Origin of the sequence: Leucobacter muris (genome assembly GCF_004028235.1) — a bacterium.
Lineage (GTDB): Bacteria > Actinomycetota > Actinomycetes > Actinomycetales > Microbacteriaceae > Leucobacter > Leucobacter muris.
In genome coordinates this window covers 1862817-1919034 of record NZ_CP035037.1, presented here as the reverse complement: position 1 = coordinate 1919034, position 56218 = coordinate 1862817, and the positions used below count along the sequence as shown (strand labels likewise).

At 70.5% G+C, this 56218-nt stretch carries 54 protein-coding genes and 1 tRNA gene (2 of these 55 only partly in view); 48 read left to right on the top strand and 7 right to left on the bottom strand.

Annotated elements, in window-relative coordinates; translation table 11 throughout:
• The 6 genes from Leucomu_RS09040 to Leucomu_RS09015 all read left to right on the top strand — a co-directional run.
• Positions 1 to 672, top strand: partial view of a YggS family pyridoxal phosphate-dependent enzyme gene (locus Leucomu_RS09040; RefSeq protein ID WP_128387007.1) — the 3' portion only. The gene continues 36 nt to the left of window position 1, outside the view; the window shows 672 of its 708 coding nt (coding positions 37-708); its start codon lies beyond the left edge, outside the window; the stop codon is at positions 670 to 672.
• Positions 673 to 703: 31 nt separating this feature from the next.
• Complete coding sequence (locus Leucomu_RS09035) at positions 704 to 1213, top strand: cell division protein SepF (protein ID WP_041205663.1); 510 nt, start codon at positions 704 to 706, stop codon at positions 1211 to 1213.
• A 3-nt stretch (positions 1214 to 1216) separates the two neighbouring features.
• Positions 1217 to 1510, top strand: coding sequence for a YggT family protein (locus Leucomu_RS09030; protein WP_017884518.1), 294 nt, complete (start codon positions 1217 to 1219; stop codon positions 1508 to 1510).
• A 91-nt stretch (positions 1511 to 1601) separates the two neighbouring features.
• Positions 1602 to 2285 (top strand): DivIVA domain-containing protein, encoded by a 684-nt coding sequence (locus Leucomu_RS09025; protein WP_031290131.1) that lies wholly within the window; start codon positions 1602 to 1604, stop codon positions 2283 to 2285.
• An 8-nt stretch (positions 2286 to 2293) separates the two neighbouring features.
• Entirely contained in the window at positions 2294 to 3040 is a 747-nt protein-coding gene (gene lspA / locus Leucomu_RS09020; RefSeq protein ID WP_228407046.1) for a signal peptidase II, read from the top strand.
• The gene (locus tag Leucomu_RS09015) at positions 3027 to 3944 is read left to right on the top strand and encodes an RluA family pseudouridine synthase (RefSeq protein ID WP_128387006.1); all 918 of its coding nucleotides are present in this window, start codon (positions 3027 to 3029) and stop codon (positions 3942 to 3944) included. Before lspA ends, Leucomu_RS09015 begins: the two co-directional genes overlap by 14 nt.
• A gap of 84 nt (positions 3945 to 4028) precedes the next feature.
• On the opposite strand, the gene Leucomu_RS09010 is transcribed toward Leucomu_RS09015, so the two are convergent.
• Positions 4029 to 5540, bottom strand: a complete 1512-nt coding sequence (locus Leucomu_RS09010; RefSeq protein WP_128387005.1) for a glycosyltransferase family 2 protein — start codon at positions 5538 to 5540, stop codon at positions 4029 to 4031.
• 161 nt (positions 5541 to 5701) lie between these two features.
• On the opposite strand from Leucomu_RS09010, the gene Leucomu_RS09005 reads away from it, so the two are divergent.
• From Leucomu_RS09005 to msrA, 4 genes are all read left to right on the top strand, one after another.
• On the top strand, positions 5702 to 6751 hold the full coding sequence (locus Leucomu_RS09005) for an acyltransferase (RefSeq protein WP_128387004.1): 1050 nt from the start codon (positions 5702 to 5704) through the stop codon (positions 6749 to 6751).
• Between the two features lie 181 nt (positions 6752 to 6932).
• Positions 6933 to 10442 (top strand): DNA polymerase III subunit alpha, encoded by a 3510-nt coding sequence (gene dnaE, locus Leucomu_RS09000; protein WP_267128480.1) that lies wholly within the window; start codon positions 6933 to 6935, stop codon positions 10440 to 10442.
• A 139-nt stretch (positions 10443 to 10581) separates the two neighbouring features.
• Positions 10582 to 11430, top strand: coding sequence for an ammonia-dependent NAD(+) synthetase (nadE, locus tag Leucomu_RS08995; protein ID WP_031290132.1), 849 nt, complete (start codon positions 10582 to 10584; stop codon positions 11428 to 11430).
• The gene (msrA, locus tag Leucomu_RS08990) at positions 11427 to 11954 is read left to right on the top strand and encodes a peptide-methionine (S)-S-oxide reductase MsrA (protein WP_128387002.1); all 528 of its coding nucleotides are present in this window, start codon (positions 11427 to 11429) and stop codon (positions 11952 to 11954) included. Before nadE ends, msrA begins: the two co-directional genes overlap by 4 nt.
• A gap of 245 nt (positions 11955 to 12199) precedes the next feature.
• On the opposite strand, the gene Leucomu_RS08985 is transcribed toward msrA, so the two are convergent.
• A complete protein-coding gene (locus Leucomu_RS08985; RefSeq protein WP_128387001.1) occupies positions 12200 to 12751 on the bottom strand; it encodes a single-stranded DNA-binding protein in 552 nt (183 codons plus the stop codon).
• A gap of 307 nt (positions 12752 to 13058) precedes the next feature.
• On the opposite strand from Leucomu_RS08985, the gene Leucomu_RS08980 reads away from it, so the two are divergent.
• The 3 genes from Leucomu_RS08980 to Leucomu_RS08970 all read left to right on the top strand — a co-directional run bounded on the left by Leucomu_RS08980 (position 13059) and on the right by Leucomu_RS08970 (position 15959).
• A complete protein-coding gene (locus Leucomu_RS08980) occupies positions 13059 to 13547 on the top strand; it encodes a DUF6993 domain-containing protein (protein WP_128387000.1) in 489 nt (162 codons plus the stop codon).
• A 175-nt stretch (positions 13548 to 13722) separates the two neighbouring features.
• Positions 13723 to 15405 (top strand): energy-dependent translational throttle protein EttA, encoded by a 1683-nt coding sequence (ettA, locus tag Leucomu_RS08975; protein WP_128386999.1) that lies wholly within the window; start codon positions 13723 to 13725, stop codon positions 15403 to 15405.
• Positions 15406 to 15491: 86 nt separating this feature from the next.
• The gene (locus Leucomu_RS08970) at positions 15492 to 15959 is read left to right on the top strand and encodes an acyl-CoA thioesterase (protein ID WP_017884531.1); all 468 of its coding nucleotides are present in this window, start codon (positions 15492 to 15494) and stop codon (positions 15957 to 15959) included.
• Between the two features lie 151 nt (positions 15960 to 16110).
• On the opposite strand, the gene Leucomu_RS08965 is transcribed toward Leucomu_RS08970, so the two are convergent.
• On the bottom strand, positions 16111 to 16980 hold the full coding sequence (locus tag Leucomu_RS08965; RefSeq protein WP_017884532.1) for an acyl-CoA thioesterase: 870 nt from the start codon (positions 16978 to 16980) through the stop codon (positions 16111 to 16113).
• A 107-nt stretch (positions 16981 to 17087) separates the two neighbouring features.
• Here Leucomu_RS08965 and Leucomu_RS08960 point away from each other — a divergent pair, with 107 nt between their 5' ends.
• The 7 genes from Leucomu_RS08960 (at position 17088) to Leucomu_RS08930 (ending at position 25969) form a co-directional block, all read left to right on the top strand.
• Positions 17088 to 17735 carry a hypothetical protein gene (locus Leucomu_RS08960; RefSeq protein WP_128386998.1) on the top strand — a complete coding sequence of 216 codons (648 nt, stop codon included), beginning with the start codon at positions 17088 to 17090 and terminating at the stop codon, positions 17733 to 17735.
• A 96-nt stretch (positions 17736 to 17831) separates the two neighbouring features.
• The gene (rpoZ, locus tag Leucomu_RS08955) at positions 17832 to 18173 is read left to right on the top strand and encodes a DNA-directed RNA polymerase subunit omega (protein WP_128386997.1); all 342 of its coding nucleotides are present in this window, start codon (positions 17832 to 17834) and stop codon (positions 18171 to 18173) included.
• Between the two features lie 139 nt (positions 18174 to 18312).
• Positions 18313 to 19512: a methionine adenosyltransferase gene (gene metK / locus Leucomu_RS08950; protein ID WP_128386996.1), complete on the top strand. Its 1200-nt coding sequence runs from the start codon at positions 18313 to 18315 to the stop codon at positions 19510 to 19512.
• Between the two features lie 6 nt (positions 19513 to 19518).
• Positions 19519 to 21750 (top strand): primosomal protein N' family DNA-binding protein, encoded by a 2232-nt coding sequence (locus Leucomu_RS08945; protein ID WP_128386995.1) that lies wholly within the window; start codon positions 19519 to 19521, stop codon positions 21748 to 21750.
• Positions 21751 to 21911: 161 nt separating this feature from the next.
• On the top strand, positions 21912 to 22838 hold the full coding sequence (locus Leucomu_RS08940; RefSeq protein WP_128386994.1) for a methionyl-tRNA formyltransferase: 927 nt from the start codon (positions 21912 to 21914) through the stop codon (positions 22836 to 22838).
• Positions 22835 to 24376, top strand: coding sequence for a transcription antitermination factor NusB (locus Leucomu_RS08935; protein WP_194294541.1), 1542 nt, complete (start codon positions 22835 to 22837; stop codon positions 24374 to 24376). Before Leucomu_RS08940 ends, Leucomu_RS08935 begins: the two co-directional genes overlap by 4 nt.
• Positions 24377 to 24445: 69 nt before the next feature.
• Complete coding sequence (locus Leucomu_RS08930) at positions 24446 to 25969, top strand: MFS transporter (RefSeq protein WP_128386993.1); 1524 nt, start codon at positions 24446 to 24448, stop codon at positions 25967 to 25969.
• Here the strand turns inward: Leucomu_RS08930 and Leucomu_RS08925 are convergent.
• Positions 25924 to 27468 carry a hypothetical protein gene (locus tag Leucomu_RS08925; RefSeq protein ID WP_164884473.1) on the bottom strand — a complete coding sequence of 515 codons (1545 nt, stop codon included), beginning with the start codon at positions 27466 to 27468 and terminating at the stop codon, positions 25924 to 25926. The two genes, Leucomu_RS08930 and Leucomu_RS08925, sit on opposite strands and share 46 nt — an antisense overlap.
• Before the next feature lie 24 nt (positions 27469 to 27492).
• On the opposite strand from Leucomu_RS08925, the gene rpe reads away from it, so the two are divergent.
• The 15 genes from rpe (at position 27493) to Leucomu_RS08850 (ending at position 39792) form a co-directional block, all read left to right on the top strand.
• On the top strand, positions 27493 to 28155 hold the full coding sequence (rpe, locus tag Leucomu_RS08920; protein WP_194294540.1) for a ribulose-phosphate 3-epimerase: 663 nt from the start codon (positions 27493 to 27495) through the stop codon (positions 28153 to 28155).
• A 118-nt stretch (positions 28156 to 28273) separates the two neighbouring features.
• Positions 28274 to 28537 carry a phosphoribosyl-ATP diphosphatase gene (locus Leucomu_RS08915; protein ID WP_017884542.1) on the top strand — a complete coding sequence of 88 codons (264 nt, stop codon included), beginning with the start codon at positions 28274 to 28276 and terminating at the stop codon, positions 28535 to 28537.
• Positions 28538 to 28635: 98 nt separating this feature from the next.
• The gene (gene hisG / locus Leucomu_RS08910; protein ID WP_128386991.1) at positions 28636 to 29478 is read left to right on the top strand and encodes an ATP phosphoribosyltransferase; all 843 of its coding nucleotides are present in this window, start codon (positions 28636 to 28638) and stop codon (positions 29476 to 29478) included.
• A gap of 11 nt (positions 29479 to 29489) precedes the next feature.
• Positions 29490 to 30251 carry an imidazole glycerol phosphate synthase subunit HisF gene (gene hisF / locus Leucomu_RS08905; protein ID WP_017884544.1) on the top strand — a complete coding sequence of 254 codons (762 nt, stop codon included), beginning with the start codon at positions 29490 to 29492 and terminating at the stop codon, positions 30249 to 30251.
• Between the two features lie 91 nt (positions 30252 to 30342).
• The gene (gene hisI / locus Leucomu_RS08900; protein ID WP_128386990.1) at positions 30343 to 30711 is read left to right on the top strand and encodes a phosphoribosyl-AMP cyclohydrolase; all 369 of its coding nucleotides are present in this window, start codon (positions 30343 to 30345) and stop codon (positions 30709 to 30711) included.
• A 71-nt stretch (positions 30712 to 30782) separates the two neighbouring features.
• Entirely contained in the window at positions 30783 to 32393 is a 1611-nt protein-coding gene (locus Leucomu_RS08895) for an anthranilate synthase component I (RefSeq protein ID WP_128386989.1), read from the top strand.
• Complete coding sequence (locus tag Leucomu_RS08890) at positions 32383 to 32955, top strand: Trp biosynthesis-associated membrane protein (protein ID WP_017884547.1); 573 nt, start codon at positions 32383 to 32385, stop codon at positions 32953 to 32955. Before Leucomu_RS08895 ends, Leucomu_RS08890 begins: the two co-directional genes overlap by 11 nt.
• A 204-nt stretch (positions 32956 to 33159) precedes the next feature.
• The gene (locus Leucomu_RS08885; protein ID WP_031290134.1) at positions 33160 to 33393 is read left to right on the top strand and encodes an HGxxPAAW family protein; all 234 of its coding nucleotides are present in this window, start codon (positions 33160 to 33162) and stop codon (positions 33391 to 33393) included.
• Between the two features lies 1 nt (position 33394).
• Positions 33395 to 34165, top strand: coding sequence for an indole-3-glycerol phosphate synthase TrpC (gene trpC, locus Leucomu_RS08880; RefSeq protein ID WP_128386988.1), 771 nt, complete (start codon positions 33395 to 33397; stop codon positions 34163 to 34165).
• Between the two features lie 97 nt (positions 34166 to 34262).
• Complete coding sequence (gene trpB / locus Leucomu_RS08875) at positions 34263 to 35501, top strand: tryptophan synthase subunit beta (RefSeq protein ID WP_017884550.1); 1239 nt, start codon at positions 34263 to 34265, stop codon at positions 35499 to 35501.
• Positions 35498 to 36325 carry a tryptophan synthase subunit alpha gene (gene trpA / locus Leucomu_RS08870; protein WP_128386987.1) on the top strand — a complete coding sequence of 276 codons (828 nt, stop codon included), beginning with the start codon at positions 35498 to 35500 and terminating at the stop codon, positions 36323 to 36325. Before trpB ends, trpA begins: the two co-directional genes overlap by 4 nt.
• Before the next feature lie 111 nt (positions 36326 to 36436).
• Positions 36437 to 37441, top strand: coding sequence for a prolipoprotein diacylglyceryl transferase (gene lgt, locus Leucomu_RS08865; protein WP_017884552.1), 1005 nt, complete (start codon positions 36437 to 36439; stop codon positions 37439 to 37441).
• A 34-nt stretch (positions 37442 to 37475) separates the two neighbouring features.
• Complete coding sequence (gene pyk / locus Leucomu_RS08860) at positions 37476 to 38951, top strand: pyruvate kinase (protein ID WP_017884553.1); 1476 nt, start codon at positions 37476 to 37478, stop codon at positions 38949 to 38951.
• A 74-nt stretch (positions 38952 to 39025) separates the two neighbouring features.
• A tRNA-Leu gene (locus Leucomu_RS08855) sits at positions 39026 to 39107 on the top strand.
• An 82-nt stretch (positions 39108 to 39189) separates the two neighbouring features.
• Complete coding sequence (locus tag Leucomu_RS08850) at positions 39190 to 39792, top strand: ANTAR domain-containing response regulator (protein ID WP_128386986.1); 603 nt, start codon at positions 39190 to 39192, stop codon at positions 39790 to 39792.
• A gap of 116 nt (positions 39793 to 39908) precedes the next feature.
• Here Leucomu_RS08850 and Leucomu_RS08845 read toward each other — a convergent pair whose 3' ends face one another.
• A complete protein-coding gene (locus Leucomu_RS08845; RefSeq protein ID WP_017884555.1) occupies positions 39909 to 40367 on the bottom strand; it encodes a hotdog fold thioesterase in 459 nt (152 codons plus the stop codon).
• 71 nt (positions 40368 to 40438) lie between these two features.
• Here Leucomu_RS08845 and polA point away from each other — a divergent pair, with 71 nt between their 5' ends.
• From polA to rpsA, 3 genes are all read left to right on the top strand, one after another.
• Positions 40439 to 43057: a DNA polymerase I gene (gene polA / locus Leucomu_RS08840; protein ID WP_194294539.1), complete on the top strand. Its 2619-nt coding sequence runs from the start codon at positions 40439 to 40441 to the stop codon at positions 43055 to 43057.
• 129 nt (positions 43058 to 43186) lie between these two features.
• A complete protein-coding gene (locus Leucomu_RS08835) occupies positions 43187 to 44233 on the top strand; it encodes a helix-turn-helix domain-containing protein (RefSeq protein WP_128386984.1) in 1047 nt (348 codons plus the stop codon).
• Positions 44234 to 44438: 205 nt separating this feature from the next.
• On the top strand, positions 44439 to 45884 hold the full coding sequence (rpsA, locus tag Leucomu_RS08830) for a 30S ribosomal protein S1 (protein ID WP_017884558.1): 1446 nt from the start codon (positions 44439 to 44441) through the stop codon (positions 45882 to 45884).
• Between the two features lie 272 nt (positions 45885 to 46156).
• Here rpsA and Leucomu_RS08825 read toward each other — a convergent pair whose 3' ends face one another.
• Positions 46157 to 46777, bottom strand: coding sequence for a DUF4126 domain-containing protein (locus Leucomu_RS08825; protein WP_128386983.1), 621 nt, complete (start codon positions 46775 to 46777; stop codon positions 46157 to 46159).
• A 50-nt stretch (positions 46778 to 46827) separates the two neighbouring features.
• On the opposite strand from Leucomu_RS08825, the gene coaE reads away from it, so the two are divergent.
• Positions 46828 to 47433 carry a dephospho-CoA kinase gene (gene coaE / locus Leucomu_RS08820; RefSeq protein WP_017884560.1) on the top strand — a complete coding sequence of 202 codons (606 nt, stop codon included), beginning with the start codon at positions 46828 to 46830 and terminating at the stop codon, positions 47431 to 47433.
• A gap of 37 nt (positions 47434 to 47470) precedes the next feature.
• On the opposite strand, the gene Leucomu_RS08815 is transcribed toward coaE, so the two are convergent.
• Positions 47471 to 48082 carry a vitamin K epoxide reductase family protein gene (locus tag Leucomu_RS08815; RefSeq protein WP_128386982.1) on the bottom strand — a complete coding sequence of 204 codons (612 nt, stop codon included), beginning with the start codon at positions 48080 to 48082 and terminating at the stop codon, positions 47471 to 47473.
• 271 nt (positions 48083 to 48353) lie between these two features.
• On the opposite strand from Leucomu_RS08815, the gene Leucomu_RS08810 reads away from it, so the two are divergent.
• The 9 genes from Leucomu_RS08810 to Leucomu_RS08770 all read left to right on the top strand — a co-directional run.
• Entirely contained in the window at positions 48354 to 50903 is a 2550-nt protein-coding gene (locus Leucomu_RS08810; RefSeq protein WP_128386981.1) for an Rne/Rng family ribonuclease, read from the top strand.
• Between the two features lie 148 nt (positions 50904 to 51051).
• Positions 51052 to 51360 (top strand): 50S ribosomal protein L21, encoded by a 309-nt coding sequence (rplU, locus tag Leucomu_RS08805; RefSeq protein ID WP_024355746.1) that lies wholly within the window; start codon positions 51052 to 51054, stop codon positions 51358 to 51360.
• A 32-nt stretch (positions 51361 to 51392) separates the two neighbouring features.
• Positions 51393 to 51647 (top strand): 50S ribosomal protein L27, encoded by a 255-nt coding sequence (gene rpmA / locus Leucomu_RS08800; protein ID WP_017884564.1) that lies wholly within the window; start codon positions 51393 to 51395, stop codon positions 51645 to 51647.
• Between the two features lie 69 nt (positions 51648 to 51716).
• The gene (obgE, locus tag Leucomu_RS08795; RefSeq protein ID WP_017884565.1) at positions 51717 to 53222 is read left to right on the top strand and encodes a GTPase ObgE; all 1506 of its coding nucleotides are present in this window, start codon (positions 51717 to 51719) and stop codon (positions 53220 to 53222) included.
• Complete coding sequence (gene proB / locus Leucomu_RS08790; RefSeq protein WP_031290136.1) at positions 53219 to 54025, top strand: glutamate 5-kinase; 807 nt, start codon at positions 53219 to 53221, stop codon at positions 54023 to 54025. Before obgE ends, proB begins: the two co-directional genes overlap by 4 nt.
• A gap of 4 nt (positions 54026 to 54029) precedes the next feature.
• The gene (locus Leucomu_RS08785; protein ID WP_017884567.1) at positions 54030 to 55283 is read left to right on the top strand and encodes a glutamate-5-semialdehyde dehydrogenase; all 1254 of its coding nucleotides are present in this window, start codon (positions 54030 to 54032) and stop codon (positions 55281 to 55283) included.
• Positions 55284 to 55340: 57 nt separating this feature from the next.
• Positions 55341 to 55553 (top strand): hypothetical protein, encoded by a 213-nt coding sequence (locus tag Leucomu_RS08780; RefSeq protein WP_017884568.1) that lies wholly within the window; start codon positions 55341 to 55343, stop codon positions 55551 to 55553.
• A gap of 41 nt (positions 55554 to 55594) precedes the next feature.
• Complete coding sequence (gene nadD, locus Leucomu_RS08775) at positions 55595 to 56170, top strand: nicotinate-nucleotide adenylyltransferase (RefSeq protein WP_031290137.1); 576 nt, start codon at positions 55595 to 55597, stop codon at positions 56168 to 56170.
• Positions 56163 to 56218 carry the 5' portion of a hypothetical protein gene (locus tag Leucomu_RS08770; RefSeq protein WP_128386980.1) on the top strand. It continues 1711 nt past the right edge of the window, so only the first 56 of its 1767 coding nucleotides appear in the window; the start codon lies at positions 56163 to 56165; its stop codon lies off the right edge, out of view. Before nadD ends, Leucomu_RS08770 begins: the two co-directional genes overlap by 8 nt.

Genomic DNA, 56218 nt, shown 5'->3' with positions numbered 1-56218 from the left:
GGCGAGCGGCTGGTCTCGGTGCGGCAGGGCATCGCCGACGCGTGCCGGTCCGCCGCCCGCGACCCCGAGGAGGTCACCCTCATCGTGGTGACCAAGTTCCACCCCGCCGCGCTCGTCGCCGCGCTCGCGCAGCTCGGCGTGCGAGACGTGGGGGAGAACCGCCACCAGGAGGCCCAGGCCAAGGCGGAGGAGCTCGCCGCGCTCGAACTCGACTGGCACTTCATCGGCCAGCTGCAGACCAAGAAGGCCAGGCAGGCCGCGCGCTATGCGAGCGCGATCCACTCGATCGACCGCGAGCGACTCGTCGACGCGCTCGCGACGGCCGAGGTCGACCGGCCCGTCGAGGCGTTCGTGCAGGTCAACCTCACCGACGACCCCGGCCGCGGCGGCGCCGCCCCCGACGAGATCGAGCGGATCGCCGAGCGCGTGCTCGAGACGCCAGCGCTGCGACTGCGCGGCGTGATGGCCGTCGCCCCGCTGCCCGAGGAAGAACCGCCCGCCTCGGCCTTCGCGCGACTGCGCGACTACTCCGAGCGGCTGCGACGGCTCGACCCCGAGGCGACCGCGATCTCCGCGGGCATGACCCACGACTACCCCGAGGCCGTCGCAGCCGGAGCGACACACCTGCGAATCGGCAGCGCAATCACCGGAAAACGCCCGGACCCCAGGTAGCCTCGAAGCACCGCACGCGTTGGGAGAGATGATGAGCAACCCACTGAAGAAGACCATGGTGTTCCTGGGCCTCGCCGAGGAGGACCTCGAGGAGCAGAACGCCGCGTCGCAGCAGCCCGCGGCTCCCCGCTCGACCGCGAAGGAGTCGTCCGCCCCGGCGGCCGCGAAGCCCGAGCCGGCCCGACCGGCGCCCCAGCGCGCCTCGGTCACCCCGCTGCGCCGGGTCACGCCCACCAAGCAGCCGGCGCAGCAGCCCATGAACGAGATCCTCACGGTGCACCCCACCGAGTACAAGGACGCGAAGGTCATCGCCGAGAACTTCCGCGAGGGGCTGCCGGTCATCATCAACCTGTCGCGCATGGACGAGGGCGACGCCAAGCGCCTCATCGACTTCACGAGCGGGCTCACCATGGGCCTGCACGGACGCATCGAGCGCGTCACGAGCAAGGTGTTCCTGCTCTCGCCCGAGCACATCGAGGTCGGCGGCGACGACTCGCGTCAGCAGGACAGCGGCTCGTTCTTCGTGGCACCCTCGGCGTAAGCGGTGGAGATCGTCTTCGCGATCGGAACCGTGCTGCGGGTAGCGCTCCGCATCTACATCTTCGTGCTCTGGGGACGCTTCGTGCTCGACTGGATCCTGGTGCTCAACCGCAACTTCCGCCCGCGCGGCGTCCTCGCGGTGCTGGTGGAGCTCGTCTACACCGTCACGGATCCGCCCATCAAGATGTTCCGCAAGCTGCTGCCCCCGATCCGCATCGGCCAGATCGCCCTCGACCTCGGCTGGATGCTCGCCCTCCTGTCGTGCTGGATCCTGCTCGCGATCATCCCCGGCTGGTAGCGAGGAGCCACTTCCTGCGCGAACCGGACATTATTTGCTAGCGTTGTTCCATGACCACGCGAGTGGTCCCGAACTGAAAGAGACGTAAACGATGGCCCTGACTCCTGAAGATGTCGTGAACCAGAAGTTCACGATCACCAAGTTCCGCGACGGATACGATCTCGATCAGGTCGACGACTTCCTCGACACGATCGTCGAGGAGTTGCGCCAGCACGAGCAGGAGAAGACCGAGCTGCGCGCGCAGATCGAGGAGCTCACCGCGAAGCTCGCCGAGTGCGAGGCCCGCAAGGGCGGCGACTCCGACGATTCTGGCGACGCCTCCGAGCAGACGATCGTGGTCGACGCGCCCAAGCCGGCCGCCCCGGCGCCGGTCGTCGAGGCCCAGGCCTCCGCCCCCGAGACCTCGGCGCACCCGCAGCCCGACGCCGTCAAGTCGAGCGCCATGCTGCAGCTCGCGCTCGAACTGCACGACAAGCATGTGCAGGAGGGCGAGAGCACGCGCGACCGCCTCATCAGCGAGGCTGAGCAGAAGCGCGACCAGATGATCGAGGACGCCGAGCGCACCGCGAAGCACCTCGTCGAGGAGGCGCAGAAGCAGCGCGCCGAAGAGCTGCGCGTGCTCGGCGAAGAGCGCGGCGATCTGCAGTTCAAGATCAAGGAGCTGCGCCAGTTCGAGTCCGAGTACCGCTCCACGCTGCGCTCCTACATCCAGTCGCAGCTGCGCGGCCTCGACGGTTCGCCCGAGCCCGCCGGCGCGCCCGACGGTCTGCAGTAGCAGGGAGCGTGAACGACGCTTCCGACGTGGCGGCCACCCCCGCCACCCCATCGTCATCGCGACGTCGACTGGTGCCCGTGCTCCTGCTCGGCGTCGCGATCGTCGTGTTCGCCGTCGATCAGCTCTCCAAGAATTGGGTCGTCGACCACCTGACCGAGGGCCGCACCGAGCCCGTGCTCGGCGAGTTCCTGCAGTGGCACTTCGTGCGCAACCCCGGGGCCGCGTTCTCGATGGCCACCGGCGCGACCTGGATCTTCACCCTGCTCGCCACCGTGGTGGTCGTGGTGATCCTCTGGCAGCTGCGCCGCCTGCGCTCGATCTCCTGGGGCGTCTTCCTCGGCCTGCTGCTCGGAGGAGTGCTCGGCAACCTCACCGACCGGCTCACGCGCGAACCCGGGTTCCCCGAGGGCCACGTCATCGACTTCATCCTCACGCCGTGGATGTGGCTCGGCTTCAACCCCGCCATCTACAACGTCGCCGACATCGCGATCGTGAGCGGCATGCTGCTGTTCGTGGCGATCAGCCTGCTCGGCCTGCCGATCGACGGCTCGCCCCGAGCGAAGCGCGCGGACGGCGCGGAGACCGATGACGCCGAGCCCGCCGGCGCCGATCCGACCCCGCTCGCAGACGATGCCGGAGCAGCCGATCCCGCACCCGCGGGCGAGGGATCCGTGGCTCCCGAGCGACGGGACGGGGGATCGACCGATCCCGACCCGACGCGGCCCGAGGAGGGGCGCAGCGATGGAGCAGCGTAGCCTCCCCGTGCCCGACGGGCTCGCGGGCGGGCGCGTCGACGCCGCCCTCGCGAAGCTGCTCGGCTTCTCGCGCAGCTTCGCCGCCGAGGTCGCCCAGAGCGGCGGTGTGACCCTCGACGGGCGCCCCCTCGGCAAATCGGACCGGCTCACGGCGGGAGGCTGGCTCGAAGTCTCGTGGCAGGAGAAGCGCGGCCCCGAGGTCGTGCCGGTGCACCTGCCCGAACTCGGCATCGTGCACGACGACGACGACATCGTGGTGATCGACAAGCCCGCCGGCGTGGCCGCGCACCCGTCACTCGGGTGGGAGGGCCCGACCGTGCTGGGAGCGCTCGCCGGCGCCGGCTACCGCGTCGCCACATCCGGTCCGCCCGAACGACAGGGCATCGTGCACCGCCTCGACGCCGGCACGAGCGGTCTCATGGTCGTCGCGAAGAGCGAGCGCGCCTACAGCGAGCTCAAGCGCGCCTTCAAGGAGCGCGAGGTGGACAAGATCTACCACGCGGTCGTGCAGGGGCATCCGGATCCCTTCTCGGGCACCATCGAGGGCCCCATCGGGCGCCACCCCGGTCACGAGTGGAAGTTCGCGGTCACGCGCGACGGCAAACCCTCGGTGACCCACTACGAGACGCTCGAGGCGTTCCCCTACGCGACGCTGCTCGAGATCGAGCTCGAGACCGGCCGCACGCACCAGATCCGCGTGCACATGTCGGCGCAGCGCCACCCGTGCGTCGGCGACGGCATGTACGGAGCAGACCCGACCCTCTCGGAGCGGCTCGGCCTGACCCGCCAGTGGCTGCACGCGATGCGACTCGGATTCCGGCACCCGGGCACGGGCGAACCCGTGCTGTTCGAGAGCCGCTACCCCGACGACCTCCAGCGCGCCCTCGACATCCTCGCGGCGTAGCCCCGGCGGCTCGTGGAGGCTGCGGCTGCGCGGCGCTCTCCTCGGCCGCGGTGCGGCAGGTGCCATCGTTGTGCGGCCGGGCCGTCAGCGGGCAACGCGAAGGCTCGCGTTGCCCCGTCCGGTCGCGTAGAGCTCGACGCCCTCGGAGATCGCCACCGCCGAGGCCGCCGACGGGTCGAGAGCGACGCGGACCGGAGCGCCGCTCAGCCCGCGCACCTCGGCGACGGTCGACAGATCCACGCGGTCGCCGTGAAAGCGCTGCAACAGATCGTCGGGCAGCACGAAGCGATAGCGGAGCGCGCCGGCGGCGTCACGGGCGGCGATCCGACCGGGGACCGCGATGCGCCGCGCGGAGCGCCGCCCGGAGAGCAACAGCGACACGCGCGGGGAGCCCGTGGACACCGCGTCGGCGAGGCGCCGGCTGAGCCCCCGGCCGAGATGCGCGCCCATGGCCGGCCGCAGCAGGCGGTGCAGCCGGTCCGCGGCGCGCAGCCGCCATGCCGGCGGCACGCCGTCGTCGATCAGCGAACCCCGTCGGGGGTCCTGCGGCTGCACCGAGACGGTGAGTTCGACGCCGTTCGCCATCCGGGCGACGGCGCCGACGCCCGACCGGTGATCCAGATCCTCCTCGGCCGAGATCAACCGGTCGAGGCCCGAGACGTCGCCCGCCAGGATGAGCTCGGCCTTCCGACGATCGGTCGGATTCGAGGCGCGCTCCACGAGCTCGACCGGAACGAGATCCTCGAGGAAGGCCCGGTGCAGCGCGACCCACCGGCGCTTGCGCTCGACGCCCATGCGCAGCCAGCGCTTCGGCGCGTAGAACCGCAGGCCCTTGCGCGTGAACAACTGCCACACGAGCCGCGCGCCGCGTTCCGGATCCTCGACGCCGTCGAGCAGGATCTGCGCGATGCGGCGGCAGGAGGCGACGTAGTTCTCCGGGTCGATGCTGCTGGACGAGATGTTGCGCCCGTCGTCGCGGAGCGCGATGAAGTAGAGGGGCTCGCGGCCGCAGAAGACGATCGTGCGGGCGAGGACGTAGGCGCGGGTGACGAAGATGCCGTCCTCGAGACGCACCTTCTCCTCGGGAAAGCGCAGGCCGTCGCGCTCGAGCGGCTCGCGCCGGAACAGTTTCTGCGGCGACAGGGTCTCCATGGCGCGCGCCAGACCGATCTCTCCCTGCGGGTACCGCTCGAAGAGGCTCTGCACGCCGCGACCGGCGACGCCCTTCATGCGCGGAATCACCACGTCGGCGCCGCGCTCGCGCGCCATCGCCGTCATCGCGCTCAGCGCATGCGGGGCGATGGTGTCGTCCGAGTCCATGAAGAACACGAACTCGCCGCGAGCCCGCTCCAGCCCGCGGTTGCGGGGAGCCCCGGGCCACCCGCTGTTCGGCTGGTGGATCACGACGAGACGATCCTCGGCCTCCGCGAAACGGTCGAGCTCCTCGCCGGATCCGTCGGTGGAGCCGTCGTCGACGACGATCACCTCGAAGCGCTCCAGATCCTGCGCCAGCACCGACTGCAGGGTCTCGGTGAGATAGGGCATGGAGTTGTACACCGGGATCACGACGCTCACCAGCGGGTCTGAAACGGTCACAGCGGATCTCCTTGCCAGCAGCGGCGGCCGGGGCGCGCCGTCGCTCGTCACTGTAGCGCGCACGACTCGCAGGTTGCTGGGGGGAGCGGGAGCCTTGACACCCCGCCCGGCTGCGGGCAGCACTGAGGGGCCGCTGAGGGCCGCGCGTTAGCATGAGGCGGATGAAGGGCGCGAACGACCGATCGGGGCGCATCCGCTATCTCGAGGGGTTGCGGGCCATCGCGATCGTGGCGGTGGTGGTGATCCACGCCGCGATCACGGAGTGGCATGAGCTGCCGCCGGGAAGCGCGCGCTGGGAGGCGCTGAACTGGATCAACAGCGTGCTGCGCTACTGCGTGCCGGTGTTCTTCATGATCTCGGGCGCGCTGTTCCTCGCACCGGAGCGCGAGCTGAGCCTGCGCACCCTGTGGCGCAGGAACATCCCGCGCCTGCTCGTCGCCTTCGCCTGCTGGTCGCTGTTCTTCGCCCTCGTCGAGGTGTACGGGCCGGGCGGCAGCCGCGACCTCGGCGAGCTGGCGCAGAGATTCTTCACCGGGCACTTCCACCTGTGGTTCCTGCTCGCGCTCACGGGGATGTACCTGGTGCTGCCGCTGCTACGGGCGATCGTGCGGGATCGGGCCACGGCGTGGTACTTCGTCGCCCTGGCCGGGCCGTTCGCGTTCGTGCTCCCGCTGCTCGAGCACCTGCCGGTGGTCGGCGAGGTGCTGAGCGAGGTGCTCGGCACGATGCGGGTGCAGCTGGTGCTCGGATACTCCGCCTACTTCGTGCTGGGCCACCTGCTGAGCCGGATCGAGCTGAGCCGGGGGCGGCTCCGGTGGATCGCGGCGACCGGGGCGCTCGGCGCGGCGAGCACCGGGTTGGGCACCTCGCTCGTCTCGCGCGCGGAGGGCGCCTCCGACGAGCTGTTCCTCGACTTCCTCACTCCCGGCGTCGCGCTCGCCTCGGTGGCCGTCTTCTGCCTCGCGAGGGCGTGCTGGCGAGACGAGCGCGGGCGCCTCCCGCCGATCGCCGCGGCGCTCGCCGCGAACTCCCTCGGCATCTACCTGGTGCACCCCTTCTTCCAGTGGGTCTACCGGCAGTTCGGCATCACCACCGAATTCGCGACGCCCCTGGTATCGGTGCCGCTGCTCGCCGTGCTCGTGCTGATCCCGAGCCTCGCCGTCTCGGTGCTGCTGCGGCGCATCCCCGGTGCCCGCCGCGTCATCGCGTAGACCCGCCGGCCGGACGAGGGACGGACGCGGTCCGGATCCCGACTCCGGTCGCAGCCGAGCCCGGACGGCCGCGCTCGCGATGTCGCAGGCCCGCGGTACTCTTGAGTGGTCGGCGAAAGGGGCTCATCCGGTGTCTGAGAAAGACGGTTTCGTACACCTGCACGTGCACAGCGAGTACTCGATGCTCGACGGCGCGGCGCGAGTCGGACCGCTCATGGAGGCCGCCGCAGCCCAGGGCATGCCCGCGATCGCGGTCACCGACCACGGCAACACCTTCGGCGCCTTCGACTTCTGGAAGCAGGCGAAGGATCGCGGGCTCAACCCGATCATCGGCATCGAGGCGTACCTCACGCCCGGCACCCACCGCTCGGATCGCACCCGTGTGCGGTGGGGCGATGGCGCTGGCGACGACGTCTCGGGCGCCGGCGCGTACACGCACATGACGATGCTCTCCGAGACGACCGAGGGCATGCACAACCTGTTCCGGCTGTCGTCGCTCTCGTCGATGGAGGGCTACTACTTCAAGCCCCGCATGGACCGCGAGCTGCTGCAGACCTACGGCAAGGGGCTCATCACCACGACGGGATGCCCGTCGGGCGAGATCCAGACCCGTCTGCGCCTCGGTCAGTACGACGAGGCGATCAAGGCGGCCGCCGAGTTCCAGGACATCTTCGGCAAGGAGAACTTCTTCTGCGAGCTGATGGACCACGGCCTCGACATCGAGCGCCAGGTGCAGTCCGACCTCATCAAGATCGCGCGCGACCTGAGCATCCCGCTCGTCGCCACGAACGACCTGCACTACGTGCACGAGGCAGACGCCGAAGCGCACTCGGCGCTGCTCTGCGTGCAGTCGGGATCGCGGCTCGACGATCCCAACCGCTTCCAGTTCAACGGCTCGGGCTACTACCTGAAGAGCGCCGCGGAGATGCGGCACATCTTCCGCGACTTCCCCGAGGCCTGCGACAACACGCTGCTCATCGCTGAACGATGCAACGTCGAGTTCAACACGTCCGCCAACTACATGCCCCGCTACCCCGTGCCCGACGGTGAGACCGAGGACAGCTGGTTCGTGAAAGAGGTCGAGCGCGGCCTCCACTACCGCTACCCGGAGGGCATCCCCGACGAGGTGCGCAAGCAGGCCGAGTACGAGATCGGCGTGATCACCCAGATGGGGTTCCCCGGCTACTTCCTCGTGGTCGCCGACTTCATCAACTGGTCGAAGGACAACGGCATCCGGGTAGGTCCGGGCCGCGGTTCGGGCGCGGGCTCGATGGTGGCGTACGCGATGAGGATCACGGATCTCGACCCGCTGCAGCACGGCCTCATCTTCGAGCGCTTCCTCAACCCCGACCGCGTCTCGATGCCCGACTTCGACGTCGACTTCGACGATCGCCGTCGCGGCGAGGTCATCAAGTACGTGACCGAGAAGTACGGCGACGAGCGCGTGGCGCAGATCGTCACCTACGGCACGATCAAGTCGAAGCAGGCGCTCAAGGACGCCTCGCGCGTGCTCGGCTTCCCGTTCGGCATGGGCGAGAAGCTCACGAAGGCCATGCCGCCCGCCGTCATGGCGAAGGACATCCCGCTGTCGGGCATCACCGATCCCGAGCACCCCCGCTACAAGGAGGCCGCCGAGTTCCGCACGGTGCTGCAGGAGGATCCCGACGCGAAGAAGGTCTACGAGACCGCGCTCGGGCTCGAGGGTCTGAAGCGCCAGTGGGGTGTGCACGCCGCCGGCGTCATCATGTCGAGCGATCCGCTCATCGACATCATCCCGCTGCAGAAGCGCGAGCAGGACGGCCAGATCGTCACGCAGTTCGACTACCCGACCTGCGAGGGCCTCGGCCTCATCAAGATGGACTTCCTGGGGCTCCGAAACCTCACGATCATCTCGGACGCCCTCGAGAACATCAGGCTCAACCGCGACGAGGATCTCGACCTCGAGCGGCTCGAACTCGACGATGCCGACTCCTACGAACTGCTGGCACGCGGCGACACGCTGGGCGTGTTCCAGCTCGACGGCGGCCCCATGCGCGGCCTGCTGCGCCTCATGAAGCCCGACAACTTCGAGGACATCTCGGCCGTGCTCGCCCTGTACCGGCCAGGCCCCATGGGCGCCGACTCGCACACGAACTACGCGCTGCGCAAGAACGGCCTGCAGAAGATCACGCCGATCCACCCCGAGCTCGAGGAACCGCTGAAGGACATCCTCGACACCACCTACGGCCTCATCATCTATCAGGAGCAGGTGATGTCGATCGCCCAGCGGGTGGCCGGCTTCTCGCTCGGCCAGGCCGACATTCTGCGCCGCGCCATGGGCAAGAAGAAGAAGTCCGAGCTCGACAAGCAGTACGAGGGCTTCTCCGGCGGCATGAAGGAGCGCGGCTTCTCGGACGCCGCGGTCAAGGCGCTCTGGGACATCCTGCTGCCGTTCTCGGACTACGCGTTCAACAAGGCGCACTCGGCGGCGTACGGCGTGGTGAGCTACTGGACGGCATACCTCAAAGCCCACTACCCGGCCGAGTACATGGCGGCGCTGCTCACGAGCGTGGGCGACTCCAAGGACAAGCTCGCCGTCTACCTCAACGAGTGCCGCCGCATGGGCATCAAGGTGCTGCCTCCCGCCGTGAACGAGTCGTTCGCGAACTTCTCGGCGGTGGGCGACGACATCCGCTTCGGCCTGGGCGCGATCCGCAACGTCGGCACGCACGTGGTCGAGGGGATCCGCGAAGCCCGCGAGCAGAAGGGGCGCTTCGAGAGCTTCCACGACTTCCTGAAGAAGGTGCCGCTCTCGGTGCTGAACAAGCGCACCGTGGAGTCGCTCATCAAGGCGGGCGCGTTCGACGGGCTCGGCGGCACGCGCCGCGCGCTCGTCGAGATCCACGAGCAGTCGATCGAGAGCGCGGTGAAGGAGAAGCGCGACGCCGAGAACGGCAACATCGGCTTCGACTTCGACAGCCTCTTCGCCGAAGCCGCCGAGGCGACGGGCGACTCGGCCGAGGCGGTGTCGCAGGTGCCCGATCGTCCCGAGTGGACGAAGAAGGACAAACTCTCGTTCGAGCGCGAGATGCTCGGCCTCTACGTCTCGGACCACCCGCTGCGCGGGCTCGACGTCCCCCTCGCCAAGGAGGCGAGCGTGACGGTGCAGCAGGTCACGAACCCCGAGAACAGCTCGAGCTTCGACGGCGAGATCGTGACCGTCGCGGGCCTGCTCACGAGCGTGCAGCACCGCACCGCGAAATCGGGCAATCTCTACGGCATGGTGACGATCGAGGACTTCACGGGCGAGGTGCAGGCGCTCTTCATGGGCAAGTCGTACCAGGAGTTCGGCAGCCTCCTGCAGCCCGACAGCATCGTGGCGCTGCGCGGCAAGCTGAACGCCCGCGACGACGGCATGTCGATGCACGCCTACGGGGTGAAGCCGATCGATGCGGGGGTGCAGGAGGACGCGACGGCGCTCGCGCTCACGCTCTCGGAGTCGCGCGCGACCGAGCCCCTGATGGAGGAGCTCAAGTCGACGCTGCGCCGTCACCCCGGCGAGAGCGAGGTGCGGCTGAGTCTGATCACGCCGCACGCGGTGCGCATCTTCGAGCTGCGCGAGCAGGTGAGGATCACCTCCGACCTGTTCGGGGAACTGAAGGGCCTGCTCGGCCCGCGCTGCCTGCTGCCGGTCGAGGAACTGGTCTCGTAGCGGGGCCCGCCGTGCTCACGGGGGCTTCGGGTCGCGTCGGGGCGGTGCGGTTCTTCTCGGGGCGGTTCGGTTCTCGTCGCAGCAGCACCGATTCGATGGACGCACCCCGCTGTAACACGCGCGGAGTATGGTGGGGGTCATGAGCGAGATGCAGCAGCAGATCATTCGCGAGCTCGGGTCGGTCGCCGAGATCGACCCCGCAGCCGAGGTGGAGCGCCGGGTGGCGTTCCTCGTCGAGTACGCGCGCTCGGTGCCCGGATCTCGCGGCTTCGTGCTCGGGATCTCGGGAGGTCAGGATTCCTCGCTGGCCGGAAGACTGGCACAGCTGGCGGTGGAGCGACTGCGAGCCGAGGGGCGGGACGCGGAGTTCATCGCGGTGCGCCTGCCTTACGGTGTGCAGCACGACGAGGACGACGCGCGGCTCGCGCTGCAGTTCGTCCGCCCCGATCGCGCCGTCACCGTCGATATCGCGGCGGGCGTCGACGGGCTGACGGCTGCGGTCTCGGCGGGCACCGGGGAACCGGTGAGCGACTTCAACAAGGGCAATGTGAAGGCCCGCATGCGCATGGTCGCGCAGTACGCGATCGCGGGCGACCGCGGGCTGCTCGTGATCGGCACGGACCACGCGGCCGAGGCCATCACCGGCTTCTTCACGAAGTTCGGCGACGGCGCGGCCGACGTGCTGCCGCTCTCGGGGCTCACCAAGGGGCAGGGCGCGGCGCTGCTGCAGCAGCTCGAGGCCCCGGACCGGCTCTGGAAAAAGGTCCCTACCGCCGATCTGCTCGACGGGGAACCCGGCCAGTCGGACGAGTCGAGCCTCGGCGTGAGTTACTCCGAGATCGACGCCTACCTGCGCGGCGAGGAGGTCTCGTCGGCGACGGCCGAGAACCTCGAGCGCCGCTACCGCAGCACCGAGCACAAGCGCCGTCTGCCGGTCGCCCCGCGGGACGGCTGGTGGAGCGGCGCCGAGAGGAGCGCAGAGCGATGACCACCACCACGTTCGTACTGGCGGGAGGCTGCTTCTGGTGCCTCGACGCGGCCTATCGGGCGCTGAAGGGCGTGACCGAGGTGGTGTCGTGCTACACGGGCGGCTCCGCCCCGCACCCGAGTTACGAGCAGGTCTGCACCGGCACCACCGGCCACGCCGAGGCCGTTGCGGTCACCTTCGACGAGAGTGCGATTCCCGCCCAGGTGATCCTCGACGCCTTCTTCACCATGCACGATCCCACCCAGCTGAATCGACAGGGCGCCGACGTCGGCACGCAGTACCGCTCGGCGATGTTCCCGGCCGACGACGAGCAGCGGAAGCTCTTCGAGGAGGCGCGTCGCCGTGCTTCGGAGATCTGGCCCGGTGAGGTCGTCACCACGATCGAGCCGCTCGGCGAGGTCTACCCGGCCGAGGAGCACCACCAGGACTTCTTCGCGAAGAACCCCACGCAGGGGTACTGCCTCGCGGTCGCGGTGCCCAAGGTCAACAAGGTGCGCGCGGCCTTCTCCGAGTACCTGCGCTGACCCGGGCGGGCCGGCGCCGGCAGCGCCGGCGTACGCTGTCGGTATCCGATCGCGCCGGTGCGCACCGGCGGGGAGGCGGGGAGCCGGCGCGATCCACCGCGATCCACCGCGCTTCTCCACCTCGGTTCGCACGGTTCGCGCTCCCTCCCACCCTCCCGCTCCGCTCCATGCGGCGCTCGCCACGATGCGGGTGCCGCTCGCCGGGGCGCCTTCGTCTTCGCCTGTCTCGCCGGGCTGCGCGATGCTCACGCGGCGGCAGGCAGGAAGCCGTCCTCTCCGAGCAGTTCGGACGGCGCCTCCGCCTCGGTCGACGCCGGTCCGTTCTCGCCGCTCGTGCTCTCGGCGGCGCCCGCACGTGAGGCGTCGGGGCTCCGCGCGAGGTCGGCGCTTCCGACGACCGCCCCCGGCTCGTCCGGGGCCGCGGGGTGCTCGGCGCCGGAGCGGATCTGCTTCTCGAAGCGTGACACGCCCCACCGCAGATCGTGGCCCAGCGCATCGGCCTCGATCTCGACCGCGGTGCCGGTCTTCCCGTCGTTGCTCCACTGCCGGATGCGCAGACGACCGCTGATGATGACCCGGTCGCCCTTCGAGAACGAGCGATCGGCGTGCTCGGCGAGCGTGCGGAACGCATTGACGGTGAACCAGTTGGTGTCGCCGTCGACCCACTGGTTCTTCTCTCGGTCGTAGCGGCGCTCGTTGCTCGCGACGCGGAAGGTGCAGAAGGCGACCTTCGCGACGGACTTCATGAGACGGGGCGCGGTCGCGATGGTGCCGACGACGCTGACGGGTGTGGACATGATGACTCCGTTCGTTGGCTCCGGGGTGCGGAGGGTTGAGGCGAGCGGGCGGATCGGGCCGTGCGGGGTTCCGATCCGCCCCCTCATCTCCCAGCCTGAGGCACCGCCGGAGCGTCTCACCAGTGGATGCCGCGATCTGTGGACAAGGCGGCCGGAGGCGCTGAATACCGAAGGATGTGAGCGGAGTGCGGGGCGATTCCGAGCCGTGCGGTGAACCGGCCGTGCCACGCGCCGAGGCGGGTCCGGCCGCGCCCGGCCGAACCGTCGCCCCGCGCTTCCGCAGACGCCCTCCGCATAGACTGATCGGGTGCGTTCCCCTCTGCATTCCCTCCGTCGCCCCGGCGCCGCGTTCGGCGCGCTCGCCCTGACCGCGGCCCTGCTCGCCGGATGCTCGCTGCTCGAGGGGCCGACACCCGAGGCGCCGGAGCGCACGGAGCCCGCCGTGCCCGAGACGGCGCCCGAGTTCTTCCCCGAGGGCAGCGCCGCCGACAACCTGCCGTACTTCACCGAGGTGCTGCGCGCGTTCGCGGCAGGCGAGCAGCCGGTCCAGGGCGCCCCCGTCGTCGACGCCGTCGCGGCGGCCGGCTTCGACAAGACCGCCATGCAGGTGAGCTTCGACGAGTCGCAGACGGGGCTCGCCGCCGACAGCATCTTCGTGTCGGTGCGCATCGGCGCCGACTGCCTCATCGGGCAGGTGGTCGCCGAGGATCGCGGATTCGCCGCCGAGGCGAAGCCCGCCCTCGGGCCGGCGCAGGACATCTGCCTGATCGGCAGCACCCGCGTGATCGACTGGTGAGTCGCCCGGATCGCGGGTAAGCCCTCGGGCCCTCTCCGAGCGGCTGCGCCGACGAACGCCCGAGCACGAGCTCGGCGAGCCGCCCGCATGTCAGGGGCTGCGGGTAGAGTAGTGGCGATCCGTTTCATCCTCAGGACGCAAGGAGTTCGGGGCGCCGTCGCGCCCGAGAAAGCATATGGCTGAGTACATTTACCAGATGGTCCGCGCGCGCAAGGCGCACGGCGACAAGGTGATCCTCGACGACGTGACCATGGCGTTCCTGCCTGGCGCGAAGATCGGCGTGGTGGGCCCGAACGGCGCCGGCAAGTCCACGATCCTCAAGATCATGGCGGGGCTCGACACCCCCTCGAACGGCGAGGCCATCCTCACCCCCGGCTACTCCGTCGGCATCCTCATGCAGGAGCCCGAGCTCGACGAAGACAAGACCGTGCTCGAGAACGTGCAGCAGGGCGTCGCCGAGATCAAGGGCAAGCTCGACCGCTTCAACGAGATCTCGGCCGAGATGGCCGACCCCGACGCCGACTACGACAAGCTGCTGCCCGAAATGGGTGAGCTGCAGGAGGCCATCGACGCGGTCGACGGCTGGGACCTCGACAACCAGCTCGAGCAGGCGATGGACGCGCTGCGCTGCCCGCCCTCCGACGCGATCGTCAAGAACCTCTCGGGCGGCGAGAAGCGCCGCGTGGCGCTCTGCAAGCTGCTGCTCGAGAAGCCCGATCTGCTGCTGCTCGACGAGCCCACCAACCACCTCGACGCCGAGAGCGTGCTCTGGCTCGAGCAGCACCTCGCGAAGTACCCGGGCGCGGTCATGGCCGTCACCCACGATCGGTACTTCCTCGACCACGTCGCCACCTGGATCTGCGAGGTCGACCGCGGCCGCCTCTACCCGTACGAGGGCAACTACTCGACGTATCTCGAGCAGAAGGCCGCACGCCTCGAGGTGCAGGGCAAGAAGGATCAGAAGCTCCAGAAGCGCCTCAAAGAGGAGCTCGAGTGGGTGCGGTCGAACGCGAAGGGCCGCCAGGCCAAGTCGAAGGCGCGCCTCGCCCGCTACGAGGAGATGGCCGCCGAGGCCGAGCGCACGCGCAAGCTCGACTTCGAGGAGATCCAGATCCCGGCCGGCCCGCGCCTCGGCAATCTGGTGCTCGAGGCGAAGAACCTCAACAAGGGTTTCGAGGGCCGCACGCTCATCGACGGCCTGAGCTTCTCGCTGCCGCGCAACGGCATCGTCGGCATCATCGGCCCGAACGGCGTCGGCAAGACCACCCTCTTCAAGACGATCGTCGGCATCGAGCCGCTCGACGGCGGCGAGCTGAAGATCGGCGAGACCGTCGAACTCAGCTACGTCGACCAGACCCGCGGCGGCATCGATCCCAAGAAGACAGTGTGGGAGGTCGTCTCGGACGGGCTCGACTACATCCAGGTCGGCAAGACCGAGATCCCGTCGCGCGCCTACGTCTCGACCTTCGGCTTCAAGGGTCCCGACCAGCAGAAGCCCGCGGGCGTGCTCTCGGGCGGTGAGCACAACCGACTGAACCTCGCGCTCACGCTCAAGCAGGGCGGCAACGTGCTGCTGCTCGACGAGCCGACGAACGACCTCGACGTCGAGACCCTGACGAGCCTCGAGAACGCGCTGCTCGAGTTCCCCGGCTGCGCGGTGGTCATCACGCACGACCGGTGGTTCCTCGACCGCATCGCCACGCACATCCTCGCCTACGAGGGCACCGAGGAGAACCCGGCGAACTGGTACTGGTTCGAGGGCAACTTCGAGGCCTACGAGGCCAACAAGATCGAGCGCCTGGGCGCCGACGCGGCGAAGCCGTCGCGCGTCACCTATCGCAAGCTGACCCGCGACTAGCATTCGGCTCGAGAGGCGGGTTTCTCGCGCCCGATCCCCGGATCGGGTGCGAAACCCGCCTCTCGACGTATGGAGAGGAGAACCGCGTGGCACGCGTGCACGTCGATCTCGAACTGCGCTGGGGCGACCAGGACGCCTACGGCCACGTCAACAACGTCGCCTACGCGCGATACCTGGAGGAGGCGCGCGTGCGCGTCTTCTTCACCGGCTCGGCTCGTGAGCAGACCGGCATGGAGGGCTACTTCCGCGGGGACCGTCCCGACGGTCCGAAGATGCTGGTCGCGAACCAGCAGATCGAGTTCCTCGGCGTGCTCGAGTACGCGCCGCGCCCGCTCGGCATCGAGCTGTGGGTCGGCAAGCTCGGCGGATCGAGCCTCGAACTCCACTACGAGGTGTTCGACGGCTCGGCCGAGGAGCGCAGGGTCGTGGCCCGGGCCATCACCACGGTCGTGATCGTCGACGGCGCCACGATGCGGCCCATGCGGCTGTCTGAGGAGGGGCGCGCGGCGGTCGAGCCGTGGACCGACGACCCGCTGCAGCTGCGCCGAGGCTGATCGGAGCGGCCCGCCGGGTGGTTCCGCCAGGTCCGCGGCGGGTCCGATCCGCCCCGGGGCGGCGCAGTGGATCCCGCGCCCGTGGCGGTTCCCTCCCGGCCCGCAGCGGATCCGGCACCCGCGGGATGCGGGCGCGGCCTCGGACGCCCCCTCAGCCCGCGTCGGGCAGGCGGATCATGCTCTCCTGCGACACGCTCGCGACGAGCCGCCCTTCGCGGTCGTAGAACCGCCCGTGGGCGAGCCCGCGACCGCCCTGCGAGGTGGGGGAGTCGAGTTCGTAGAGCAGCCAGTCGTCGACGCGGAACGGCCGGTGGAACCACATCGCGTGGTCGAGGCTCGCGGCGCGCATGCCGGGGGTGGCCCACGGGATCCCGTGCCTGCGAGCGATGGGCTCGAGCAGCAGATAGTCGCTCGCAAAGGCGAGAGCCGCGCACTGCAGCAGGTGGGTCGCCTCGAAGGTGTCCCGGCTGCGCATCCAGACGCGCTGGCGGCTGACGCGCTCGGCGACGTCGAGCACGACGTCGGACTCGAGATAGCGGAAGTCGAACGGCCGGCCCAGGATCCACGAGGCGCGGCCGCTGCCGCTCAGGTGACCGTACTTCTCCCACACGCTCGGCAGCGATTCGGGCTCGGGCAGACCGTCGAGGCTCACCGGCTCCTGGTGCTCGAGGCCGGGATCGTCCTCTTGGAAGGACGAGATCATCGACATGAGCACCTCGCCGTCCTGGTAGGCCTGCACGCGGCGGGTGGAGAACGAACGGCCGTCGTGCAGGCGCGCCACCTCGAAGGTCATGCGCTCCTCGCTCTCGCCCGGGCGCAGGAAGTAGCCGTGCATGGAGTGGAGCAGACGGTCGTCGGCCACGGTCGTGCCCGCCGCGGCGATGGCCTGGCCGAGCACCTGCCCGCCGAAGGAGCGCCCGTGCGGCGTGGGGAAGGCCGGCCCGGTGAGGATGTCCTCGCGGGTGCGCGCGCCCGAGTCGAGCACCGAGAGCATGGCGAGCAGATCTGGGAAGGCGGTCATGGTTCCTCCTGTCGGCGGCTCCGTCGCTGGTCGGAACCAGCCTAGCGGCAGCGGGACCCGCGCCGCGCGAGCGCCGCCCCGCGATCGCACCCTCTAGGCTGGGGTGGATGGCTGCCACGCTTCCCCTCGCCGATCACGCGACCCGAGACGACCTCCGCATCTTCCTGGAGCGCCTGCTGCGCGCGGGAGAGGCCGAGGTTCGCCTCATGACGCGGGGACCCGCGCTCGCGGTGTACGGCTGCACGCAGGCGCCGCGCGGGATCACCGATCCCGTGCCGGTGGTGCTCGTGATGCGGGCATTCGCCCTGGCCGAGGCTCCTGCGGAGGCGGTCGACGCGACGGTGCAGGCCCGTGCGCTGCTCGACCGCATCGCACGGCTCGGGATCGTGGGACTGGCTCTCGACGTGCCCGACGTCACTGCGATGGCGGCGTGGGCGGGGGTGCTGCCCCCGGTGTCGGGGTGGACGGCTGCGGGAGCGGTCGACGCCGCGTCGCTCGCGTCGGTCGCCGAGCAGGGGATCGCGCGGGTGAGCGCGGCGCTGCCGCAGGATCCGGGCGAAGCCGTGGTGGAGCGCGTGCGCGCTTCCGTGTGGGGCTCCGAGATATCTCCGGGCCTGCCCGCGGCGGCGGCCTTCGCGGCCGAGGTCATGGGCTTCCTGCGCGACGAGGATCGCGTGCTGGTCTCCCGATCCGTCACCTGGACGCGGCTCACCATGACGCGCGGCCACGTGCTCGTGCGCTCGCTGCTCGGCTGAGCCCGTCGAGGCCCGAGCCGCTCGGAGCGGCCGCTGCTCCCAGCGGAAACCACGATCCTCGGCTAAGATAGTGAGGTCAACTAGAGGAGTGTGTACATGGCCAACCCCAACGGCATCATCGATCCGCCCATCGACGATCTGCTCGAGAAGGTGGATTCGAAGTATGCTCTGGTGATCTTCGCCTCGCAGCGCGCCCGCCAGATCAACGACTACTACACGGATCTGCACGACGGCAACCTGTTCGACAACGTGGGCCCGCTCGTCGACTCGTCGGTCGGCGACAAGCCGCTGTCGATCGCGCTGCACGAGATCGTCGAGGGCAAGATCGTCATGAACCGGCGCGCGGAGAGCGCTGCTGAGACGCTCGACGAGGCCTCGGCCGACGCCGCCCTCTCGGTGGAGCAGGCGCTCGAGACCATCGACCCCGCAGCCGAGTAAGCGCACGTCGTAACCGGGCGACATGCCCGTGTCAATGTCAGTGGCGTCGGATAGCCTCAGCGCAGCCGCCTGAGCATCCGACGCCACTGGCGTGTTCGGCGATCCCCGCCCTCAGTCACCCACGAGAAGGAGGCCCATCGTGAGCCTGCGCCAGTTCACCTCCGAGTCCGTCACCGAGGGTCACCCCGACAAGATCTGCGACCGCATCTCCGATTCGATCCTCGACGCGATGCTCGAACAGGATCCGGGCGCGCGCGTGGCCGTCGAGACGCTCGTCACCACGGGCCTCGTGCACGTCGCCGGCGAGGTATCGACCAGCGGATACGTCGAGATCCCGCAGATCGTGCGAGACGCCGTGCGCGATATCGGCTACACGAGCTCCGAGATGGGCTTCGACGCCGCGTCCTGCGGCGTCTCGGTGTCGATCGGCCAGCAGTCGCCCGACATCGCGGGCGGCGTCGACTCGTCGCTCGAGGTGCGCAGCGGCGAGGTCGCCGTCGAGAGCGACGACCTGAGCCGGCAGGGCGCCGGAGACCAGGGCATCATGTTCGGCTTCGCCACCGACGAGACGCCCGAGCTGCACCCCCTGCCGAGCTGGATAGCCCACCGCCTGGCCGAGCGCCTCACCGAGGTGCGCAAGAGCGGGGTGCTGCCCGAGCTGCGCCCCGACGGCAAGACCCAGGTCACCATCGGGTACGACGGCGACCGCGCCGCCAGCATCGAGGCCGTGGTCGTCTCCACACAGCATCACGCGGGCATCTCGCAGCCGGCCCTGCGCGACGCCGTCGAGCGCGAGGTGATCCGTCCGGTGCTCGAGCGCGTCGACCTCGCGAGCGGCGGCGCCGAGCTGTTCATCAACCCGGCAGGCCCCTTCGTGATCGGCGGGCCCATGGGCGACGCGGGTCTCACGGGCCGCAAGATCATCATCGACACCTACGGCGGGGCGAGCCGCCACGGCGGCGGTGCGTTCAGCGGAAAAGACCCGTCGAAGGTCGACCGTTCCGCCGCCTACGCGATGCGCTGGGTCGCCAAGCACGTGGTGCGCGCCGGTCTCGCGAAGCGCGCCGAGCTGCAGGTGGCCTACGCGATCGGCCGTGCCCACCCGGTCGGCCTGTACGTCGAGACGTTCGGCACCGAGACCGTGCCGCGCGAGCGCATCGAAGCGGCCGTGCGCGAGGTGTTCGACCTGCGTCCGCTCGCGATCATCCGCGACCTCGAACTGCTGCGGCCCGTCTACGCGAGAACCAGCACCTACGGTCACTTCGGGCGCGAGCTGCCCGAGTTCACGTGGGAGGCCACGCCGCGGGTCGCCGAACTGCGGGCCGCCGCCGGGCTGTAGGGCGCCGTGGCCACGGTCGGCGGAGGCGAAGCGGCCGCGGCGCCGGAGGTGCGCGGCGCCGCGTTCCAGCGCGCCGAGGCGGCGAACGGTCGCCCGGTCGCGCGGGTGCTGCTCGACTCGGCCCTGCCGCAGCTCGATCACCTCTTCGACTACGCCGTGCCCCCCGAACTCGCCGAGCAGCTGCGCGTCGGGCAGCGGGTGCGCGTGCCGTTCAGATCGAAGGACCGCCGCAGCTTCGGCTACCTGATCGAGTTCGCCGAGCGCAGCGACTTCGGGGGAGAGCTCTCGGCGATCGCCGACATCGTCACCCCGGTGCCCCAGCTGACCCCCGAGGTGTGGCGCCTCGCGCGCGCCGTCGCCGACCGGGCGGGCGGGTCGGCGGGCGACATCCTGCGGCTCGCGATCCCCACCCGCCAGGTGCGCGTCGAGAAGAAGCACCTCGCCGCCGCGGCTGCGGCGTCGGTCGAGCACGGACGGGACGCCGGGTCCGACATCGAGAACACCGCTCCGGATGAGCCCCCGGCGCCCCCCGTCGCCAGCGACGCCGACGCCGCTCCGAGCCCCGAGACAGCCGTCGCTGCGATCCCCGACGCCGCCTCCATGGCGGACGACCCCGCGGGGGCCGCCGGCACCGAGGCCGTGCCCGCGATGGGTGGCCAGCCCCAAGCGTCCCCCGAGCGCCGGATCGCCGAGACGCTCGTCGCGGGTGCGCGTCTCGCGCTCACCTCCTCGCACGGCCCCGAACGCCTGCACACCGGGGAGTGGGTGGGCGGCTGGGCCGCCCAGCTCGCGAGGCTCGCGATCGCGGTGCACGCGCTCGGGCGCAGCGCGATCCTCGTCGCTCCCGACTACCGAGACCTCGACCAGCTGCGCGATGCGCTCGACGCCCTCGGACACCCCGACGTGGTGCGCGTCGACTCGCGGCAGTCGAACGCCGAACGATACGCCGCATTCCTGCGAGCGCTCGACCCCGAGCCCCGCATCGTGCTCGGCAATCGCTCCGCCGTCTACGCGCCCGCGCACCGGCTCGGCGCGATCATCATGTGGGACGACGGCGATCCCGTGCTCGCCGAGCCCCTCACACCGTACGTGCACGCCCGCGACGCCGCCCTGGTGCGCGCCGGGCAGTCGGGCGCCGGGCTCTTCTTCGCCGCCCACGCCCGCAGCTCCGAAGTGCAGCGGCTGGTCGATATCGGGTACGTGCGCGCCCAGCAGAACCCGCCGCGCCGCGCCCGCATCGTGCACGCCGACGCCTCGATGACCCCCGACGCCTTCGCGGGACGGGTGCCCGAGTTCGCCGCGCGCACCATCCGCGAGGGGCTGCGCAGCGGCCCGGTGCTCGTGCAGGTCGCCACGCCCGGCTACGCCCCGGTCGCCGTGTGCGGCGAGTGCGGCGATCTCGCGCGCTGCAACGCGTGCGGCGGTCCGGTCGGCTTCCGGGTCGTGGGGCGGGCGTCGTGCCGCTGGTGCGGCGAGCACGCCGAGGGCTGGCGGTGCCCCACCTGCGACGGCCGACGCCTCGAAGAGTGCGGCATGGGGTCGGCGCGCACGGTCGAGCAGTTCGAGCGGCAGTTCGAGGGCGCACGCGTGATCCTGAGCGACGGCGAGCACGCGCGGGAGAGCGTCGACGCGCGGCCCGCGCTCGTCGTGGCGACGCGCGGCGCCGAACCGCTCGCGGCAGGCGGGTACCGGGCGGTCGTGCTGCTCGACGCCGAGCGGCTGCTGAGCCTCGAGACGCTGCGCGCCGGTGAGGACTGCCTGCGCTGGTGGGAGAACGCAGCCGCACTCACCGCGCCCGACGGTATCTGCCTCATGGCCTCGGGGGGCGGCCCCGTCGTGCGGGCCTTCGTCACGGGCCGCACCGAGGAGTGGCTGCGGGGGGAGCTTCGCGACCGCCACGCTCTGCGCTATCCGCCTGCGGTGCGGGTGGCCAGCGTCAGCGGCGGCCCCGAAGAGGTCGAGCGGGCGCTGCAGCAGCTCGCCGGGCTGCCCGGCGTCGACCACCTGGGTCCCACGCCGATTCCGCCGGGCGGCGCGGCGAAGACCCCGCCCGGGCTGGTGCGCGCGATCGTGCGTTTCGACTACGGGCAGGGCGCCGAGGTCGCGAGTCGACTGCGCGGGGCCCTCGTGGCCGACGCCGCGGGCTCCTCCTCGCGCACCCGAGGCCGCGCGCCGGGGCGTGCGCGGCCCGAGGCGCTGCGGCTGCGCTTCGACGACCGCGGCGTCTTCGACGGATAGCACAGGCTGCGAGCATGGCACGGCTGCGCGAGGGTGGTCGCGCCGGCGTCGCGCGCCGGGTGGCGCGCCTGGGCGGGTTCGACCGGGGTGGTGCCGCGGCTCGGGCGTACTGACGGCGGGGAGGGCGTCGCGGGCTGCGCGGCGGGTGAGAGAATAGCGGGATGCGGATCGTCTTTGCCGGAACCCCCGAGTTCGCCGTGCCCAGCCTGCGCGCCATCGTCGACGCGGGCCACGAGGTGGTCGGCGTCGTCACGCGCGAGGATGCGCCGCTCGGCCGCAAGCGCGTGCTCACGGCCTCGCCCGTCGCGGCGGCGGCGCAGCAGCTCGGCCTTCCGCTGCTGAAGGCCAACCGGCTCGACGACGCGGCGACCGAGTGGGTGCGCGGGCTCGACGCCGAGCTGGGGGTGATCGTCGCCTACGGCGGGCTGGTGCGGGAGCCGTTGCTCAGCCTCCCGGCGCACGGCTGGATCAACCTGCACTTCTCGGAGCTGCCGCGCTGGCGCGGCGCCGCTCCCGTGCAGCGCGCGCTGCAGGCGGGGGAGCAGCGGCTCGGCGTCACGGTGTTCCGCCTGGTGGAGGCGCTCGACGCGGGCGAGGTGCTCAGCCGGGATTCGCGCCAGTTCGCGCCGGGCACCTCGGCGGGTGCGGCGCTGACGGAACTCGCCGGCTTCGGCACTCGCGCGCTGCTCGCCGCGGTCGACGCGCTCGCCGCGAATCCGTCCGCGGGGGAGCCCCAGGCGGGAGAGGCGAGCTATGCCCACAAGCTCTCCCGCGACGACGGCCGCCTCGACCTCGCGGCCCCGACGGGCCGCGTGCTCGCGCACTGGGCGGGCGTCACACCCGAGCCGGGCGCGTTCGTGACGCACGAGGGCCAGCCGCTGAAACTGCACGCCGTCGAGTGGGCCGCGGATCGCCACGCGGCGGGAGAGCCCGGCGCCGTCGGCGCCGTCGACCTCATCGACGGCCGCGCGACCCTGCGGCTCTCCGACGGCGCGCTCGTGCTCGATCGCGTGCAGCCGGCGGGCAAACCGGCGATGGACGGCGCGGCCTGGCTGCGCGGTCGCGGCGGGAAGGCGGAGCTGTCGTGAGCCGCCACGCATCGCAGGGGCGCGGGCCGCGCGGATCCCGGTCAGGCGCGCGGGGGCAGTCCCAGCGCAACGACCGGCAGCGGCGGGATCGCAGTCCGGTCGACACCCGAGGGTCGTCCTCCGCGCGCATCAGCCCCGCCCGTCTCGTCGCCTACGACGTGCTGCGCGACGTCGAGGATCGCGACGCCTACGCCAACCTCGCCCTGCCGGCCCGCATCCGCGACGCGCGCCTCGACGGTCGCGATGCCGCCCTCGCCACCGAACTCGTATCGGGCGCTCTGCGCTGGCGCGGCCGCTACGACCGCATCATCGAGCTGGCGGCCGACCGCGAGGCGTCGCGCATCGACTCGCGCACCCTCAACGTGCTGCGGCTCGGTGCGCACCAGCTGCTCGCGATGCGCACCGCGGATCACGCGGCCGTCAACGAGAGCGTCGAGCTGCAGCGCCGCGTCGGCAACCCGGCGGCCGCGGGTTTCGTGAACGGCGTGCTGCGGGCGATCGGACGCGCCTCGAACGAGGACTGGGACGATCGGATCGCGGCCTCGGCGGACGGCGCCGACGAGAGGCTCGCCGCGCAGGCCTCGCATCCCGGCTGGGTGCTGCGGGCACTGCGCGACGCGTTGCGGGCCGAGGGCCGGGAGGCCGAGCTCGGCGAACTGCTCGCCGCCGACAACGCCTCGCCGCGGGTGAGTCTCGCGCTGCTGCCGGGTGCCGACATCGATGCCGAGGCCGCCGAGGCTCTCAGCAGCGATGTGGAGCGCGCAGAGGCCGTGCTGACCGCCACCGGCCCGTCGCCGCTGGGCCTGGAGCTCGCCGGCGGCGATCCCGCTCGTGCAATCGCGGCGCTCGATCTTCCGCGCGGCGTCGCACGGGTGCAGGATCAGGGCTCGCAGCTCGCCGCACTCGCCCTCAGCCGGGCCCGCGAGCCGAGGGCGGGGGAGCGCTGGCTCGATCTCTGCGCCGGCCCCGGAGGCAAGACCGCGGTGCTCGCGGCCGAGGCGGCGCTCGCAGGCTCCGAACTGCGAGCCAACGAGGTGTCGGAGCACCGGGCCGAGCTCGTGCGCCGCTCGGTCGAGGCCCACGCCGATGAGGTCGAGGTGGTGAGCCACGACGGGCGCGACGACGAGGCGTACGGCGGAGCGCAGGCCCGCTTCGACCGCATCCTGGTCGATGCTCCGTGCTCGGGCCTCGGGGCGCTGCGCCGGCGGCCCGAGGCGCGGTGGCGCAAGCGGCCCTCCGACCTGCCCGAGCTCACGTCGCTGCAGGGCGAGTTGCTCGACGCGGCCGTGGCGCACCTCGCCCCGGGCGGGTTGCTGGCGTACGTGACCTGCTCGCCGCACCTCGCCGAGACGCGGGTCGCCGTCGACCGGCTGCTGCGGCGTCACCCCGATCTGCGCGAGCTCGACGCCCGCGCGGTGCTGCAGCGTGTCGCCCGCATTCCCCTCGATCTGGCGGGCGACCGGCTCAGCGCGCAGCTCTGGCCCCACCGCGATGGCACCGACGCGATGTTCGTGTCGCTCATCGAGCGTCCCGCCTGACCCCGGGGCCCTCCGAATCGGGCGTCCGGGGGCTCGCAGAATGGCGCTGGTTGCCCGTACCCTGACTCCATGAGCACCGCGCAGCACCCGCCCGCACCGACCGGCGTCCCCGGGCAGCCCGTCGCGCCCGGGTCGGGCATGCGGGTGTTCCTGCACCTGCTGGTGAACACGGCGGTCGCGAACCTCACCACCAACTTCCTGTGGTTCGCGCTCGTGTTCTGGGTGTTCATCGAGACCCGCAGCATCCTCGCCACCGGCGTTCTGGGCGGCGCGTACATGCTCATCATCGCGCTCAGCTCGATGTACTTCGGCAGTCTCGTGGATCGCTTCCGCAAACTGCGCGTCATGCGTCTCTCGGCCTGGATCTCCCTCGTCGCGTTCCTCATCGCCTGCACCATGTTCTTCGCGCTGGGCGAGCGGCCCCTGCTCGATCTCGCCGCACCCTGGTTCTGGGTGTTCGCTGTCGTCGTGCTCGTCGGCTGCGTCGTCGAGCTGCTGCGCAACCTGGCGCTCTCCACCACGGTGACGCTGCTGGTGCCGACCGAGCGCCACGCGAACGCGAACGGGCTCGTCGGCACGGTGCAGGGGCTCGCGTTCATCGCGACGAGCGTGTTCAGCGGTCTCTCGGTGGGGCTGCTCGGCATGGGGCCCACGATGCTCATCTCGGCGGTGTGCACCGCCGTGCCGCTGGTGCACCTGCACCTGATCCGCGTCTCCGAGCCCGAGATCGTGCACGACCCCGAACGCAAGGCCATCGACTTCCGGGGCGGCTTCCTGGCGGTGCTGGCCGTGCCCGGGCTGCTCGCCCTCATCATCTTCACCACCTTCAACAACCTCACCGGCGGAGTGTTCATGGCGCTGCTCGACCCCTACGGGTTGACGCTGTTCCCCGTCGAGATGTGGGGCATCTGGTTCGGAGTGGCGTCGACGGGCTTCGTGGTCGGAGGCGCGGTCGTCGCGAAGTGGGGCCTCGGCAAGAACCCGATCCGCACCATGCTCGTCCTCGTGGCCTGCACCGGGGTGCTCGGCGGCCTCTTCACGCTGCGGGAGTGGGGCTGGCTGTTCGTCGCGGGCATCTGGCTGTTCATGGCGGTGATGCCCGCGATCGAGGCGGCCGAGCAGACGGTGATCCAGCGGGTCGTGCCCTTCGAGAAGCAGGGCCGCGTCTTCGGCTTCGCCATGACCTTCGAGGCCGCCACCGCCCCTATCACGTCGTTCCTCATCGCGCCCATCGCCGAGTTCTGGATCGTGCCCTACATGGAGACCTCCGACGGGCGGGCGACCTGGGGGTGGCTGCTCGGAGACGGAGATGCGCGCGGCATCGCACTCATCTTCCTCTGCGCGGGTCTGGTCTCGATCCTGCTCGCCGTGGGCGCGTCGCTCACGCGCTCCTACCGGTTGCTGTCGCGCAGCTACGTCGAGTCTCCGGAGGCGCCTCCGCACCTCGAATCCGCAGAGACCGGGGAAGCTGCAGATCCGCAGGCGCCCGATCCGGCTGCACCGAGCGCCGCTCCGGGCGCGTCAGACGGGAAGCAGCACGGGCGCGATCACTCCCAGGTGACGCGGGGGTCGTCACCTGAGAAGTCGACGTAGGGCTGCAGCAGGTCGCCGCTCGAGTACAGGGTGCCGCTGATCAGCTCCCCGCCGCGGTCGGCCTCGATGTGAGTGGAGACCGAGACGTAGTCGTACGTCGTCACCCTGAGCAGATCGCCGTAGTCGGGCTCGGGAGTGAGCGCGTCGAGGGCCCGGTCGCCCTCGGCGGTGAGCGCCCGCTGCGCGCTGCCCTCGACAGGGACTGCCCCGTCGTCGAGCGTCTCCGACACGTCGAGACCGCAGGGGGTGCTCAGCTGCGGCATCGCGAGGCACTCCTCGAGAGACGCCCGCACCAGGGCGCGGAACTCGTCGGCGCGAGCCTCGGTGAGCCGCGGCTCGGCCGAGTACAGCGGAGTCGTGTCCTCCGACGTGGCGACCGAGAGCACGTCGAGCGGCGCGTCGTCGACGGCGAGTTCGAAGGCGTGGCCCCCGAGCCCGATCTCGTAGGCGCCCGGGAAGACGAGTGGTCGGTCGATCCCCGCAGGCGCACCGTTCACCGTCGGCTCGAGCCCGTCGAGCCCCGGGAGCGGCAGCGCCACGAGCGCGTCGGAGAGCTCCCAGTCGCCCGAGGTCTGCCACGCGGTGAAGTCGCGGTGCACCGTGCGGTCGCCGATCCTGAAGGTCGTGTTCACCACCGCGCGCATCGAGTCGTCGTGCTCGCCCGATTCGACGGCGATGCCGGTGATCGGCGCGAGCTCCAGCGAGCGGGCGAGCACCTCGTCCGTGAGGAGGGGTTCGTTCGACTCGGCTGCGGCGAGGCGCGCAGCCGTCTCGGCGTCGCCGTCCGCGAGCGCGGTCAGAAAGCTCTCGACCGCCGCCTCAGGGGTGTCGGCGCTCCCGTCTCCGGCGGCCGCGGGTTCTGCCCCCGGGCGGTTTCCGGCGATCGACGCGACCGCCGAGAGCAGCACGATCAGCACGACGAGCACCGCCGCGGAACCCGCGACGATGCCGATGATCGCTCCGCGCGAGAGGCCGGTCCTGCGTGCGGGCGACCCCGGAGACGTCGGCGATGCCGACGCTGTCGCGGCGTTCGCAGGCGCGGAGGCCCACTGCTGCTGGAACTGCTGCTGCGCCTGCTGGGCGTGCGCCTGCTGCTGGGCCTGCACCTGCTGCTGGGCGTCGGCCTGGGCGCTCGCCTGCTGCTGCGCCTGCTCGTGCTGCTGGGTCTGCGCCTCGATCTGCTCGTGCTGCGTCGCCTGCGCCTGCACCGAGGGCGTCTCGAACGCGGACGCGAAGCCGTTCGGGGCGGGAGAGTCGAAGCCGGTGTCAGGCGCCGGGGGCGGCGTGACGCCCGGGGATCCCTCGAGGGAGTAGCCCGGCGGCAGCGTGATCTCGGGCGCGCGGATACCGGGGGACGGCGGGAGCCCGGGAGGCGGCGCGAGGCCGATGGGCGCATCGGAGTACAGCTGCGGCTCCTCCGGCGAGGGCGCCTCCGCCGACTCGCCGGGCTCCGTGCCCGTCGCCTCGGGGTCGCCCGCGCCCCCGTTCGCATCGCTCATGTCTTCCACCCTAAGCTGTTACCCGTGACCGCGCAGCGCATCAATCCGAGCATCCTCTCCGCCGACTTCGTCAACCTGCAGGCCGAACTCGAGGCCATCGCCACCGCCGACCTCGTGCACGTCGACGTCATGGACAATCATTTCGTGCCGAACCTCACCATGGGGCCGCCCATCGTCGAGCGCATCCAGGCGGTCTCGCCGATCCCGCTCGACATGCACCTCATGATCACCGACGCCGACCGCTGGGCGCCGGGATACGCCGAGATGGGCGCCTACTCGGTCACGTTCCACGCCGAGGCCACCGGAGATCCGGTGCGGCTCGCCCGCCGCATCCGCGATATCGGCGCCCGGGCGGGCATCGCGCTCAAACCCGGCACCGATCCCGAGCCCTACCTCGAGTTGCTGCCCGAGTTCGACCAGGTGCTCGTGATGACCGTCGAGCCGGGGTTCGGCGGGCAGTCGTTCATGCCCGACATGATGCCCAAGCTGCGCCGCTTCGCCGAGGCGAGGCGGCGGTCGGGTCTCGACGTGTGGCTGCAGGTCGACGGGGGCATCTCGAAGGACACGATCGGGATCGCGGCGGAGGCCGGTGCGGACACCTTCGTGGCGGGGTCGGCGGTCTACGGCGGCGTTCCGGAGGAACGGATCGCGGAGCTGCGGCGTGCCGCAGCGACTCATCAGCACTGAGCGGAGCCCGGCGAGCCTGCGAGTCGGGCTGCGGCGTGCCGCAGCGGCCCGCAGGGCATGAGGGGACCACGCGAGCCCGCGGCGACGGCGCCCGCCGAGCGCAGGGTAGTGTAGTCACGTGAAATCGTTCGATGACCTGTTCGCCGAGTTGACCGAGAAGGCCGCCACCCGGCCGGAGGGAAGCGGCACCGTCCAGCAGCTCGACGCCGGCGTGCACGCCATCGGCAAGAAGGTGGTCGAGGAGGCCGCCGAGGTCTGGATGTCGGCCGAGTACGAGAGCGACGACGCCTGCGCCGAGGAGATCAGCCAGCTGCTCTACCATCTGCAGGTGCTGATGCTCGCCAAGGGGCTGAAGCTCGAGGACGTCTACAAACACCTCTGATCGGCGCCGGCGGCGCGGTCGGCGGATCACCGCTCGGCCCGCCCCGACCCCGGATCACCACCCACCCGCACCGATCGCACCACACACGAAGGAAGCCCATGCTGCGCATCGCCGTCCCCAACAAGGGATCGCTCTCCGAGGTCGCCGCCGAGATGCTCGCCGAGGCGGGCTATTCCGGCCGCCGGGACAGCCGCAAGCTCGTGCACACCGACAGCCGCAACGGCGTCGAGTTCTTCTATCTGCGGCCCCGGGACATCGCCACCTACGTGGGCTCGGGCGCACTCCACGTCGGCATCACCGGGCGGGACCTGCTGCTCGACTCGGGATCCGAGGCCTCCGAGGTCGAGGCGCTCGACTTCGCCGACTCGACGTTCCGCTTCGCGGCTCCCGCGGGCGGCGGCATCAGCGAGCTCGAGCACCTCGCGGGCAAGCGCGTCGCGACGAGCTACCCGAAGCTGGTCGACGACTTCCTGCGCGCGCGCGGCATCGTCTCCGAGCTCGTGAAGCTCGACGGGGCCGTGGAGTCGGCGGTGCAGCTGGGCGTGGCCGACGCCGTCGCCGACGTCGTCTCGACGGGCGCCACGCTGCGCGCCGCCGGTCTCGAGATCTTCGGGCCGGTGATCCTGCAGTCGACCGCCGTGCTCATCGGCGGCCCCACCGAGCACGCCGACGTCGAGCGCCTGCTGCGCCGTCTGCGGGGCGTGCTCGTCGCCCGCAAGTACGTGATCATGGACTACGACCTGCCCGTCGATCAGCTGGACGCGGCCACCCAGGTGGCGGGCGGCATCGAGTCGCCCACCGTGTCGCCGCTGAAGGACGAGCGCTGGGTCGCGGTGCGCGTGATGGTGCGCGCCGACGAGGCGAACCAGGTCATGGACCGGCTCTACGACCTCGGCGCGCGGGCGATCCTCGTGACCGCGATCCACGCCGCCCGCCTGTAGAGGAGCGCCCGATGAGCATCGCAACGCGCGTGATCCCGTGCCTCGACGTGGCCGCGGGCCGCGTCGTCAAGGGCGTGAACTTCCTCAACCTGCGCGACGCCGGCGACCCGGTCGAGCTCGCGGCGCGCTACGCCGAGCAGGGCGCCGACGAACTCACCTTCCTCGACGTGACCGCCACGGTCGACGACCGATCCACCACCTACGAGGTCGTGCAGCGCACCGCCGAGCAGGTGTTCATCCCGCTCACGGTGGGCGGCGGCGTTCGCGGCGTCGACGACGTGGCCCGCCTGCTGGGCGTGGGCGCCGACAAGGTCGGCATCAACAGCGGCGCCATCGCGAGGCCCGCGGTGATCGGCGAGATCGCGGATCGCTTCGGCTCCCAAGTCCTCGTGCTCTCGCTCGACGTGAAGCGCTCGCCGCGCACCCCGAGCGGCTTCGTGGTGACGACCCACGGCGGTAAACGGGAGACCGATCTCGACGCGCTGGAGTGGTGCCGCGAGGCGCTCGACCGCGGCGCGGGCGAGCTGCTCGTCAACTCGATGGACGCCGACGGCACGCTCGCCGGCTTCGATCTCGAGCTCACCCGCCGGGTGCGAGAGCTCTCCGACGTGCCCGTCATCGCCTCGGGCGGCGCCGGCAGGCTCGAGCACTTCGCCCCCGCCGTCGAGGCGGGCGCCGACGCCGTGCTCGCGGCGTCGGTCTTCCACGACGGCACGTTCACGATCGGCGAGGTGAAGCGCGCCCTCGCCGAAGCGGGGGTGACGGTACGGTAGACCCGGATCCGGGGCGCACCCCGCCCGCCCCACCGGCGACCTCCCGAACGACCCGCCCGCGCCGAATCCCCGAGCGAAAGCTGCTGACACCATGACCCACCCCGATCCTGTGCCGAGCGACCTCGTCTTCAGCGACGACGGCCTGCTGCCCGCCATCATCCAGGACGACGAGAGCGGCGAGGTGCTCATGCTCGCCTGGATGGATCGCGAGGCGATCCGCCGCACCCTCACGAGCGGCCGCGTGACGTTCTGGTCGCGGTCGCGCCGCGAGTACTGGCGCAAGGGCGACACCTCGGGCCACCGGCAGTACGTGCGCTCGGTCGCGATGGACTGCGACGGCGACACCCTGCTGGTGCGCGTCGTGCAACTGGGCGCGGCCTGCCACACCGGCACCCGCAGCTGCTTCACCGGCCGCGACATCCCCGCCCTCGTCGGCGACCCAGACCGGGCCGGGGAGTGACCGGCGCCGGGGAGCCCGGAACCTGTCGAGGGCCGCGCGCGGGGCGCAGCCGGCCGCGGTAGTCTGGAGCGGTGACACTGACGACCACGCGCGCCGCCTTCGACGCCGCGCGCGCCTCCCACGCCGTGATCCCCGTCTGCCGTGAGGTCTTCGCGGATGCCGACACCCCCGTCAGCATCTACCGCAAGGTCGCGGCCTCGCGCCCCGGCACGTTCCTGCTGGAGTCGGCGGAGCAGGGCGGCGTGTGGACCCGGTTCAGCTTCGTGGGGGCGGGCAGCTTCGGCGTGCTGGGGGAGCGCGACGGGCGCGCCCACTGGGCCGCCACCGCCGAAGCGGGCGGCGACCGCGCCGACCGGGGCGCCCGCGCCATCGACGAGCAGCGCCTGCTGCCCGGCGGTGTGAGCGGCCTCGCGCCCGTCGAGGCCCTGCGCGCCGTCTACGAGCGCTGGCGAGCCCCGCAGGTGCCGGGGCTGCCGCCGCTCGCGAGCGGCTTCGTCGGATATCTCGGCTGGGAGACGGTGCGCCAGTTCGAGCGCCTCGAGCACGGCCCGAGCGAGGGCCCCGGCCTGCCCACCCAGGGCCTCAGCTTCGTCTCCGAGCTCGTCGTCATCGACCACCGCGAGGGCAGCGTGGTGCTGCTCGCGAACGTGCTCAACGACGAGGCCCTCGGCGACGCGCCGCACGCTACCGCCGACGAGCAGTGGGACGACGCCCAGACCCGGCTCGACGAACTGCAGCACTCGCTCGCAGCCCCCTCGCCGTCGCCCCTCGGCGTGCTCGACCACGAGGCGCTGCCCGACCCGACGCGGCTCTCGACCAGCGCCGAGTTCATGGCGGCCGTCGAACGCGCGAAGCGCTACATCGTCGACGGAGACATCTTCCAGGTCGTGCCCTCGCAGCGCTTCGACCAGCGCTGCGACGCCGACCCCCTCGATGTCTACCGGGTGCTGCGCCACCTCAACCCGAGCCCCTACCTCTACCTGCTGCAGCTCACCGACCGCGAGGGCGAGCCGTTCGCCGTCGTCGGATCGAGCCCCGAGGCGCTCGTCACCGTGCAGGAGAGCGGGCACGTGATGACGCACCCCATCGCCGGATCGAGGCCCCGCGGAGCCACCGTCGACGCCGACCAGCAGCACGAGCGCGACCTGCTCGCCGACGAGAAGGAGCGGGCCGAGCACCTCATGCTCGTCGACCTCGCCCGCAACGACCTGCTGCGCGTGTGCGAGCCCGCAAGCGTCGAGGTGACCGAGTTCATGCGCATCGAGCGCTTCAGTCACATCATGCACATCGTCTCCACCGTCGAGGGCCGCACCCGCGAGGGCCAGAACCCCGTCGACGTGTTCCGGGCCACCTTCCCGGCGGGAACCCTCAGCGGAGCGCCCAAGCCGCGCGCACTCGAGATCATCGACGAACTCGAACCCGTGCAGCGCGGCGTCTACGGCGGCGTGGTCGGCTACTTCGGCCTCGGGGGAGCGGCGGATCTCGCCATCGCCATCCGCACCGCGACCATCAAGGGCGGCGTCGCGACGGTGCAGGCCGGCGCAGGCATCGTCGCCGACTCCGTGCCCGAGACCGAGGACGCGGAGTGCAGCAGCAAGGCCGCAGCGCCCCTCCGGGCGATCGCGATCGCCAACACGCTGCGCGACCTCGAGACCGCGAACGGCGGCGCCGATGCGAGCTAAGCCCCTCTCCCTCGCCGGGATCGCACTCGCGGGCGGCCTCGCGCTGCTCGCGGGATCGCAGACCTGGATCTCCTTCATGCTCGACGGCACGCACTCGGTCGAAACCGTCACCGGCCACGACGTCAACGCGGCGCTGTCGCCCGTATCGATCGCGATCGTCGCCGCTGCACTCGCGCTCACGATCGCCGGGCCGATCTTCCGCCGCGTGCTCGGCGGGCTCGTAGCCCTGCTCGGGGCCGGGCTCGTCGCCCTCACCTCGACCGCGCTGCTGTCCCCGGCCGGTGCGATCTCGGGGCGCGTCACCGAACTCACCGGCATCACGGGCGGCGACGGGGGCTCCGCAGTGATCTGGAGCAGCCTGTCCGGCTGGGCATGGGCGTGCGCGGCCGCAGGGCTCATCGCCGCCGTGCTCGGCATCGCGGTCATCGTCACCGGCGGCCGCTGGGGCGCGGCCGGCCGCAAATACGACTCCGCGAAACAGGCCCCCGCCGCGGGCGCGCCCGACCGCATCTCCGACTGGGACGCGCTGTCCGAAGGCGGTGACCCGACTTCGTCGGAGTGAGTCATCCTGGACCGCTCGCGGGGGCGTGGCCGCGAAACGCTGCGCGTTTCCTTGAGCGGTCGGCCGGGCGGTGACCCGACTTCGTCGGATCGATGCGCCGCTCCCGCACCCTCGCACGGTGCGACACGAACGGGCGAGGGCACGACGACCCCCGCGAAGATTTCCGGTAGGCTGGAAACGTTCAAGTCTGTTCAGAGGAGATTCATGAGTACCCAGCACGGAGACCCTGGTCACGGTGACTCGCCCGCCGCATGGACGGCGGTCGTGGTGATGCTGCTCGGCATCGCAGCCGGCACCGTCTTCTTCTTCCTGCACAACGCGACCATGGTGTGGGTGTGCGCCGGTGTGGTCGTCGTCGGCTGGATCCTCGGCTGGATCCTCTCCAAGGCCGGCTTCGGCGTGAACGGCCCGCGTTTCAGCCCCAAGTCCCACGACTGACGTGCTCGAGAACCTGCTCGCGGGCGCGCTCGAAGACGCGAATGCCCGCAGAGAGCTCCGTTCGTACGCTCAGCTCGAGGCCGCAGCGCTCGAACGCTCCGCGGCTCTCGACGCTCTGGAGGCGCTCGCCCCGGCCGATCATATGAAGGTGATCGCCGAGGTGAAGCGCGCCAGCCCCTCCCGAGGGCACCTCGCCGAGATCCCCGAGCCCCAGGCCCTCGCCGCGCAGTACGAGGCCGGCGGCGCCAGCGCGGTCAGCGTGCTGACCGAGGAGCGCAAGTTCAAGGGGTCGCTCGCCGACCTCGAAGCCGTGCGCAAGGCCGTGAGCATCCCGGTGCTGCGCAAGGACTTCATCGGCGACGAATACCAGGTGCTCGAAGCCCGCGCCGCGGGCGCTGATCTCGTGCTGCTCATCGTCGCGGCCCTGCCGCAGCACCGCCTCGAAAGCCTGCACGAGATGATCCGCGACCTGGGCATGACCCCGCTCGTCGAAGCGCACTCCGACGACGAGGTCGCGCGCGCCGTCGACCTCGGCTCCCAGCTGATCGGCGTCAACGCCCGTGACCTGCGAACCTTCGAGCTCGACCGCGACCTCTTCGGGCGCGTCGCCGACCAGATCCCGGCCGGCGTCGTGCGCGTGGCGGAGTCGGCGGTGCTCGACGTCGCCGACGTGGAGCGCTACCGCGAGGCCGGCGCCGACGCCGTGCTCGTGGGCGAGGCGCTCGTCACCGGCGATCCTGTCGCCACGCTGCAGGCGTACCTGAGCGTCTGAGCTGCGGCGACGAGGAACCCGAGGGCTGCACCACCCGCGCGACCTCCCCATCCGATCCCAGGCTCGGCACTCCGAGCATCCGAACCGATAGGCCGACATGACAGAGCAAGCGGGCGGGATTACCAGTCTCCGCGACCAGCACGGACCCTTCTTCGGCGACTACGGCGGGCGATACATGCCCGAGTCGCTCATCGCCGCGATCGACGAGCTCACCGAGGCCTACGAGGCGGCCAAGAACGACCCCTCGTTCCAAGCCGAGCTGCTCGAGCTGCTCGCCTCGTACGCCGGCCGCCCCTCGCCGATCACCGAGGTGCCCCGCTTCGCGGAGCACGCAGGCGGCGCGCGCGTCTTCCTCAAACGCGAAGACCTCAACCACACCGGCTCGCACAAGATCAACAACGTGCTCGGACAGGCCCTGCTCACCAAACGCCTCGGCAAGACCCGAGTGATCGCCGAGACCGGCGCCGGCCAGCACGGCGTCGCCACGGCGACCGCGGCCGCGCTCTTCGGGCTCGAGTGCACCATCTACATGGGCGAGGTCGACACCGAGCGCCAGGCGCTCAACGTCGCCCGCATGCAGCTGCTCGGCGCCGAGGTGGTGCCGGTGAAGGCAGGCTCGCGCACGCTCAAGGACGCGATCAACGAGGCCTACCGCGACTGGGTGGCGAGCGTCGATCGCACCAACTACATCTTCGGCACGGCCGCCGGCCCGCATCCGTTCCCGGCGATGGTGCGAGACTTCCAGAAGATCATCTCCGAGGAGGCCCGAGCGCAGCTGCTCGAGCGCACCGGCCGACTGCCTGACGCGGTCGTCGCCTGCGTGGGCGGCGGGTCGAACGCGATCGGCATGTTCGACGCGTTCCTCGACGACGAGGGCGTGAAGATCTACGGCGTCGAGGCCGCCGGCGAGGGCGTCGACACCGCGCAGCAGGCCGCCTCGATCGAGCGCGGCCGCCCCGGCGTGCTGCACGGGGCGAAGACCTACGTGCTGCAGGACGAGGACGGCCAGACGATCGAGTCGCACTCGATCTCGGCCGGCCTCGACTACCCGGGCGTCGGCCCCGAGCACGCGTGGCTCGCCGACATCGGCCGCGTGGAGTACATCCCCGCCACCGACGACGAGGCGATGCAGGCTCTGCGGCTGCTCAGCCGGACCGAGGGGATCATCCCCGCCATCGAGTCGGCGCACGCGCTCGCGGGCGCGATCCGCATCGGCCGCGAACTCGGCCCCGACGCGATCATCGCCGTGAGCCTCTCGGGCCGCGGCGACAAGGACATGGCGACCGCGGGCCGGTACTTCGGTCTGCTCGACGGCGGAACGGAGCTCGAGGGATGAGCGCGCACGAGTCATCGGTGGCGTCCGCGATCCGGGCGGCGAAGCGGGAGCGCCGCGGCGCGCTCGTGGGCTACCTGCCCGTCGGCTTCCCCGATTTCGACACGAGCGTCGACGCGGCGATCGCGATGGCCCGCAACGGCGTCGACGTGCTCGAGCTCGGCCTGCCCTACTCCGACCCCGTCATGGACGGCGCCGTCATCCAGGAGGCCACGCAGACCGCGCTGGCCCGGGGCTTCCGCGTCGCGCACGTCTTCGAGGCGGTGCGCCGCGTGCGCGAGTCCGTCGACGTGCCCGTGCTCGTGATGACCTACTGGAACCCGGTGCTGCAGTACGGGGTCGAGCGCTTCGCGACGGGGCTCGCCGAGGCCGGCGGCGCCGGCCTCATCACGCCGGACATCACCCCCGAGGCGGCCTCGGACTGGATCGAGACGAGCGAGCGCCTCGGCCTCGACCGCGTCTTCCTCGCGGCGCCCAGCTCGAGCGACGAGCGCCTGGGCCTCGTCGCCGACGCCTCGCGCGGTTTCGTCTATACCGTGTCGACCATGGGTATCACCGGCGAGCGCGCGCAGCTCGACGCCGCGGCGCGCGCCCTCACCGCGCGACTGCGCGATCAGGGCGTCGACCTCGCCTGTGTCGGCATCGGCCTCTCGACGGCCGATCAGGTGGCCTCGGCTCTCGAGTACGCCGACGGCGCCATCGTCGGCACCGCCTTCGTGCGCGCGCTGCGCGACGGCGGAGTCGAACGGCTCGCCGAGGTGGTGCGCGAGATCGCCGCCGGCACGCTTCGCCCCGATGGCGCGGTCGCCGCAGGCGCCGCGCTGTAGGATTGACACGTTCGCCGCGAGGATCCCCTCCGCGCGGCTTCCCCATGACAGATTCAGCGGCAGAGCGCCGCGAGCGATCACCGGCCAGCGCCGGAGGCGAAAGAGGAGTGGATGATTCTCCCGTTCAGTATCCCGAGCCCCGAGATGCAGTTCTTCCAGATCGGGCCGCTGCGCATCTACATCTACGCGCTGTGCATCATCGTCGGCATCATCTTCGCCGCGATCTGGACGGGTCGCCGCCTCAGCCGCCGCGGCGGTGAGAGCGGCGCTGTCTTCGACTTCCTCGTGTGGGCGCTCGTGCTCGGCATCGTGGGCGCGCGCCTCTATCACGTGGTCACCCACTGGGGCGACTACTTCGGCCCCGGCAAGAACCCGCTCGACGTCTTCGCCTTCTGGCAGGGCGGCATCGCGATCTTCGGGGCACTGCTCGGCGGCGCCATCGGCGTGCTGATCGCCTCGCGCATCACGGGCATCCGCTTCTGGTCCTTCGCCGACGCGCTCGTGCCCGGCCTGCTGCTCGCGCAGGCCGTCGGCCGACTCGGCAACTGGTTCAACCACGAGCTCTTCGGCGGCCCGACAACGCTGCCGTGGGGCCTCGAGATCGAGTCGACCAACCCCGCGTTCCCGATCGGTCTGCCCGAGGGCACCCTCTTCCACCCGACCTTCCTCTACGAGGCGGTGTGGAATCTGCTCGGCATCGTCGTGCTGCTGGCCATCGAGCGCAAGTGGCGCCCGCGCTGGGGCAAGTTCTTCGCCCTCTACCTCGTCTGGTACGGCATCGGCCGTACCGTCACCGAGTCGCTGCGCGTCGATCCCAGCCTGCTCTTCCTCGGCATCCGCACGAACGTGCTCGCCGCCTTCCTCGCGGTCGTGCTGGGCGTGATCATCCTCCTGGTGCAGTGGCGTCGCCACGTCGGCATCGAGGCCTCGGTCTACCTGCCGGGACGCCGCAACCCCGCCGACTCGGTGCTCGCCGACACCGCGAACCCCGACGAGTTCTTCCACGTCCTGCCCCACCGCGACGCCCCCGCGGCGCCCGTCGACGCTCCCTCCGAGGCATCGTCCGAGGCTCCGAGCCAGAGCGGCGGCTCGGCGGAGCCGGCCCGCACCGTCTAGTCCGACGCACTCGTCCAAGCAGCAAGGAGCCGACATGCGCCACGCCAAGATCGTCGCAACCTGGGGCCCCGCGGTCTCCAGCTACGACCACACCCTCGACCTGATCCGGGCCGGCGTCAACGTCGCGCGGCTCAACATGTCCCACGGCACCTACAACGTGCACGAGGGCATCTACCGCAACATCCGCCGCGCCGAGACCGAGGTCGGCCGACCGATCGCGGTGCTCGCCGACCTGCAGGGGCCGAAGATCCGCCTCGGCAAGTTCGAGGGCGGCCCCTACGAGCTCGAGGTCGGCGACGAGTTCGCGATCACCACCCGCGACATCATGGGCGACCGCACCATCTGCAGCACCACCCACAAAGGGCTGCCGGGCGACGTGAACCCCGGCGATCCGCTGCTCATCGACGACGGCAAGGTCGCGCTGCGGGCCGAGCGCGTCACCGAGGACACGGTGTACACCACGGTCGAGATTCCGGGCGCGGTGTCGAACAACAAGGGCATCAACCTGCCCGGCGTCTCGGTCAACGTTCCCGCGCTGTCGGACAAGGACGAGCAGGATCTGCGCTGGGCGCTGCAGCTCGGCGTCGACTACATCGCGCTCTCGTTCGTGCGCGACGCCGCCGATATCACCCGGGTGCACGAGATCATGGGCGAGGAGGGGATCCGCCTGCCCGTCATCGCGAAGATCGAGAAGCCGCAGGCCGTCGACCACCTCGAGGAGATCGTCGACGCGTTCGACGGCATCATGGTCGCCCGAGGCGACCTCGGGGTGGAGCTGCCGCTCGAGCGGGTGCCGCTCGTGCAGACCGAGGCGATCGCGTTGGCCCGCCGCAACGCCAAGCCGGTGATCGTGGCGACCCAGGTGCTCGAGTCGATGATCGAGAACCCGCGCCCCACCCGAGCCGAGGCCTCCGATTGCGCGAACGCGATCCTCGACGGAGCCGACGCCGTGATGCTGTCGGGAGAGACCAGCGTGGGCGCATACCCCGTGCAGGCCGTCGAGACCATGGCGCGCATCATCACCGCCACCGAGGACCACGCCCTCGACCGCATCGAGCCGCTCGGCACGGCGCCCCGCACGCAGGGCGGCGCCCTCACGCTCGCAGCCTCGGATGTCGCAGACTTCGTCGGCGCCCGCTACATCTGCGTGTTCACCGAGTCGGGCGACACCGTGCGGCGCATGTCGCGGCTGCGCCGCCCGATCCCGATCATCGGCTTCACCCCCGAAGCCGACACGCGTCGGCGCATGGAGCTCACCTGGGGCGCCCGCAGCTACGAGGTGCCCCGCGTCGGCAGCACCGACGAGATGTTCGCGCAGGTCGACGAGGTGCTGCTCGACCACGCTCGCGTGAATATCGGCGACAAGGTCGTGATCATCGCCGGGTCGCCCCCCGGGGTGATCGGCACCACCAACACGCTGCGCATCCACCGGATCGGCGAGGCCACCGGCCAGCTGCCCGAGGCGGGGCCGCGCAAGCACGCCCTCGGTCGCGGCGGCATCCCGGTGTGATCCGGTAGGCTAGGCTGCTGGCCCATGGAGGGTCCGTGGAGCGCGCCGCAGGCGCGCTCGTCGGGTCCTCACACGCCGGATTGGTGGAATTGGCAGACACGGCGCACTCAAAATGCGCTGCCGAAAGGTGTGCGGGTTCGAGTCCCGCATCCGGCACCGGCGCCCGCCGTCGCACGACGGGCTTCCCGCACCCAGGTATCCCGCTATCTCCCCCGAACGCAGGAGTAAACTACTCAGCATGACTGAACAGAGCACCGCACCCGCGCGACGCGTCGTCGTTGCGGAAGACGAGTCCCTGATTCGCCTCGACATCGTCGAGACGCTTCGCGACAACGGCTACGACGTGGTCGGCGAAGCCGGTGACGGCGAGGAGGCAGTGCGCCTCGTCGAGGAGCTGCGCCCCGATCTGGTGGTCATGGACGTGAAGATACCCAAGCTCGACGGCATCTCGGCGGCCGAGCAGATCAACAAGGAGCACATCGCACCGGTGGTGCTGCTCACCGCCTTCAGCCAGCGCGAGCTCGTGGAGCGCGCCACCGAGGCGGGCGCCCTCGCCTACGTGGTGAAGCCGTTCACCCCGGCCGATCTGATCCCCGCGATCGAGATCGCGCTCTCGCGCTTCCAGCAGATCGTCGCCCTCGAGAGCGAGGTCGCCGACCTCGCCGAGCGCTTCGAGACCCGCAAGCTGGTCGACCGCGCGAAGGGGATCCTCAATGACAAGATGGGGCTCAGCGAGCCCGAGGCCTTCCGCTGGATCCAAAAGGCGTCGATGGATCGCCGCCTCACGATGCAGGACGTCGCGAAGACGATCATCGATCAGCTCGGCCCGAAGAAGGACTGACATCCGATGCGGAGAAGCGCCCCGGCCGAACGGCCGGGGCGCTTCTCTGTGAGCCGTGGAGGGCTCGGTGCGCGTCTCGCCCCCGGAGCTTCGGCTCCGGGCCTCGGCCGCGGGCCTCAGCCGACCCGCTTGTAGAAGTTCGTGATGCGCACGGTCGAGCAGCGGCGACCCTGGTCGTCGCTCACCACGATCTCGTGCACCGTGATGGATCGGCCGAGCTTGATCGGCGTGCAGACACCCGTGACGACGCCCGAGGTGGCGGATCCGGTGTGCGTCGCGTTGATGTCGATGCCGACTGCGACGTGGCCCTCTGGTGCGACGAAGTTGGCGTGCATCGAGCCGAGGGTCTCGCCGAGCACGACGTAGGCGCCGCCGTGCAGCAGCATCACCGGCTGCGTGTTGCCCTCGACGGGCATCGTGGCGACGGCCCGGTCGCGCTCGAACTCGACGACCTCGATGCCCATGCGATCTGCGAGGGCGCCGAGGCCGCGCTCGCGGATGTAGTCCAGGCCCGGCGACGTCGCCCGCGGATCGGGGGAGTGCTGGGCGGTCTCGGGCGCGGAGGAAGCGGTCATGTCGCGGCTGGTTCCTTGTCGGTGGCGGCTTGTAGGCTGGACGCGTGTCGAATACGCCTCAGCCTACTCTCATGATCATCGACGGCCACTCGCTGGCCTTCCGGGCGTTCTACGCCCTGCCCGTCGACAGCTTCCAGACGCAGACCGGGCAGCACACCAATGCCATCCACGGCTTCATCTCGATGCTCATCAACCTGCTCGGCAACGAGAATCCCGACGCGCTGGCCATCGCCTTCGACATCTCGCGGTACTCGTTCCGCACCGAGGAGTACCCCGAGTACAAGGGCACCCGGGGGGAGACCCCGCCCGAGTTCAAGGGTCAGGTGCCGCTGCTGCAGGAGGCGCTGCACGCCATGGGTATCCGCACCCTCGAGAAAGAGAACTACGAGGCCGACGACATCCTCGCGACCCTCGCGACCCGCGGCGCCGACGCCGGCTACCGGGTGCTCGTGGTCAGCGGCGATCGAGACACGATCCAGCTCGTCGACGACCGCATCACGCTGCTCTACCCCTCCAAGCAGGGCGACAGCGAGCTCACCCGCTACGACGCCGAGAAGGTGATGGAGCGCTACGGGGTGCGCCCAGAGCAGTACCCGGAGATCGCCGCCCTCGTGGGCGAGACGAGCGACAATCTGCCCGGCGTGCCGCGCGTCGGCGAGAAGACCGCGGTGAAGTGGATCAATCAGTTCGGCTCGCTCGAGGAGATCCTGCGCAGACAGGACGAGATCGGGGGCAAGGTCGGCGAGAGCCTGCGCGAGAACGCCCACCTCGCCGAGCGCAACCGGCGTCTGAACCGTCTCGTGCGCGACGTCGAGCTCGAGATCACGCTCGACGAGCTGAAGCGCGGTGAGATCGACATGGCCGCCGTGCAGCAGGTGTTCGCGAAGCTCGAGTTCCGCACGCTGCTGCAGCGGGTCGGTAAACTCGCGGGCGCCGAGGTGCCGGCCGGGGGAGCGACCGCGGTGTCTCTCGTGCCCGAGCAGCCGCAGGCGAAGAACCTCATCGACGAGGAGCTGGCCGACTGGCTGGCGAAGGTCGAGCGCCCCGCCGTGCTCATGCAGCAGAGCGGCGCCGGGTTCGAGGTGGGTGTCGCCACACCCGACTCGTCGGTGCTGTTCCACTGGCAGCCCGGCGGTCGCGACTACTCGCTCTTCGAGCAGTGGCTCGCCTCCGACGCGCCCAAGGTGTTCTTCGATGCGAAGCAGCAGATCGCGGTCGCGGCCCGCGCCGGCGCTGCGATCGGCGGCATCGAGGGCGACCTGCTGCTCGCCTCGTGGCTGCTGCGCCCCCAGACTCCTGACAAGTCGATCTCCGAGGCCGTGTTCCGCTTCCTCGGCGAGCAGGTGCCCGAGGGCGACCCGAACCAGCTCGTTCCCGACGAGGGCTCCGTCGCCGACTCCGCGGCGCTCGCCTGGTACATCGCCCGCGCGCACGACTCGGCCGTCTCCCGTTTCGAGTCGCGCACGGCCGACATCTACCACGACATCGAGCTGCCGCTCGTGCCGGTGCTCGCGGCGCTCGAGCAACGGGGCGTGCAGATCGACCTGCCGCTGCTCGAGGCGCACAACGCCGAGCTGACCACGCGCGTGGCCGATCTGCAGCAGCAGGCCTTCGACGCGATCGGCCGCGAGGTCAACCTCTCGTCTCCGAAACAGCTGCAGGAGGTGCTCTTCGAGCAACTCGACATGCCGAAGACCCGCAAGACGAAGAGCGGGTACACGACCGACGCGGCAGCGCTCGCCGATCTGCGCGTCAAGAACCCGCACCCCTTCCTCGATGCGCTACTCGCGCACCGCGACGCGAACAAGCTGCGGCAGATGGTCGAGACGCTCATCAAGGCGGTGCAGGACGACGGGCGGATCCGCACGACGTTCGTACAGACGGGCTCGAGCACGGGCCGCCTCGCCTCCACCGACCCCAACCTGCAGAACATTCCGGTGCGTTCGGAGGAGGGCCGCCGCATTCGCGAGGGCTTCATCCACGCCCCCGAGTACGAGGCGCTGATGACGGCCGACTACGCGCAGATCGAGATGCGCATCATGGCGCACCTCTCGGGAGACGAGGGGCTGATCGAGGCCTTCCGGCAGGGCGAGGATCTGCACCGCTTCGTGGGCGGCCGCATCTTCGGAGTGCCGCCCGAGGAGGTGACGAGCGAGATGCGCTCGAAGGTGAAGGCCATGTCGTACGGCCTCGCCTACGGCCTCTCGGCATTCGGCCTCTCGAAGCAGTTGAACATCTCCGCCGCCGAGGCCCGCCAGCTCATGGAAGACTATTTCGAGCGGTTCGGCGGGGTGCGCGACTACCTGCGCTCCGTGGTCGATCAGGCCAAGCGCGACACCTTCACCGAGACGATCTTCGGGCGGCGGCGGCCGTTCCCCGATCTCGCGAGCCCCAACCGCATCCTGCGCGAGAATGCCGAGCGCGCGGCACTCAACGCCCCGATCCAGGGTTCGGCGGCCGACATCATCAAGCGCGCCATGATCCAGGTCGAGCAGCGCATGCTCGCCGCGGGCATGCGGTCGCGCATGCTGCTGCAGATCCACGACGAGCTCATGTTCGAGGTCGCCGAGGGAGAGTGGGACGCCCTCGAGGAGATCGTGCGCGCCGAGATGGCGGGCGCCGCCGAGCTCTCGGTGCCGCTCGAGGTGCAGGTGGGGCGCGGAGCGAACTGGAACGCGGCCGCGCACTAGGCGCCGCGCCGGCGCCGCGGGTCGATCCGGCCCCGACTTCCGCGTGATTCCGCGACTGGCCGAACGGTCGAGTCGCGGAATCACGCGTTTCGGCGCGGTCGGGCCGCAGCGGCTGATTGGATCGGGAACATGGAAATCACGAAACAGGACTTCGGGCGATTCGTCACAGAGCGGCGCCGCGCCGGCGGCCTCACCCAGCGTCAGCTCGCCGAGCGGCTGCACGTCACGGAGTCGGCCGTGTCCAAGTGGGAGCGCGGCCTCTCCTATCCCGACATCACCCTGGTGCAGGCGATCGCGGCCGAGCTCGGGGTCAGCGGGCAGGAGCTGATCAGCGCGAGCGAGGATCGCGAGGGGCGCGCCGACAAGCGCGATGCCCGCAGCTACCGCGGGTGGCGCAGCGCGATCCTCTGGACGACGCTGCTCTCGTGGACCGCCGCGATCCTCGCCTGCTTCATCGTCAACCTCTCGGTGCAGCACACGCTCAGCTGGTTCTGGGTCGTGCTGCCGGCCGTCGGCATCGCGTTCTGCCTGACCACACTCCCGCTGCTGCCCGTGCCCGGACCCGGCTGGCTGGCGCTCGGGGGCTCGACCGCCTGCCTCATGGCCCTGCTGCTCGTGGTATGGCTGCAGTTCTCGACCGGGTCGTGGCTCGTCATCGCGGTCTCGGCGGTGGTGTTCGCGCTGCTGCTCGTCTTCACACCGATCTGGCTGACGGTGCTGCATCTGCCCGGCGGGCTGCGGCGGCACCGCACGCTGCTCGTCCTCGTCATCGAGACCGCAGCGCTGCTGCTCTTCCTGCTGATCGTGTTCGTCGCGATCGGGCGGGCCGAGCTGTGGTTGTGGCCCGCACTGCCGATCGCGGCGATCGGCGCGGCGCCGATCTGGGTCTCGGCTCTCGCAATCCGCTACCTGCCGCTGCCGGGGCTCGCGGTGGCCGCCCTCGTGACGGCGTTTCTCGGATGCTGCGCGCTGGTGATGGATCGCGCGGTCGCGGCTGTGCTCGGGCAGCCCGACGAGTGGGCGCTCGATCTCGGGTCCTGGAACGCCGAGACGATCGAGACGAACATCCAGTTCTTCATCTTCCTCGCGGCGCTCGCGGTCGCGTTGCTGCTCGGGATCTCCGCACTCGCCCGGGCGGCCTCGGGCCCGACCCGCAAGGCTCCAGCGGCGGTGTGAGACCCGGCGCGGGAGCCCGCCGCGACGGCCGCGAAACGCGGGCGGCTCTGCACTTGATCCCGGGCGTGTCCTCGGGATAAGATCGAGTGTCACTTTTCTGTGGCGACTCAACCATGTCCACGTGTGGGAGCGACTCGCGGATCTGAGCGATCCGACCGCGTCCGTGCGACCACCTGATTCCATGTCCATTCTGGAGACCAATTTCATGACGAACGCAACGACCGAGAGCAAGCAGGTCGCAGTTAACGACATCGGCTCAGCCGACGACTTCCTTGCAGCGGTCGAATCGACCCTGAAGTTCTTCAACGACGGCGACCTCATCGAGGGCACCGTGGTGAAGATCGACCGCGACGAGGTGCTCCTCGACGTCGGTTACAAGACCGAGGGTGTCATCCCCTCGCGCGAGCTGTCCATCAAGCACGACGTGAACCCCGATGAGGTCGTTCAGGTCGGCGATCCCGTAGAGGCGCTCGTGCTCCAGAAGGAGGACAAGGAAGGTCGCCTCATCCTGTCCAAGAAGCGTGCTCAGTACGAGCGCGCCTGGGGCGATGTGGAGAAGATCAAGGAGAACGAGGGCGTTGTCACCGGCACCGTCATCGAGGTCGTCAAGGGCGGCCTGATCGTCGACATCGGGCTGCGCGGCTTCCTCCCCGCCTCGCTCATCGAGCTGCGCCGCGTGCGCGACCTGACCCCCTACCTGGGTCAGGAGATCGAGGCCAAGATCCTTGAACTCGACAAGAACCGCAACAACGTGGTGCTGTCGCGTCGCGCGCTCCTCGAGGAGACGCAGTCGGCGACCCGCTCCTCGTTCCTCGCGGAGCTCAAGCCCGGCCAGGTGCGCAAGGGCGTCATCTCGTCGATCGTCAACTTCGGCGCGTTCGTCGACCTGGGCGGCGTGGACGGCCTCGTGCACGTCTCCGAGCTGTCCTGGAAGCACATCGAGCACGCCTCCGACGTGGTCGAGGTCGGCCAGGAGGTCACCGTCGAGGTGCTCTCCGTCGAGCTGGATCGCGAGCGCGTCTCGCTCTCGCTGAAGGCCACCCAGGAGGACCCGTGGCAGGTCTTCGCCCGCACGCACGCGATCGGCCAGATCGCCCCGGGCGTCGTCACCAAGCTTGTGCCCTTCGGCGCGTTCGTGCGCGTCGCGGACGGCATCGAGGGCCTCGTGCACATCTCGGAGCTGTCGGGTCAGCACGTCGAGCTCGCCGAGCAGGTCGTGCAGGCGGGCCAGGAGGTCTTCGTCAAGATCATCGATATCGATCTCGACCGTCGCCGCATCTCGCTCAGCCTCAAGCAGGCCAACGAGGGCGTCGACCCCGAGGGCACCGAGTTCGACCCGGCGCTGTACGGCATGACCACCGAGTACGACGAGAACGGCGAGTACAAGTACCCCGAGGGCTTCGATCCCGAGACCCAGGAGTGGAAGGAAGGCTTCGAGTCGCAGCGCGAGAAGTGGGAGCAGGAGTACGCTGCTGCCCAGGAGCGCTGGGAGGCTCACAAGAAGCAGGTCGCCGCTTCGCTCGTCGAGGCCGCCGCGGCTCCCGCCGCCGACGCCCCCTCGTCGAGCTTCTCGAGCGATTCGTCGTCGGCCGGCGCACTGGCTGACGACGCCGCTCTCGCCGCGCTGAAGGCTCAGCTCGAGGGCAACTGAGATTCGTCGGCCGAGCGTTCAGCTCGGCGGTGAGTTCGCGAAGGCCCGGCCCCTGTTCGGGGGCCGGGCCTTCGGCGTATCGGGATCCGGACCGCGGCTCGGGCGAAGCGCTCGCGCCGCGCGCCGCGCTTGCCGCTTCGTCGGTGGGCTCGGGCGCCCCCGCGCTGCGCGAGCAGCCCCCGCGCTGCGGGAGAGTCGAGAACTGCTCGGGATCGGGCAGGGGAGCGCAGTTCTCTCCCACTCGCCGGGGACCGATCGGGCGGAGTCGCCGCTCAGATCGGGGGCGATGTCTCGCCTGCCGCCGCCCGCTGCTCCCGGCGCCGCAGCTGAGCGCGCCGCAGTCTGCGAACCAGCACCCCGACGACCACGATGAGCAGTACGAGCGCGAGCACCGGCACCACGACTGCGAGTAGGGTGAGCACGAGCGCACCGATGTCCTCGAAGAAACTCGACACCGCCGCGCCGGCCCCGCCGGTCAGCGCATTGAGCACCGGTCGCGCGATCGCCTTCAGCAGGTGCGGTACGAGCGCGACGAGCACGCCCAGCACGAACGGCCAGAACTCGGCCGAGGTGACGAAGGCCGCGGGATCGGCGACGGCGACCGTCTCGCTCGACGACCCAGCGGCGAAGACCATGCCGCCCGAAGCCGGGCGCACCACGGTCTGCAGCACGTCGTTGGCCGTGTCGAGCACGGGGAACTTGTCGACCAGCACCTCGACGACGAGCAGCACGCCCAGGACGCCGAGACTCCACCCGTTCTCGAGCCACGCCCACCCCGACGGCAGCTGCACGATGTCGGTGAACCGCGAGAGCAGCCCGAGCCCGAGCAGTGGGATGTAGGCGTTCAGCCCCGCCGACGCCGCGAGCGTGATGCCGGTGATGAGTTCGAGCATGCCGCCAGCATAACCGGGCGGGCCGCTCCGCTGCCGGTATCGTGAACCCCATGAAACTGATCGCGCTGACGGGCGGCATCGCCTCGGGCAAGTCGACGATCGGCCGGCGCCTCGCCGAACTGGGCGCGGTGCGCATCGACGCGGATCAGCTGGCCCGGGAGGCGGTGGCGCCCGGATCGCCCGGGCTCGAGCGCGTGGCCGAACGCTTCGGCGAGGGGGTGCTCGGAGCGCAGGGCGAGCTGAACCGCGCGGCGCTGGGCGGCATCGTCTTCGGCGATCCCGAGGCGCTCGCCGCGCTCAACGGCATCGTGCACCCAGAGGTGCGTCGCATCGCCGACGAGCGGATCGCAGCGGCCGAGGCCGATGACCCCGAGGCCGTGGTCGTGTACGAGATCCCGCTGCTCGTCGAGACGGGCGCGGTACGAGATTCCGACTGGGATCTCGTGCTCGTCGCCGACGCCCCCGCCGCTCAGCGCATCGCGCGCATGGTGGAGCTGCGGGGCATGAGCGAGGCCGACGCCCGCGCCCGCATCGCGCACCAGGCCAGTGACGAGGATCGGCGGGCGGTCGCCGACCGCATCATCGACACCTCGGGCAGCGAGGCCGAAACCCTCGCGCAGGTCGACGCGCTGTGGAGCGATCTGCACTCGGGATGAGCGCCTGCGCGCCCGACGCACCGCGGTCTCGGGGCGGCTATGCGCGAGCGAACTCGGCCAGCCAGTCGAGCCGCAGCTGCGCGATGAACGCCAGCAGCACGTAGCAGAACACCACGATCACCCAGGTCCACGAGTAGAGCCGCGTGAAAACGTTCCGCGTAGCCGCGGTCGTGGGCACGTCGCCCGAGGCGTAGGGGCGGAACGCGGTGACCCACCACAGCGGGATCATCACGGTCCAGACGACCATGCACCAGGGGCAGAGGGTACCGAGCACGAACACGCTCTGCGAGAACAGCCAGCAGATGAAGACGAAGCCGCCGAGCAGTCCCAGCTGGTACACCCGCCAGAACCAGGGCGAGAAGCGCGCGCCCGCCAGAAGGGCGACGCCCATCGCGATGGGCGCGATGAAGGCCGAGACGCCGATGATGGTGTTGCTGAAGCCGAACAGCGACCCCTGCCACGAGCCCATGTTCGGGCCGCAGGTGACGAGCACGCTCACGGCGCAGTTCGGCACGTAGTCGGGGTTCGCGAGCGTCTTCATGTACTCGGTGAGCAGTTCGAACGACGCGAACCAGCCGATCGCCCCGGCGACGATCGAGAAGACGGCGAAGGCGAGGGGGCGCTGGGAGACGCGGGGCTCGGGGCTCATGGGGCGATCTTATCCGGATGCGCCTGAAAGACGCGGGTCGCGCGGCGAACCTCGTGCTCAGCCGACTCCGTGACATAATGGAGTGCGGTGCGAGATGCCGAGAAGGCGTATCGCACGCACAGTCTTTTGACTGCCGAGAGGCGGTCACCGGTCGAAGACCGACCGAGCGCGAGTGCGCGGCATTCGCGGAGAACAGGATTTGCGGATCACACCGCACGAGTAGGGTTTCCGGCGAGAACGAGATTCTCCCCGGGTAGAGGAGACACCAGGAATGGTGAACAGCACAACAGAAGACCACCGCGAAGAGCCTGCGGGCGACGAGCCCGCGCAGACCGCAGAGACGACGCCGAGCGGCAACGGGGTTGCCGCGGCCGAGCAGCCCGCCCTCGCCGATACGGCCGATGGTGCATCGGGTGAGGCGCCCTCGGCTGAGGCCGCCTCCGCTGAAGCCGCCCCTGCGCCGGAGCAGAACGCTTCGGAGTCGAGCGGCGACGGTTTCGACGGCGCCGTCGCTGCGCCCGCCGAGGGCGATCCCGAGCAGCCGAAGAAGCCCGAAGCGCCGAAGCTGCTGCTGCCGCTCGCCGAGATGACGCCCGAGGAGCGCTTCCGCGCGACCACGAGGCTGATCTTCCTCGCCCCCGACGTGCCCCCGGTGCAGCCGCGCCCCCGCCGCATCGACTGGCGCCAGAGCGACTCCTTCCACGGCCAGGTCGAGCCTCGCCAGGGCGAGCTCAGCCAGCTCGATGAGCTGCTCGATCAGCGGTTCCAGCGCGACGACGAGCCCGCGGACCGCGAGAACGGCTCGGGATCGCGCCGCACGCGCCGCCGCTCCGGCGGATCGGATCCGGACCGATCCGACGACGAACCGCGCCGCCGCGAGCGCCAGGCCCCCGTGATCACCGAGCCGCAGAAGGTGAAGGGATCCACCCGGCTCGAGGCGAAGAAGCAGCGGCGCCGCGACGGACGCGACGCCGGCCGTCGGCGCATGGTCATCACCGAGTCCGAGTTCCTCGCGCGCCGCGAGGCGGTGGACCGCGAGATGATCGTGCGCACCACCGCGGACCGCGTGCAGATCGGCGTGCTCGAGGACAAGGTGCTCGTCGAGCACTACGTGGCGCGCTCGAGCGAATCGTCGCTCATCGGCAACGTCTACCTGGGCCGCGTGCAGAACGTGCTGCCGAGCATGGAGGCGGCGTTCGTCGACATCGGACGCGGCCGCAACGCGGTGCTCTACTCGGGCGAGGTCGACTGGTCGGAGTTCGAGGGAGGCAACACGGCCCGCCGCATCGAGAACGCCCTCAAGCCCGGCGATCAGGTGCTCGTGCAGGTCACGAAGGACCCGGTCGGCCACAAGGGCGCTCGCCTCACGAGCCAGATCTCCCTGCCCGGACGCTTCCTGGTCTACGTGCCGGGCGGCGCGATGAACGGCATCTCCCGCAAGCTTCCCGACACCGAGCGCGCGCGCCTCAAGAAGATCCTCAAGGAGGTGCTGCCGAGCGGCGCCGGAGTGATCGTTCGCACCGCCGCGGAGGGCGCCAGCGAGGATCAGCTCACGCACGACGTGCAGCGGCTCACCCGCCAGTGGGAGTCCATCCAGAAGCGCGTCGAGAAGGGCGGCGGCCCCGTGCTGCTGCACTCCGAGCCAGACATGCTCATCAAGATCGTGCGCGACGTCTTCAACGAGGACTTCCACCGGCTGCGCATCGCGGGCGACGACACCTACGAGACGATCGAGCGCTACCTCTCGCAGGTGGCCCCGGATCTGCTGCAGCGCGTCGAGCGCTACGAGGGCGAACGCGACATCTTCGACGAGTACCGGGTCAGCGAGCAGATCGCGAAGGCGCTCGACCGCAAGGTCTGGCTGCCCTCCGGCGGTTCGCTCGTGATCGACCGCACCGAGGCCATGACCGTGGTCGACGTGAACACCGGCAAGTTCGTGGGATCGGGCGGCAACCTCGAGGAGACCGTCACCAAGAACAACCTCGAGGCCGCCGAGGAGATCGTCCGGCAGCTGCGGCTGCGCGACATCGGCGGCATCATCGTGGTCGACTTCATCGACATGGTGCTCGAATCGAACCGGGATCTCGTGCTGCGCCGCTTGGTCGAGTGCCTCAGCCGCGACCGCACCAAGCACCAGGTCGCGGAGGTCACCTCCCTCGGTCTCGTGCAGATGACCCGCAAGAAGCTGGGCCTCGGCCTGCTCGAGTCGTTCAGCGAGCCCTGCGAGGTCTGCGCCGGCCGCGGCGTCATCGTGCATCACGAGCCCGTGACGAAGCACCGCAGCGAGGGATCCTCGCGCGGCTCGAAGCGCGGCAAGGGATCGCAGTCGCAGTCGCAGCAGCACCAGCACGACAGCAAGAGCCAGGCCCACGCCATCACCGACGGCGCGAAGAACATGCTCGCGCAGGTGGCGGCCTCGACCATCCAGGGCTCCAAGCCCGAGGAGCGCTCGGAGGGCCACGGCCCCGAGCCGCGCGACTCCCGCGACAGTCGTGGCGGATCGAGCTCCCGCGACGAGAAGGTGAGCGGCAAGGTCTCCTCGCGCCCCTCGCGCGAACCCGCCGCGACGCGCGGCCGCGCGCCGGAACCCCAGGCGCCGGTGAGCGGCACGCTGCTCGACTCGGTGCTCGACGCGCTGCCCGAGGCTCCGAGTGCTGGCACCGGCCGCGCACGCAGCCGGCGCGTCTCGACCGCCCCGCTGCGGGGCGGCGCCGAACGGCCGGCGACCGCGACGAGCGACGACGATGCGAAGTCGGCTCAGCAAGCGCTCGCGGAGGCGCTCGACGCCACCGCGCGCCGCAAGGACGCCGGGCAGGAGTGACACGCGGAGCGGCCTATTTGACCGCATCCGGTAGTTCACGATATTATTGAGCGTTGGTGTCACCCCGTGGGTGAAGGCACCTCAGACTTCGAAGGCGGCACGGCTGCGCTTCGACACGAGAAGAAGATCCTCAAGAAAAGGGTGACAAGTGGTTTACGCAGTAGTGCGCACAAGCGGCCGTCAGGAGAAGGTCGAGGTCGGCTCGATCATCACGGTGAATCGTGTGGCGGGCGACGCCAAGGGCAAGCTTCAGCTTCCCGCGGTGCTCCTCGTTGATGGCGACAAGGTGACGACCGACGCCGCGGCTCTCGCCAAGGTCAAGGTGACCGCCGAGGTGCTCAACGACCTCCGCGGTCCGAAGATCGTCATCCAGCGCTACAAGAACAAGACCGGTTACAAGAGCCGCCAGGGTCACCGTCAGGATCTGACCCGCATCAAGGTCACCGGCATCAAGTAACCGCCTCGGCAACACTGAAGGAGTAGAGACTCATGGCACATAAGAAGGGCGCAAGCTCGACCCGCAACGGTCGCGACTCGAACCCCCAGTACCTCGGCGTGAAGCGCTTCGGCGGCCAGCAGGTCGGCGCGGGCGAGATCCTCGTGCGCCAGCGCGGCACCAAGTTCCACCCCGGTGCGAACGTCGGCCGCGGCGGCGACGACACGCTGTTCGCACTGGCGGCCGGTGAGGTCGAGTTCGGTGTGAAGGGCGGCCGCAAGGTCGTCAACATCGTGGCTGCTGCCTAGTTTCAGGCAATCAACGGCGAGGCGGGCTTCGGCTCGCCTTTTGCCGTATCTAGCGAGGGAATTTCGAACATGGTGACGTTCGTCGATCGGGTGCAGGTGCACCTTCAGGCCGGTCGCGGCGGCAACGGCTGCGTGTCGGTGCGGCGCGAGAAGTTCAAGCCGCTGGCGGGGCCCGACGGCGGCGCCGGCGGGCACGGCGGAGACGTCGTGATCCTCGCCGACCCCCAGGTCACCACCCTGCTCGACTACCACCGCCGACCCCATCGCACCGCCGAGAACGGCGGCTACGGCGCGGGCGACTACCGTGCGGGCACGAACGGCGCGGAGCTGGTGCTGTCGGTGCCGGTGGGCACGGTGGTGAAGGACGAGGCGGGGGAGACCCTCATCGACCTCACCGAGCCCGGCACCCGCTTCATCGCCGCGAAGGGCGGCCTCGGCGGGCTCGGCAACCATGCGCTCGCGAGCGCGAAGCGCAAGGCTCCCGGTTTCGCGCTGCTCGGCACCGAAGGCTGGAGCGGCACGCTCACCCTCGAACTCAAGACCATCGCCGACGTGGCGTTCGTGGGATACCCCTCGGCGGGCAAGTCGAGCCTCATCGCCGCCATGAGCGCGGCGAAGCCGAAGATCGCCGACTACCCGTTCACCACGCTGCACCCCAACCTGGGCGTCGTGCAGGTCGCAGACCACCGCTACACGGTCGCAGACGTCCCCGGCCTCATCGAGGGCGCCAGCGAGGGCAAGGGTCTCGGCCTCGACTTCCTGCGCCACGTCGAGCGCTGCAGCGCACTGCTGCACGTGCTCGACTGCGCCACCCTCGAGCCGGGTCGCGACCCCCTCTCCGACCTCGAGGTGATCCGCGGCGAACTCGCGGCGTACCCCGTCCCCGAGGGGCAGGTGCCGCTGCTCGACCGCCCGCAGATCGTGGCCCTCAACAAGATCGACGTGCCCGAGGCGCGCGAGCTCGCCGACTTCGTGCGACCCGAACTCGAAGCCCAGGGCTACCGCGTGTTCGAGATCTCCACGGTCTCGCACGAAGGGCTGCGCGAACTGAGCTTCGCGCTCGCCGAACTCGTCGAGCAGGCCAGGGAGCGCGAGCTCGCCGAAGCAGACCACCAGCCTCGCATCGTGCTGCAGCCGAAGGCCGTCGACGACGGCGGCTTCCGCGTCGTGCCCGAGGGCGGCAGCTACGGCACCATCTACCGCATCCTCGGCGCGAAGCCCGAGCGCTGGGTCGAGCAGACCGACTTCACCAACGACGAGGCCGTCGGCTATCTCGCCGACCGCCTGCAGAAGCTCGGCATCGAGGACGCGCTCGTGAAGGCGGGTGCGACCGCCGGCTCCACCGTGGTGATCGGACCCGGCTCCGGTGTGGTCTTCGACTGGGAGCCGACGATCACGAGCGCCGCCGAGGTGCAGATGGGCTCGCGCGGCACCGACCTGCGCGTCGACCAGAACGGCCGTCGCACCAACAAGGAGCGCCGCACCGAGTACCACGACCTGATGGACGCGAAGGCCGAGGCCCGCGCCGAGCTCGAGCGCGAGCGCGAGGCCGGCATGTGGGAGAGCGAGTCGTGAGCTCGCGACAGCCGAACGCGGGGGAGAGCCTGCTGAACGCTCGCCGCGTGGTGGTGAAGGTCGGGTCGTCGTCGGTCAGCGGCGACAACGCGGGCCAGATCCCGCACCTCGTCTCCTGCCTGGCGCGCCTCTACGCGGCCGGAGCGCAGGTGATCCTCGTCTCCAGCGGCGCCATCGCGACCGGGGTGCCGTTCCTGCGCCTCGACGAGCGCCCCGATGACCTCGCCACCCAGCAGGCGGCGGCGGCAGTGGGGCAGAACATCCTCGTGAACCGCTATCAGCGCGCGCTCAGCGCCCACGAGATCATCGCGGGCCAGGTGCTGCTCACCGCGCACGACATGGAGAACCCGACGCACCGCGGCAACGCGCGGCGCTCGATCGAGCGGCTGCTGCAGCTCGGCATCCTGCCGATCATCAACGAGAACGACACGGTCGCCACCCACGAGATCCGCTTCGGCGACAACGACCGGCTCGCGGCCCTCGTCGCACGGCTCATGGGCGCCGACCGGCTCGTGCTGCTCTCGGACGTCGACGCGCTCTACACCGCCCCGCCGATGATGGCCGGGGCCGAGCGCATCGAGTTCGTGCCCTACGGCGACCCACTGGACGGCATCGAGATCGGCGAGGCGCAGTCGGGCTGGGGCACCGGCGGCGCGGCGACGAAGGTGCAGGCGGCGCGCCTCGCGGCCGACGCCGGCACCGCGGTGCTGCTCACCGAGACGAAGCTGCTCTCGGCGGTGCTCGATGGCGAGCCGCACGGCACCGCCTTCGAGGCCAGGAGCCCCGACGAATCGCTAGGCTAGAGCCATGACCCAGGCTGATCCCTTCCTCGTCAAGCTCGACCGTGCCCGCACCGCCTCCAAGCGGCTCGCGACCGTCACCACCACGCAGAAGAACGCCGCGCTCGAAGCGATCGCGGTCGAACTCGAGAACGGCGTCGACGAGGTGGTCGAGGCGAACGCGAAGGATCTGCAGCGCGGCGCCGAGAACGGCATCGGCGAGGGCCTGCTCGACCGTCTGCGGCTCGACGCGGAGCGCCTGCGCGGCCTGGCCGCGGCGGTGCGCGACGTGATCGCGCTGCCAGATCCCGTCGGGCAGGTCGTGCGGGGGAGCACGCTCGGCAACGGCATCGCGATCAGCCAGGTGCGCGTGCCGTTCGGTGTGGTCGGGGCCATCTACGAGGCCCGCCCCAACGTGACCGTCGACATCGCCGCCCTCGCGCTCAAGAGCGGCAACGGTGCGGTGCTGCGCGGCGGCAGCGCCGCCGAGCACTCCAACCGCGTGCTCGTCTCGCTGATCCAGCGCGCCGTCACCCGAGCCGGTCTCGACGGCGAGGCCGTGCAGACGATCGACGAGTTCGGTCGCGAGGGCGCCGCCCGTCTGATGCGTGCCCGCGGCTACATCGACGTGCTGATCCCGCGAGGCAGCGCCGGCCTCATCTCGACCGTCGTCAACGAGTCGACGGTGCCCGTCATCGAGACGGGATCGGGCATCGTGCACGTCTACGTCGACGGGAGCGCCGACGAGGAGATGGCGGTCTCGGTCGTCAAGAACGCGAAGACGCACCGTCCGAGCGTGTGCAACGCGGCCGAGACGCTGCTCGTGCATCGGGACGCCGCCGAGCGGCTGCTGCCCCGGCTCGCGAACGAGCTCATCGGCGCCGGCGTCGAACTGAGCGGCGACGATGCGGCGCGCGCGGCCGCAGACGGCGTGCTCGCCGCCGACGACGAGACCTGGGCCACCGAGCACCACGCCCTCGAGATGGGCGTCAAGGTGGTCGAGTCGCTCGACGAGGCGCTGGCCCACATCGAGCGCTACTCGACGCGGCACACCGAGGCCATCGTCACCCAGGACTACGCGAACGCCGAGCGCTTCCTCGCCGAGGTCGACTCGGCCGTGGTGATGGTGAACGCCTCCACGAGGTTCACCGACGGCGGCGAGTTCGGCTTCGGCGCCGAGGTGGGGATCTCGACCCAGAAGCTGCACGCGCGCGGGCCGATGGGGCTGCCCGAACTCACGAGCACCAAGTGGCTCGTGCGGGGCGCCGGTCAGATTCGCTGATCAAACCCGATACACTGGGTGTCAACTTCGTTATCCGTCATGAATGCAGGGGTCTCAATGTCACTTGTCGCCACGATCGCCGTCGCCGCCGAAGAGGGGCACCACATCGTCAACGAGCTGCCGTTCCCGGCCCCCGTCTTCGGTGTCATCGCCTTCGTCGCCTTCACCGCGCTCGCGCTGGTGACCTTCTCGTTCCGTGACGTCGCCAACCGCCACGCCGAGAAGGCTGAGGCCTACGCGCGCGAGCACGGCGCCGCTCAGCACCACTGAGGAGCCGGCACTCCGTGGCAGCACGACGCCGCATCGGAGTGATGGGCGGCACCTTCGATCCGATCCATCACGGGCACCTGGTCGCGGCGAGCGAGGTCGCCCAGAGCTTCGACCTCGACGAGGTCATCTTCGTTCCGACGGGGCGACCCTGGCAGAAGCAGCACGTCTCACCCAGCGAGCACCGCTACTTGATGACGGTCATCGCCACCGCGTCGAACCCTCGGTTCACGGTCAGCCGCGTCGACGTGGACCGTGCGGGCCCCACCTACACGGTCGACACGCTCCGCGACCTGCGCGCCCAGTACCCCGATGACGAGCTCTTCTTCATCTCGGGCGCCGATGCGGTCGAGCAGATCCTCGGGTGGAAGGACATCGACCGCCTGTGGGAGCTCGCCCACTTCATCGCCGTGTCGCGGCCCGGGCATGAGCTCTCGCTTTCTGGTTTGTCAGGTGAGCACGTAAGCTTGTTGGAAGTCCCCGCGCTGGCGATCTCGTCTACGGATTGCCGGGCGCGGGTGGCCAGGGGGTACCCGGTGTGGTACCTGGTGCCAGACGGTGTAGTGCAATACATCGCGAAGCACGGTTTATACACCGAGGAAGCGACAGAGAATGAGTGAGCAGGACGAACAGCGACCGCTGACCCGCCGTGAGCGGCGGCTGCGGGA

Bases quoted from the DNA above. Each gene is read 5' to 3' on its own strand.
- Leucomu_RS09035 (WP_041205663.1), top strand. From the start codon at position 704: ATGAGCAACCCACTGAAGAAGACCATGGTGTTCCTGGGCCTCGCCGAG.
- Leucomu_RS09025 (WP_031290131.1), top strand. From the start codon at position 1,602: ATGGCCCTGACTCCTGAAGATGTCGTGAACCAGAAGTTCACGATCACC.
- Leucomu_RS09015 (WP_128387006.1), top strand. From the start codon at position 3,027: ATGGAGCAGCGTAGCCTCCCCGTGCCCGACGGGCTCGCGGGCGGGCGC.
- Leucomu_RS09005 (WP_128387004.1), top strand. From the start codon at position 5,702: ATGAAGGGCGCGAACGACCGATCGGGGCGCATCCGCTATCTCGAGGGG.
- dnaE (WP_267128480.1), top strand. From the start codon at position 6,933: ATGCTCGACGGCGCGGCGCGAGTCGGACCGCTCATGGAGGCCGCCGCA.
- nadE (WP_031290132.1), top strand. From the start codon at position 10,582: ATGAGCGAGATGCAGCAGCAGATCATTCGCGAGCTCGGGTCGGTCGCC.
- msrA (WP_128387002.1), top strand. From the start codon at position 11,427: ATGACCACCACCACGTTCGTACTGGCGGGAGGCTGCTTCTGGTGCCTC.
- Leucomu_RS08985 (WP_128387001.1), bottom strand. From the start codon at position 12,751: ATGTCCACACCCGTCAGCGTCGTCGGCACCATCGCGACCGCGCCCCGT.
- ettA (WP_128386999.1), top strand. From the start codon at position 13,723: ATGGCTGAGTACATTTACCAGATGGTCCGCGCGCGCAAGGCGCACGGC.
- Leucomu_RS08965 (WP_017884532.1), bottom strand. From the start codon at position 16,980: ATGACCGCCTTCCCAGATCTGCTCGCCATGCTCTCGGTGCTCGACTCG.
- Leucomu_RS08960 (WP_128386998.1), top strand. From the start codon at position 17,088: ATGGCTGCCACGCTTCCCCTCGCCGATCACGCGACCCGAGACGACCTC.
- rpoZ (WP_128386997.1), top strand. From the start codon at position 17,832: ATGGCCAACCCCAACGGCATCATCGATCCGCCCATCGACGATCTGCTC.
- Leucomu_RS08940 (WP_128386994.1), top strand. From the start codon at position 21,912: ATGCGGATCGTCTTTGCCGGAACCCCCGAGTTCGCCGTGCCCAGCCTG.
- Leucomu_RS08930 (WP_128386993.1), top strand. From the start codon at position 24,446: ATGAGCACCGCGCAGCACCCGCCCGCACCGACCGGCGTCCCCGGGCAG.
- Leucomu_RS08925 (WP_164884473.1), bottom strand. From the start codon at position 27,468: ATGAGCGATGCGAACGGGGGCGCGGGCGACCCCGAGGCGACGGGCACG.
- hisG (WP_128386991.1), top strand. From the start codon at position 28,636: ATGCTGCGCATCGCCGTCCCCAACAAGGGATCGCTCTCCGAGGTCGCC.
- hisF (WP_017884544.1), top strand. From the start codon at position 29,490: ATGAGCATCGCAACGCGCGTGATCCCGTGCCTCGACGTGGCCGCGGGC.
- hisI (WP_128386990.1), top strand. From the start codon at position 30,343: ATGACCCACCCCGATCCTGTGCCGAGCGACCTCGTCTTCAGCGACGAC.
- Leucomu_RS08890 (WP_017884547.1), top strand. From the start codon at position 32,383: ATGCGAGCTAAGCCCCTCTCCCTCGCCGGGATCGCACTCGCGGGCGGC.
- Leucomu_RS08885 (WP_031290134.1), top strand. From the start codon at position 33,160: ATGAGTACCCAGCACGGAGACCCTGGTCACGGTGACTCGCCCGCCGCA.
- trpB (WP_017884550.1), top strand. From the start codon at position 34,263: ATGACAGAGCAAGCGGGCGGGATTACCAGTCTCCGCGACCAGCACGGA.
- trpA (WP_128386987.1), top strand. From the start codon at position 35,498: ATGAGCGCGCACGAGTCATCGGTGGCGTCCGCGATCCGGGCGGCGAAG.
- lgt (WP_017884552.1), top strand. From the start codon at position 36,437: ATGATTCTCCCGTTCAGTATCCCGAGCCCCGAGATGCAGTTCTTCCAG.
- pyk (WP_017884553.1), top strand. From the start codon at position 37,476: ATGCGCCACGCCAAGATCGTCGCAACCTGGGGCCCCGCGGTCTCCAGC.
- Leucomu_RS08850 (WP_128386986.1), top strand. From the start codon at position 39,190: ATGACTGAACAGAGCACCGCACCCGCGCGACGCGTCGTCGTTGCGGAA.
- Leucomu_RS08845 (WP_017884555.1), bottom strand. From the start codon at position 40,367: ATGACCGCTTCCTCCGCGCCCGAGACCGCCCAGCACTCCCCCGATCCG.
- polA (WP_194294539.1), top strand. From the start codon at position 40,439: ATGATCATCGACGGCCACTCGCTGGCCTTCCGGGCGTTCTACGCCCTG.
- Leucomu_RS08835 (WP_128386984.1), top strand. From the start codon at position 43,187: ATGGAAATCACGAAACAGGACTTCGGGCGATTCGTCACAGAGCGGCGC.
- rpsA (WP_017884558.1), top strand. From the start codon at position 44,439: ATGACGAACGCAACGACCGAGAGCAAGCAGGTCGCAGTTAACGACATC.
- Leucomu_RS08825 (WP_128386983.1), bottom strand. From the start codon at position 46,777: ATGCTCGAACTCATCACCGGCATCACGCTCGCGGCGTCGGCGGGGCTG.
- coaE (WP_017884560.1), top strand. From the start codon at position 46,828: ATGAAACTGATCGCGCTGACGGGCGGCATCGCCTCGGGCAAGTCGACG.
- Leucomu_RS08815 (WP_128386982.1), bottom strand. From the start codon at position 48,082: ATGAGCCCCGAGCCCCGCGTCTCCCAGCGCCCCCTCGCCTTCGCCGTC.
- Leucomu_RS08810 (WP_128386981.1), top strand. From the start codon at position 48,354: ATGGTGAACAGCACAACAGAAGACCACCGCGAAGAGCCTGCGGGCGAC.
- rpmA (WP_017884564.1), top strand. From the start codon at position 51,393: ATGGCACATAAGAAGGGCGCAAGCTCGACCCGCAACGGTCGCGACTCG.
- obgE (WP_017884565.1), top strand. From the start codon at position 51,717: ATGGTGACGTTCGTCGATCGGGTGCAGGTGCACCTTCAGGCCGGTCGC.
- Leucomu_RS08785 (WP_017884567.1), top strand. From the start codon at position 54,030: ATGACCCAGGCTGATCCCTTCCTCGTCAAGCTCGACCGTGCCCGCACC.
- Leucomu_RS08780 (WP_017884568.1), top strand. From the start codon at position 55,341: ATGTCACTTGTCGCCACGATCGCCGTCGCCGCCGAAGAGGGGCACCAC.
- nadD (WP_031290137.1), top strand. From the start codon at position 55,595: ATGGGCGGCACCTTCGATCCGATCCATCACGGGCACCTGGTCGCGGCG.